The organism is Paracerasibacillus soli (assembly GCF_042432965.1).
Taxonomy (GTDB): Bacteria; Bacillota; Bacilli; order Bacillales; family Amphibacillaceae; genus Paracerasibacillus; species Paracerasibacillus soli.
Map to the genome: position 1 here is coordinate 1 of NZ_JBHLWL010000044.1, position 53,803 is coordinate 53,803.

At 38.0% G+C, this 53,803-nt stretch carries 52 protein-coding genes and 1 pseudogene; 52 read left to right on the forward strand and 1 reads right to left on the reverse strand.

Going from position 1 to position 53,803, the window contains the following annotated elements:
- Nucleotides 1-244: 244 nt before the first annotated feature.
- The 6 genes and pseudogenes from rho to ACFFIS_RS12980 form a co-directional block, all read left to right on the forward strand.
- Nucleotides 245-1,534, forward strand: coding sequence for a transcription termination factor Rho (gene rho / locus ACFFIS_RS12955; RefSeq protein ID WP_390187921.1), 1,290 nt, complete (start codon nt 245-247; stop codon nt 1,532-1,534).
- Nucleotides 1,535-1,703: 169 nt separating this feature from the next.
- Nucleotides 1,704-1,949 carry a type B 50S ribosomal protein L31 gene (locus ACFFIS_RS12960; protein ID WP_320380309.1) on the forward strand — a complete coding sequence of 82 codons (246 nt, stop codon included), beginning with the start codon at nt 1,704-1,706 and terminating at the stop codon, nt 1,947-1,949.
- A 253-nt stretch (nt 1,950-2,202) separates the two neighbouring features.
- Nucleotides 2,203-2,823, forward strand: coding sequence for a thymidine kinase (locus tag ACFFIS_RS12965; RefSeq protein WP_390187923.1), 621 nt, complete (start codon nt 2,203-2,205; stop codon nt 2,821-2,823).
- Nucleotides 2,824-2,996: 173 nt separating this feature from the next.
- The gene (locus tag ACFFIS_RS12970; RefSeq protein ID WP_390187924.1) at nt 2,997-3,353 is read left to right on the forward strand and encodes a stage III sporulation protein AH; all 357 of its coding nucleotides are present in this window, start codon (nt 2,997-2,999) and stop codon (nt 3,351-3,353) included.
- Nucleotides 3,354-3,614: 261 nt separating this feature from the next.
- Nucleotides 3,615-4,151: a hypothetical protein gene (locus tag ACFFIS_RS12975; RefSeq protein WP_320380305.1), complete on the forward strand. Its 537-nt coding sequence runs from the start codon at nt 3,615-3,617 to the stop codon at nt 4,149-4,151.
- Between the two features lie 153 nt (nt 4,152-4,304).
- Nucleotides 4,305-4,667 (forward strand): annotated as a pseudogene (locus ACFFIS_RS12980) (thymidine kinase); the annotation flags it as partial.
- Between the two features lie 168 nt (nt 4,668-4,835).
- Here the strand turns inward: ACFFIS_RS12980 and ACFFIS_RS12985 are convergent.
- Nucleotides 4,836-5,882, reverse strand: a complete 1,047-nt coding sequence (locus ACFFIS_RS12985) for a C45 family autoproteolytic acyltransferase/hydrolase (protein WP_390187926.1) — start codon at nt 5,880-5,882, stop codon at nt 4,836-4,838.
- 395 nt (nt 5,883-6,277) lie between these two features.
- On the opposite strand from ACFFIS_RS12985, the gene prfA reads away from it, so the two are divergent.
- From prfA to ACFFIS_RS13215, 46 genes are all read left to right on the forward strand, one after another.
- Nucleotides 6,278-7,348, forward strand: a complete 1,071-nt coding sequence (gene prfA / locus ACFFIS_RS12990; protein WP_320380303.1) for a peptide chain release factor 1 — start codon at nt 6,278-6,280, stop codon at nt 7,346-7,348.
- A gap of 2 nt (nt 7,349-7,350) precedes the next feature.
- Nucleotides 7,351-8,220: a peptide chain release factor N(5)-glutamine methyltransferase gene (gene prmC, locus ACFFIS_RS12995; RefSeq protein WP_320380302.1), complete on the forward strand. Its 870-nt coding sequence runs from the start codon at nt 7,351-7,353 to the stop codon at nt 8,218-8,220.
- 351 nt (nt 8,221-8,571) lie between these two features.
- Nucleotides 8,572-9,186 carry a stage II sporulation protein R gene (spoIIR, locus tag ACFFIS_RS13000; protein WP_320380301.1) on the forward strand — a complete coding sequence of 205 codons (615 nt, stop codon included), beginning with the start codon at nt 8,572-8,574 and terminating at the stop codon, nt 9,184-9,186.
- Nucleotides 9,187-9,285: 99 nt separating this feature from the next.
- Nucleotides 9,286-9,687, forward strand: coding sequence for a hypothetical protein (locus ACFFIS_RS13005; protein ID WP_320380300.1), 402 nt, complete (start codon nt 9,286-9,288; stop codon nt 9,685-9,687).
- A gap of 253 nt (nt 9,688-9,940) precedes the next feature.
- Nucleotides 9,941-10,390, forward strand: a complete 450-nt coding sequence (locus ACFFIS_RS13010) for a hypothetical protein (protein ID WP_390187927.1) — start codon at nt 9,941-9,943, stop codon at nt 10,388-10,390.
- A gap of 217 nt (nt 10,391-10,607) precedes the next feature.
- Nucleotides 10,608-11,645 carry an L-threonylcarbamoyladenylate synthase gene (locus tag ACFFIS_RS13015; protein ID WP_320380639.1) on the forward strand — a complete coding sequence of 346 codons (1,038 nt, stop codon included), beginning with the start codon at nt 10,608-10,610 and terminating at the stop codon, nt 11,643-11,645.
- A gap of 95 nt (nt 11,646-11,740) precedes the next feature.
- Nucleotides 11,741-12,283: a manganese efflux pump MntP gene (locus ACFFIS_RS13020; RefSeq protein ID WP_390187928.1), complete on the forward strand. Its 543-nt coding sequence runs from the start codon at nt 11,741-11,743 to the stop codon at nt 12,281-12,283.
- 283 nt (nt 12,284-12,566) lie between these two features.
- Nucleotides 12,567-13,175, forward strand: coding sequence for a low molecular weight protein arginine phosphatase (locus ACFFIS_RS13025; protein ID WP_320380298.1), 609 nt, complete (start codon nt 12,567-12,569; stop codon nt 13,173-13,175).
- Nucleotides 13,176-13,197: 22 nt separating this feature from the next.
- Nucleotides 13,198-14,499 (forward strand): methyl-accepting chemotaxis protein, encoded by a 1,302-nt coding sequence (locus ACFFIS_RS13030; protein WP_390187929.1) that lies wholly within the window; start codon nt 13,198-13,200, stop codon nt 14,497-14,499.
- Between the two features lie 397 nt (nt 14,500-14,896).
- Nucleotides 14,897-15,346 carry a ribose 5-phosphate isomerase B gene (gene rpiB / locus ACFFIS_RS13035; RefSeq protein ID WP_320380297.1) on the forward strand — a complete coding sequence of 150 codons (450 nt, stop codon included), beginning with the start codon at nt 14,897-14,899 and terminating at the stop codon, nt 15,344-15,346.
- A 60-nt stretch (nt 15,347-15,406) separates the two neighbouring features.
- Nucleotides 15,407-15,985 carry a TIGR01440 family protein gene (locus ACFFIS_RS13040; protein ID WP_390187931.1) on the forward strand — a complete coding sequence of 193 codons (579 nt, stop codon included), beginning with the start codon at nt 15,407-15,409 and terminating at the stop codon, nt 15,983-15,985.
- 59 nt (nt 15,986-16,044) lie between these two features.
- Complete coding sequence (glyA, locus tag ACFFIS_RS13045; protein WP_320380295.1) at nt 16,045-17,280, forward strand: serine hydroxymethyltransferase; 1,236 nt, start codon at nt 16,045-16,047, stop codon at nt 17,278-17,280.
- Between the two features lie 178 nt (nt 17,281-17,458).
- Nucleotides 17,459-18,088, forward strand: coding sequence for a uracil phosphoribosyltransferase (gene upp, locus ACFFIS_RS13050; RefSeq protein ID WP_320380294.1), 630 nt, complete (start codon nt 17,459-17,461; stop codon nt 18,086-18,088).
- Between the two features lie 409 nt (nt 18,089-18,497).
- Nucleotides 18,498-19,619 (forward strand): non-hydrolyzing UDP-N-acetylglucosamine 2-epimerase, encoded by a 1,122-nt coding sequence (gene wecB / locus ACFFIS_RS13055; protein WP_320380293.1) that lies wholly within the window; start codon nt 18,498-18,500, stop codon nt 19,617-19,619.
- Between the two features lie 631 nt (nt 19,620-20,250).
- Entirely contained in the window at nt 20,251-22,560 is a 2,310-nt protein-coding gene (locus tag ACFFIS_RS13060) for a S8 family serine peptidase (RefSeq protein ID WP_390187932.1), read from the forward strand.
- Between the two features lie 542 nt (nt 22,561-23,102).
- Nucleotides 23,103-23,342, forward strand: a complete 240-nt coding sequence (locus tag ACFFIS_RS13065; protein ID WP_390187933.1) for an AtpZ/AtpI family protein — start codon at nt 23,103-23,105, stop codon at nt 23,340-23,342.
- Nucleotides 23,335-23,706 (forward strand): ATP synthase subunit I, encoded by a 372-nt coding sequence (locus ACFFIS_RS13070; protein WP_390187934.1) that lies wholly within the window; start codon nt 23,335-23,337, stop codon nt 23,704-23,706. The genes ACFFIS_RS13065 and ACFFIS_RS13070 overlap by 8 nt, the downstream gene beginning before the upstream one ends.
- Before the next feature lie 16 nt (nt 23,707-23,722).
- Nucleotides 23,723-24,445: a F0F1 ATP synthase subunit A gene (atpB, locus tag ACFFIS_RS13075; RefSeq protein ID WP_320380288.1), complete on the forward strand. Its 723-nt coding sequence runs from the start codon at nt 23,723-23,725 to the stop codon at nt 24,443-24,445.
- A 45-nt stretch (nt 24,446-24,490) separates the two neighbouring features.
- Nucleotides 24,491-24,703 (forward strand): F0F1 ATP synthase subunit C, encoded by a 213-nt coding sequence (gene atpE / locus ACFFIS_RS13080; protein WP_320380287.1) that lies wholly within the window; start codon nt 24,491-24,493, stop codon nt 24,701-24,703.
- A gap of 127 nt (nt 24,704-24,830) precedes the next feature.
- Nucleotides 24,831-25,352 carry a F0F1 ATP synthase subunit B gene (gene atpF / locus ACFFIS_RS13085; protein WP_390187936.1) on the forward strand — a complete coding sequence of 174 codons (522 nt, stop codon included), beginning with the start codon at nt 24,831-24,833 and terminating at the stop codon, nt 25,350-25,352.
- A complete protein-coding gene (locus tag ACFFIS_RS13090; RefSeq protein ID WP_320380638.1) occupies nt 25,349-25,894 on the forward strand; it encodes a F0F1 ATP synthase subunit delta in 546 nt (181 codons plus the stop codon). The genes atpF and ACFFIS_RS13090 overlap by 4 nt, the downstream gene beginning before the upstream one ends.
- 15 nt (nt 25,895-25,909) lie before the next feature.
- Nucleotides 25,910-27,424 carry a F0F1 ATP synthase subunit alpha gene (gene atpA, locus ACFFIS_RS13095; protein ID WP_320380284.1) on the forward strand — a complete coding sequence of 505 codons (1,515 nt, stop codon included), beginning with the start codon at nt 25,910-25,912 and terminating at the stop codon, nt 27,422-27,424.
- Between the two features lie 119 nt (nt 27,425-27,543).
- Nucleotides 27,544-28,401 (forward strand): ATP synthase F1 subunit gamma, encoded by an 858-nt coding sequence (atpG, locus tag ACFFIS_RS13100; protein WP_320380283.1) that lies wholly within the window; start codon nt 27,544-27,546, stop codon nt 28,399-28,401.
- Between the two features lie 46 nt (nt 28,402-28,447).
- The gene (atpD, locus tag ACFFIS_RS13105) at nt 28,448-29,857 is read left to right on the forward strand and encodes a F0F1 ATP synthase subunit beta (protein WP_320380281.1); all 1,410 of its coding nucleotides are present in this window, start codon (nt 28,448-28,450) and stop codon (nt 29,855-29,857) included.
- A gap of 74 nt (nt 29,858-29,931) precedes the next feature.
- Nucleotides 29,932-30,330, forward strand: coding sequence for a F0F1 ATP synthase subunit epsilon (locus tag ACFFIS_RS13110; RefSeq protein ID WP_320380280.1), 399 nt, complete (start codon nt 29,932-29,934; stop codon nt 30,328-30,330).
- Nucleotides 30,331-30,769: 439 nt separating this feature from the next.
- Nucleotides 30,770-31,000 (forward strand): DUF1146 family protein, encoded by a 231-nt coding sequence (locus tag ACFFIS_RS13115; RefSeq protein WP_390187939.1) that lies wholly within the window; start codon nt 30,770-30,772, stop codon nt 30,998-31,000.
- 82 nt (nt 31,001-31,082) lie between these two features.
- Nucleotides 31,083-31,796 (forward strand): YwmB family TATA-box binding protein, encoded by a 714-nt coding sequence (locus tag ACFFIS_RS13120; RefSeq protein ID WP_320380278.1) that lies wholly within the window; start codon nt 31,083-31,085, stop codon nt 31,794-31,796.
- A 34-nt stretch (nt 31,797-31,830) separates the two neighbouring features.
- Nucleotides 31,831-33,162, forward strand: a complete 1,332-nt coding sequence (gene murA, locus ACFFIS_RS13125) for a UDP-N-acetylglucosamine 1-carboxyvinyltransferase (protein ID WP_390187940.1) — start codon at nt 31,831-31,833, stop codon at nt 33,160-33,162.
- Between the two features lie 411 nt (nt 33,163-33,573).
- Nucleotides 33,574-34,398, forward strand: a complete 825-nt coding sequence (gene dppA / locus ACFFIS_RS13130; RefSeq protein WP_320380276.1) for a D-aminopeptidase DppA — start codon at nt 33,574-33,576, stop codon at nt 34,396-34,398.
- 72 nt (nt 34,399-34,470) lie between these two features.
- Nucleotides 34,471-35,280, forward strand: coding sequence for a serine hydrolase (locus ACFFIS_RS13135; protein WP_320380275.1), 810 nt, complete (start codon nt 34,471-34,473; stop codon nt 35,278-35,280).
- A gap of 815 nt (nt 35,281-36,095) precedes the next feature.
- Nucleotides 36,096-37,028 (forward strand): ABC transporter permease, encoded by a 933-nt coding sequence (locus ACFFIS_RS13140; RefSeq protein WP_390187941.1) that lies wholly within the window; start codon nt 36,096-36,098, stop codon nt 37,026-37,028.
- A 1-nt stretch (nt 37,029) separates the two neighbouring features.
- Complete coding sequence (locus ACFFIS_RS13145; RefSeq protein WP_320380274.1) at nt 37,030-37,986, forward strand: ABC transporter permease; 957 nt, start codon at nt 37,030-37,032, stop codon at nt 37,984-37,986.
- Between the two features lie 9 nt (nt 37,987-37,995).
- Nucleotides 37,996-38,997 carry an ABC transporter ATP-binding protein gene (locus ACFFIS_RS13150; protein ID WP_390187942.1) on the forward strand — a complete coding sequence of 334 codons (1,002 nt, stop codon included), beginning with the start codon at nt 37,996-37,998 and terminating at the stop codon, nt 38,995-38,997.
- 18 nt (nt 38,998-39,015) lie between these two features.
- Nucleotides 39,016-40,680 (forward strand): peptide ABC transporter substrate-binding protein, encoded by a 1,665-nt coding sequence (locus ACFFIS_RS13155; RefSeq protein WP_320380273.1) that lies wholly within the window; start codon nt 39,016-39,018, stop codon nt 40,678-40,680.
- A gap of 135 nt (nt 40,681-40,815) precedes the next feature.
- Nucleotides 40,816-41,733, forward strand: coding sequence for a S66 peptidase family protein (locus ACFFIS_RS13160; protein ID WP_320380637.1), 918 nt, complete (start codon nt 40,816-40,818; stop codon nt 41,731-41,733).
- Nucleotides 41,734-41,811: 78 nt separating this feature from the next.
- Nucleotides 41,812-42,819 carry an ABC transporter ATP-binding protein gene (locus ACFFIS_RS13165; protein ID WP_390187943.1) on the forward strand — a complete coding sequence of 336 codons (1,008 nt, stop codon included), beginning with the start codon at nt 41,812-41,814 and terminating at the stop codon, nt 42,817-42,819.
- A 286-nt stretch (nt 42,820-43,105) separates the two neighbouring features.
- Nucleotides 43,106-44,254, forward strand: a complete 1,149-nt coding sequence (gene spoIID, locus ACFFIS_RS13170) for a stage II sporulation protein D (RefSeq protein WP_320380272.1) — start codon at nt 43,106-43,108, stop codon at nt 44,252-44,254.
- 176 nt (nt 44,255-44,430) lie between these two features.
- Nucleotides 44,431-45,312 carry a stage II sporulation protein SpoIIQ gene (spoIIQ, locus tag ACFFIS_RS13175; RefSeq protein ID WP_390187944.1) on the forward strand — a complete coding sequence of 294 codons (882 nt, stop codon included), beginning with the start codon at nt 44,431-44,433 and terminating at the stop codon, nt 45,310-45,312.
- Between the two features lie 606 nt (nt 45,313-45,918).
- Complete coding sequence (locus ACFFIS_RS13180; protein ID WP_390187945.1) at nt 45,919-46,959, forward strand: AimR family lysis-lysogeny pheromone receptor; 1,041 nt, start codon at nt 45,919-45,921, stop codon at nt 46,957-46,959.
- Nucleotides 46,960-47,830: 871 nt separating this feature from the next.
- A complete protein-coding gene (spoIIID, locus tag ACFFIS_RS13185) occupies nt 47,831-48,112 on the forward strand; it encodes a sporulation transcriptional regulator SpoIIID (RefSeq protein ID WP_320380268.1) in 282 nt (93 codons plus the stop codon).
- Nucleotides 48,113-48,784: 672 nt separating this feature from the next.
- On the forward strand, nt 48,785-49,786 hold the full coding sequence (locus tag ACFFIS_RS13190; protein ID WP_320380266.1) for a rod shape-determining protein: 1,002 nt from the start codon (nt 48,785-48,787) through the stop codon (nt 49,784-49,786).
- A gap of 35 nt (nt 49,787-49,821) precedes the next feature.
- On the forward strand, nt 49,822-50,622 hold the full coding sequence (locus ACFFIS_RS13195; protein ID WP_320380265.1) for a flagellar hook-basal body protein: 801 nt from the start codon (nt 49,822-49,824) through the stop codon (nt 50,620-50,622).
- Nucleotides 50,623-50,764: 142 nt separating this feature from the next.
- Nucleotides 50,765-51,592 (forward strand): flagellar hook-basal body protein, encoded by an 828-nt coding sequence (locus ACFFIS_RS13200; protein ID WP_390187946.1) that lies wholly within the window; start codon nt 50,765-50,767, stop codon nt 51,590-51,592.
- Between the two features lie 255 nt (nt 51,593-51,847).
- A complete protein-coding gene (locus ACFFIS_RS13205; RefSeq protein WP_320380261.1) occupies nt 51,848-52,255 on the forward strand; it encodes a DNA-directed RNA polymerase subunit beta in 408 nt (135 codons plus the stop codon).
- A 348-nt stretch (nt 52,256-52,603) separates the two neighbouring features.
- Nucleotides 52,604-53,023, forward strand: coding sequence for a 3-hydroxyacyl-ACP dehydratase FabZ (gene fabZ, locus ACFFIS_RS13210; protein ID WP_320380260.1), 420 nt, complete (start codon nt 52,604-52,606; stop codon nt 53,021-53,023).
- A 346-nt stretch (nt 53,024-53,369) separates the two neighbouring features.
- A complete protein-coding gene (locus ACFFIS_RS13215) occupies nt 53,370-53,663 on the forward strand; it encodes a hypothetical protein (protein WP_320380259.1) in 294 nt (97 codons plus the stop codon).
- Nucleotides 53,664-53,803: the final 140 nt, after the last annotated feature.

Sequence of the window (53,803 nt, forward strand, 5' to 3'; positions counted from 1 at the left end):
CTGTTTATCCTGCCGCTTAAGTGGCAGGATAAACAGATCCCGAATCATTAATATTTTAGCGACCTTAATTCAGCCACCAACACTATTTGACAAAGAGCCGAAAACTTCCATTCTAGCTTCGAAACTCTTCATTTTTTACAAGCATACACTACTAAAGAAGTGAAAAAACCATCAATAAAAATATGCCATTATCATTTGTAATCTTCTTTCTTATTTAAAAAATATACTAGGTGTGGTGATTTGATTGTCCTTAACAATTTCACAATTAGAAGAATTAACGTTAAAGGAAATTTACACGTTAGCTCGAGAATATAAAGTTTCTTATTATGCAAAATTAACAAAACGTGAGTTGATTTTTTCAATATTAAAAGCACAAGCAGAAAAAGATGGCTATTCCTTTATGGATGGCATATTGGAAATTATTCCATCAGAAGGATTTGGGTTCCTGCGACCGATTAATTACTCACCAAGTGCGGAAGATATATACATATCTGCTTCACAAATACGGCGTTTTGATTTACGAAATGGTGACAAAGTATCTGGTAAAGTACGCCCACCTAAAGAAAATGAACGTTATTTTGGTTTGTTACACGTTGATGCTGTAAATGGAGATGATCCAGAGACAGCGAAAGAACGGGTACATTTTCCTGCCTTAACCGCACTATATCCGGACCGTTTTATTAAGTTAGAAACAACATCAAATAAATTGTCTACACGTATTATGGATTTGATGACGCCAGTTGGCTTTGGTCAACGTGGACTTATTGTTGCCCCTCCAAAGGCTGGGAAAACGATGCTCTTAAAAGAAATTGCAAACAGTATTTCCGTAAATCACCCAGAGGCAAAACTAATCATTTTATTAGTAGATGAACGCCCTGAGGAAGTAACGGATATTGAACGCTCGGTCCATCCCGATGTAGATGTAGTTAGTTCTACTTTTGATGAATTACCTGAAAGTCATATTAAAGTGTCGGAACTCGTATTAGAACGTGCAATGCGCCTTGTAGAACATAAGCGCGATGTTATCGTGTTAATGGATAGTATCACACGGTTAGCACGTGCATATAACTTAGTGATTCCACCTAGCGGACGAACATTATCTGGTGGTATCGACCCAGCAGCATTCCATCGTCCAAAGCGGTTCTTTGGAGCAGCTAGAAATATTGAAGAAGGCGGAAGTTTTACGATTTTAGCGACAGCACTTGTTGATACTGGTTCTCGAATGGACGATGTTATTTATGAAGAGTTTAAAGGAACTGGAAATATGGAGTTACATCTAGATCGTCATCTTGCTGAAAGAAGAATCTTTCCAGCTATCGACATTTTGCGCTCTGGGACGAGAAAAGAAGAATTGCTTGTTGATAAATATCATCTTGAAAAAATGTGGGCAATTCGAAAAACAATGCAAGACTCCTCAGACTTTTTGGAACGCTTCTTAAGAAGATTAAAAGCGACGGAGTCTAACACAGAATTTTTACAAATGATGGATGAGGAAATGAAACGCCGTAGTGGTGGCACAAAACGTACGCGATAAGCAGTGCATGTTGAAAAAACTAATTTCAAAAAAACAACCGATAACTATTGCAAACGGTTGGACACACTGATATAATTTTAACGTGAGTTTAGAATAAGGTAACTACCTAATACGGCTCTTTACAATAACTCTGTTTCAGAAGACTCAGGGCAAAAAGGAGTGGAAAGACATGAAAAAGGATATTCATCCAGAATACAAAAAAGTTGTTTTCCTTGATACAAGCTCAGATTACAAATTTTTGAGTGGATCAACAAAACATTCTGATGAAACAATTGAATGGGAAGACGGGAACACATACCCATTAATTCGTGTGGAGATTAGCTCTGCATCACACCCATTCTACACTGGTAAACAAAAAGCAGACAAAGTCGGTGGACGTGTCGACCGATTCAAGAAGAAATATAACTTACAGTAGGAAAGTGACGAGTGCCCTTCAGGCAGCTTAGTCTCGTACGATAAGCTTTTCTATTATTTAATAAAGAACAGGCAATGTTCGGCATTTGCCTGTTCTTTATGTTTTTTTTCGCAATATTATACGGACATTCCCATATGTATCACATGAAAAAATGGGCATCATATAAATATTAGTTTACAGTTGTTCTTGTCCGATTTTATGGTAAACTAGGACAAGTACATATCGAAAAATTGATGAAGGGAGTACCTTCTTTATGTATGTAATGAAGCAAAGTGGTTGGGTAGAAGTAATTTGTGGAAGTATGTTTTCAGGTAAATCTGAGGAATTAATCCGTCGTATTCGCCGCGCAACATATGGCAAATTAACTGTAAAAGTATTTAAGCCAGCCATCGATAATCGCTACGCAGATGAGGCAATCGTCTCTCATAATGGCACATCAGTTATCGCAGAACCTATTTGCAATTCCATGGATATATTGGAACGAATGGAAGATAAAGTGGACGTTGTCGGCATTGACGAGGTACAATTCTTTGATGAAAATATTATCCAAGTTATCGACGAATTAGCAAATAGTGGCGTACGTGTGATTGCTGCTGGGCTTGATACAGACTTCCGCGGGGAGCCATTTGGTCCAATGCCCCAATTAATGGCACTTGCAGAATCGGTGACAAAGCTAAATGCGATTTGTCCTGTTTGCGGATCACCCGCAAGCCGTACACAACGACTCATCAATGAGAAACCAGCCTCTTATGACGATCCAATTATTTTAGTTGGTGCATCAGAATCGTATGAACCTCGTTGTCGTCACCATCATGAAGTTCCCAATAAACCTAAAGTAAAAAAAGTTCATAAACTAATAAGATATGCAAGATAAGGGCACAATGATTGTGCTCTTTTTTATTGGCAGCGAGGGTTAAGGGAAAATGATGAACAGACTATGATGAGGCTTCATAGAAAGGGCATAATTCATGGAAAAACGTCTTTCATCATACTTCTATCCAGTTTGAAAATGTTGTGCTTTTGTTTCATTTGGTTTTTAGAAAAGATATGGGTTCTCTAAAGAGTTTTGATAAATTCCTAAATAAAATTGATTCTGCATTAGTTACAATGAAAGAAGAATCTGAATGGGCAAGTACCATTTTAGATGAAGGGCAAACGGCCAAGGTGTATTATTACCATACTAAAGACGAGAATGTTAAAAGAATTATTAAAGAAACTGTTAATTCTTTATATGATTGGGAGATGCCTAATCATCCGGAAGACTTATCTTTCTTTATAAATGGTGAGGTTTGGTTGGCAACAAGCAGTCATGAAAGGGAATGTTATATATTTCCAAAGAAGTGGGAAGTCGGGGAGATTATGAATATAAATGGAATAGATGCTACAATAGAAGAAGATGAATAATATGAAACTATGAAGGAATTGAAGAAAATACCTTCTTTAAAAGACCATTTCTCACCTGAAATGGTCTTTTATATAATCTTTGAAATTAAAGATATATGCTGTGATTGTTTAGTGAATTGGATTATTTTATGCTAAATAATTATTTTTGGTAAGCAGCAAGTATTCTTGGGTTAAAAACTTGAAGTAAACTTAACTCAAGTACTTTATTAAAATCAGTAATTACTAATAAAATTAATGATATATAAGAAAGGAGATAAGTAAATGTCTTTAAAGCATTTCATCGCAGCTCCACATGAGATACCAGTTGGAGAATTTGGAATGAAGCCAACTAAAATAAAACTTTCAGATTTGAATGCAGAAAGAAATAGAAAAAGAGATAAGAAAAAACAATCAAACACAGATGAACAATATGTGATTCATTATGAAAAAGAAGAAGATTTTTATGGTGTTTTTATTTCTGAACTAAATCATGATTTGAAACAAATTCTTAAAACTAAGTTTTCTAATCCTTATATTTACGAATTTGAAGGTTACTTCTACGATACACAAGATGCTTGTCATAGAAGAGGTATCTATGCACTTTTCGAATATATCAATGATCATTTAGCGGAAGGGCAGTATGCAGAGGTTTATTCTTGTTGGGATGGGGAGGAACAAGATGATAAGAATGAACAGCTAGACATAAAAATTAACCTTTCAACATGTCAGTTCGGAAAGTATTTAACTTTTTCAAGTCTAAATGAATTAAGTCAGATGATTCAGCTTGAAGAAAAACAATTTATCACTGTTTTAAAATAATTGAATCTAGTTTATTCATATTTCCAATCTAAAATGCAAATTCAAAATGAAAAGTAAATAAAATGAAAAAGAACCGAACTTTAATTTAGTTATTCCAGTCACCAATTAGAACACAAGCGTATACACAATCATGAACATATTATAGGGAACTAAATTGATGAGGTACAATTCTTTGATGAAAATATTATCCAAGTTATCGACGAGTTAGCGAATAGCGGCGTACGTGTGATTGCTGCTGGGCTTGATACAGACTTCCGCGGGGAACCATTTGGCCCAATGCCTCAATTAATGGCACTTGCAGAATCGGTGACAAAACTAAATGCGATTTGTCCTGTTTGCGGATCACCTGCAAGCCGTACACAACGACTCATCAATGAGAAACCAGCCTCTTATGACGATCCAATTATTTTAGTTGGTGCATCAGAATCGTATGAACCTCGTTGTCGTCACCATCATGAAGTTCCCAATAAACCTAAAGTAAAAAAAGTTCATAAACTAATAAGATATGCAAGATAAGGGCACAATGATTGTGCTCTTTTTTATTGGCAGCGGGGGTTAAGGGAAAATGATGAACAGACTATGATGAGGCTTCATAGAAAGGGTATATTTCATGGTAAAACGTCTTTCATCATACTTCTATCCAGTTTGAAAATGTTGTGCTTTAAATTAAAAGCTTACGAAACATCATAATTCCACCATATTAACAAATGAAGATGTGGTAGGTATTGACCCTTTAATCCGAGTAATATGGAGATCGTCTCCGTTTAGCCATTTGCCAAAATCAATCATGAGCGGTTTTTGATTGTTGCCTAATGTAAAACCTACCCTTCGTTCATTTGGTATGTAAAGTGCGGTGTGGAGTGTACCAGCCCAAGCAGCATATTTTGAGGAAAAGATCCCTTGATTGGCATCATTCATCATACGGAATGCTTCATATGGATGTGATACAGTGCGACTAATATTTTCAATAGATTTTTCACGTCGTAAGGAGTCATCCATTTGAAAGCGATTTTCTTCTGTTAATGTTTGAAAGTGATTGGTGCACACATTTGCTTCACGCGTTATGACCTTACGTGGTGATGCTTCAACAACAACAGACTTTCCAGTTTTATCTATTAATACATAACTAAACGAGTGCCGATGTGGTAATTCTTTTAACAGAGAAATCGCTTCATCAATATTGGCACATACTTCTAAAATAATGCGCCCAACCATATTACACATAAATCCATCTCCTGCATGTTTACGGTTCGTGAAATTGTAACCCATCGCCAATCCCATTTCATTTAAGCCATCAGTTCGCCCAGTAATTTGCATGGACGGTCCAATCGTAGCGTAACCTTGATCAGTCGGGTTAAAGAGTACATATCGACCTTCATAGGAATGGGGATGGTTATCATAATTACGAACCATATAATTTTCCCCTGTGAAAATGGAACAACCACTTCTCCCATATTCTAAATAGTAACCACCAAATTCCCTGATGGCATCTTTTACTGGCCATTTAAGTGCACTAGCTAAACCGTGTATTTCATCCCAAATACCCGGTGCAAATTGTTTTATCACTTGTTCAAAAACCTTTTCATCAATAATAAAATGATATGGTTTAGGTCCCCATTGTTTTCGGCGATTAGGTAAGATAAAGGAATCCTTCAGTCGTTCACCTTGTAGAAAACCGAAATCATAATGGGTTCCGCTAAATTGAATCAAGTCACTGTATACATTAGTCATATCCATTCTCCTAAAAAATGATTACCACTCATTATAATATGGAAATATAAAGAATTGAAGTCGTTGCACCTGCATGTTGTAGCGAGGACAGTTTTCATGATAGATTGTGTCTACGATGGTTAACTTAATAGTACATGGGATTACGATATATCGTGACACTTCAATCAGTAGCTTTTTTTCATTCTCTACGCAGATGGTTAGTGAAACGACGTATCTGGCTTTACTGATAGTTTATCTCCCACTTATCATTTTATATTCCGTTGACTTTTGGCAGTGAGGGTCCTATTGACAGTAAATCTACAATAAATCATTATCAAGTGCGTTTTCGGCAAATTTTGACCAGCAAGATGTTGTATACTATAATTAGAATGTTAGTTTTTAGTGAGGTGAACGTAATGTTAGATCGATTACAATCGTTAGAAGATCGATATCATAAGTTGAATGAATTATTGAGTGACCCAGATGTAATTAGTGATACGAAAAAGCTTCGTGAATATTCAAAAGAACAATCGGATTTAGCGGATGTTGTTCAAGTATATCAGCAATATAAAAATGTAACGAGTGAATTAAAAGACGCGAAAGAAATGTTAGAAGATGATCTTGATGAAGATATGTATGACATGGTAAAAGCTGAGATTGATGAGCTCGCAGACAATAAAGCAGAGCTAGAAGAAAACTTAAAAATTCTCTTGTTGCCAAAAGATCCAAATGACGACAAAAACGTTATTATGGAAATTCGTGGCGCAGCTGGTGGGGATGAAGCAGCGCTATTTGCTGGTGATTTGTACCGGATGTATTCCCGCTATGCGGAAGCACAAGGTTGGAAGACTGAGGTAATGGATTCTCACTCTACTGGTGTTGGTGGATATAAAGAAATTATTTTTATGATCAATGGAAACGGTGCTTATTCCCGATTAAAATACGAAAATGGTGCACACCGTGTGCAACGTGTACCGGAAACGGAATCAGGTGGCCGCATTCATACATCAACCGCAACTGTTGCAGTTTTACCAGAAGCCGAAGAAGTAGAAATTGATATTCATGAAAAAGATATTCGCGTAGACACATTTGCCTCAAGTGGGCCAGGTGGGCAAAGTGTGAACACGACGATGTCAGCAGTCCGTTTAACACACGTGCCAACGGGAATCGTTGTTTCTTGTCAAGATGAGAAATCACAAATTAAAAACAAGGAAAAGGCGATGAAAGTATTGCGCGCACGTATCTATGATAAGTTTCAACAAGAAGCACAAGCAGAATATGATGAAACGCGTAAATCAGCAGTTGGTACAGGGGATCGTTCTGAACGAATCCGTACGTATAATTTTCCACAAAATCGTGTAACAGATCATCGAATTGGATTAACCATTCAAAAACTAGATCAAATCCTCGAAGGAAAAATGGACGAAATTGTTGATGCTTTACTTGTAGAAGAACAGACGAAAAAATTAGAACATATTGGTGAGTAAATATGACTTGTAAAAAACAATTTGAAGTCCTCAACTGGGCTTCTCTTTTTTTAACGGAACATCATCGAGAACAAATGGTGGCGGAACTGCTTTTACAATACCACACAGGTCAGTCGCGTTCTGCATTTTTTGCTAATATGCAAGAACCAATTTCTGCAGATGTTTTTCAACAATTTAAAAGTGACATTGAAGCACATGCGAAAACCGGGATACCTGTGCAACATTTAATTGGCAACACTGAGTTTTATGGCCGGATGTTCCGAGTTAATGAACACGTGCTTATTCCACGGCCAGAAACGGAAGAACTTGTCTATCATGTGATCCAACAGGTAAAAGAAATGGGATCAATGGAAGAACCTATAACAATTGTAGATGTAGGAACAGGTAGTGGTGCAATTGCAATTACGTTGGCCCTGGAGTTACCTGATGCAAACATTTTTGCAATCGATATATCAACAGAGGCAATTGCAGTTGCAAAGGAAAATGCTGCCATGTTAGGGGCAAATGTTAGCTTTTTAACAGGTGACTTTTTACTCCCAATGATAGCAAAACAAAGGCATGCAAATATCATTGTTTCTAATCCACCGTATATTGCGCGTGAAGAGGAAGATGCATTAGCAGATACAGTGAAAAACTTTGAACCGGCTTTAGCTTTGTTTGCTGCAGATCATGGCCTTGCCGCATATCGAACAATTTCATCACAAATAAAAGATGTTTTATTGCCAGGTGGAATGGTAGCATTTGAAATTGGTTATACACAAGGTGCAGCAGTAAAAGCAATGTTGTTACAAACTTATCCACAATGTGAGGCAAAAGTGATCCAGGATATAAATAGAAAAGATCGAATTGTCTCTGCGATATTTCCAACGTGATGCGGCCATATACTGATACATGACGTGGAAGCATGAAGGCATTTACCACATCCTATCGAACAACTAAAGAAAAGGAACTTATCAAATGGGATACTGTGACTTATCGTACACCTAGTGTAAAAATATTGCTTCGATAGGCAAGGGCCTAAAAGAATCTCGGGAAGAGGTTGTGGATGAAAAATACGCGGTTGCGTCATCTGAGGCGTTCATCATGAGAGCGAGTGAGATGTGCAAAAGTTTCAAGTGAAATTTACGAATTATATTTTAAAATTAATTACTAGAATACTAGTTTAAAATGATAGTGTCCCGTCCATACTGTGAACAACGACGCGATGAAGGGGAAAACTTATCATGAAAAAACTAGTATTTTTTACATTTATAGCAATTATATTATTTTTTACAATGCCAGTATTTGGCCAATCTACAAATAAAAAGGAAGTACTTGAGTTCCAAGTTATTCCAGACGAGGCAATTCGTCTACGTATTCTTGCAAATAGTGACACAGATTTAGATCAAGACTTGAAACATAAAGTGCGCGACCGTGTGAATGAGGAAATTACAAACTGGGTGCAGGATATGACGGATATTCAAGATGCACGAACTTTAATTCGCGAAAATCTATCCAAAATAGAAGCAGTTATTGGTGAAACGTTAGCAGAAGCGGAAAATAATGAAAACTTCAATGTAAAATATGATAAAAATGTAACATTCCCAGCGAAGATATATGGAAACTATTTATATCCGGCTGGTGAATATGAAGCAGTGTTAGTAACGATAGGAGAAGGAAAAGGTAGCAACTGGTGGTGCGTTTTGTTTCCACCATTATGTTTCCTAGACTTTTCAAATGGGACAAGTGTTGCAGATGTGAGTACAGATTTAGAAACAGAAGAACCAGAAGAAGTGGAGGAAGAAGAAGTTACAGTCAAATTTTTCTTATTCGATTGGATTAGTTCTTTATTTAGTTAGTTTTTCTAATGAAGAAAAACTATTTCAATAGAATAGGTATAGGTCATCATGAATCTGCATATATTCATAGAGAGAATCTATTAAATGAGGAGTGAGCCTATGAAACTAATTGCTGCTAAACATATTGCGACAGAAGAAATGGAGCAATTTATACAAACCGCACAACATGTAGAACAGAAACACCTCCTAAAAGAAGGATATGTAGTGAAGATGAATGATGAAATTAAAGGTTGCTTTGTTCTCTCTTCCATAGAGAAGGATAAATATTGGTTAAAGCAAATGTATATTGCACAAGACGTTGCCGCAAGTTTACCTGTACTGTTAGAAACAATTATCGTGCTAGTAAAAGAACTGGAAGCGGAAAAATTAATTGTACACAGTCACCAACCAGTTTTGGATATGATCTTAGATGCATTGCAATTTCACCAACAAGAACATGCACAAATTGTGGATAAGCCAATGAGAAAGCAAGGGAATTGGTGGGCTTATGAAGTATCTTGATGGAAAAAGTGACTGATATTACAACGTTTATGCAACTCATACACACAATCCACAACCAGTTGTGGATATGTTGTATAAAACCTGTGAGTAAACTGTTGTAAAAAGGTATTCTGTGGATAAGTGGAGACTATCTCCTTTTTATTACAAGATAACAAGTGACAAGACTGCACTAATTCCAGTTTTAATTTATTTGATGAAAAAGTCCGCTGTCCCGTGATGGAAGGCGGACTCTTATTTAGAAGATCCGCCATTCGTGGTAGAAGATTGCACATCCATGGTAGAAGATTGCACATCCGTGGTAGGAGCTCGCGCAATCGTGGTAGAAGATTGCTCATTCATGGTAGAAGCTCGCGCATTCGTGGTAGAAGATTGCACATTCATGGTAGAAGCTCGCACATCCGTGGTAGAAGATTGCCCATTCGTGGTAGAAGATTGCACATCCATGGTAGAAGCTTGCACATTCATGGTAGAAGCTTGCCCATCCATGGTAGAAGCTTGCTTATCCATGGTAGAAGCTGGCGCAATCGTGGTAGAAGATTGTGAATCCGTGGTAGAAGCTTGCGCAATCGTGGTAGAAGCTTGCACATCCATGGTAGAAGCTTGCTCATTCATGGTAGAAGCTGGCGCAATCGTGGTAGAAGCTTGCACATTCATGGTAGAAGTTCACACCAATCTTGGTAGAAGTCGCCGCCATCCGTGGTAGAGGCTTCCCCGCCATCCATCCTAAAAGCTCGTCCCCTCCTACAGCCCCTCATGTTGAACTTCTTCTAAATTTTCTATTCAAGCTCCAAACATTACAACGCAATGTTCATTTCTAATGAATGTAATTTTCTTATTTGCTAATCCAATTTTATTCAACTAAAATAATACGGTATACGCATACAGTGGCAAATTTGATTTTTGAAATGAGGCTTATGATGATGCAAACAGTTCGTTGGGAAATACATGATGATAAAACACAATATAAAGATGCGATTTCGGAGGCTGCAAAACTTTTACGGGATGGGGAAACTGTTGCTTTTCCAACCGAAACGGTTTATGGATTAGGTGCGGATGCAACAAATGCAGATGCAGTTGATAAAATATTTGCTGCGAAAGGACGCCCACAAGATAATCCACTAATTGCTCATGTCGGTTCAAAAGCACAGCTCAAAAAACTCGTTCAACATATTCCAGAATATGTGGAGCAGTTAATGGACACTTTTTCTCCAGGGCCGATTACTTATGTATTATATTCAAATGGGACATGTTCGGATAAAGTGACTGCTGGTCAGGACACGATAGGCGTGAGAATTCCGGACCATCCAATTGCACTAGAATTACTGCAAACATGTAACATTCCAATCGCTGCGCCAAGTGCCAATATTTCGGGGAGACCTAGTCCAACAACGGCAAACCATGTTTGGGATGATTTACAAGGAAAAATTGCCGGTTTACTAGATGGTGGGCCTACAGGTGTCGGTGTGGAGTCAACAGTGATTGATTGTACACAGGAAATACCGATAATCCTGCGTCCAGGTGGGATTTCTAAGGAACAATTGGAAGAAGTAGTTGGGGAAGTAAAGACAGATCCAGCGCTTGTGAATGATCAATTGAAACCAAAAGCGCCTGGAATGAAATATAAGCATTACACACCGGATGTGCCATTATGGTTAGTTGATGGGTCGGATGAGGCAATTCAGCTACTCATTGATAAAGAAAGAGGAAAAAATAAACGTGTAGCATTTTTTGCAAGGGATGCACGTTGCCATGGCATGACTGCAGATGATATTGTGCCATTAGGAGAGAATGTGGGTCAGGTAGCCACAAGGTTGTACGATGCATTGCGTAAGTATCACGCGAGTGAAATGGACTTGATTATTTGTGAGGCTTTTGCAAAAGAAGGGATTGGTGATGCGGTTATGAATCGCTTAGAAAAGGCTGCCAGTCAATTCCTCACAGATATACCGAATGAGTAATACACAAAAATATGATTACTAAATCTCGAAAGTATTCCAACATAAACCTTCTTGGACATGCATATATTTTATAAGCACGTCCAAGGGGGCTTTTTATGTTGGAAGAAATTATCTCACTGATGTTAGTAGCAACTGCAGCTGGAATGGATGCTTTTTCAGTTAGTTTAATACTAGGAATGCAAAAAGTCCGCCTGCGTCGCATTGCAACGACTGGAATTTATATTGGAATTTTTCATATGGTCATGCCTTTTATTGGTATTTTATTAGGAAATGTAATTTCGGGGAAAATTGGAAATATGGCAACACTAGCTAGTGGTCTCTTATTAGTAGGTATTGGTGCGCATATGCTGTTTTCTGCGTTTAATCATGAATCAAAGCAAATTTTCAAAACGACAGGGTTAGGTTTACTAATTTTTGCTTTTAGTGTAAGTGTGGATAGTTTTTCAGTCGGACTAAGTTTTGGAATTTCAGGTGTGCGCACTTTCTTTATACTCATCATATTTGGATTGGTAAGTACGAAGCTTACATGGATTGGCATGCTGATTGGAAGAAAAGTAAATCGCTTAATTGGTGCTTATAGTGAGATATTTGGTGGAAGTGTTTTATGTGGATTCGGATTACATATTATATTTACTTAAAGATGATTCTAGACGCATCCCGATGTATATAATCATATGAAATGGGCGAAAAAGAGGGGAGTATGTACAATGTCTCCTTTTCAAAATCAATTTGTTCTAAATAAAGTAATGTGAATTACCTTTTTATATGGTATATTGATTATAGGTATTTTGTCATGGTTTTAATGAACGGTTGATTCGTTTTCTTGATAGATGGATTGTCCCATCGTAACGAAGGCGATGTATAGATGGTAGCGATGACATGCTAGCGTCACTTATAAGCTATTTTGCTCGGAGGTTTGTAATGAATATTTTATTTGTATGTACAGGAAATACGTGTCGAAGTCCAATGGCAGAAGCGCTATTAAAAAGTAAATACCCACATGCACATGTACAATCTGCTGGGGTTTATGCAGTGGAAGGCGATCGTATCAACGGAAAGGCAGTTACAGCGCTCGAACGGAGAAATATTAACGCGAGTATCCAATCGCAACCAATTAATGGGGCATTATTAGATTGGGCAGATTTAATATTAACGATGACAACACAGCATAAGCAAAGCCTTATCATGTCATACCCACATTTCCAAGATAAATATTACACATTGAAGGAATATGTGTCAGATGCGGATAAACAAACCTGGAAAGCGTTAAAAAAGTTGTATGCAGAAGTAGAAGTAAAACGGGCCGCATTTGTACAACAATATGAGCATAAACTTTCATTTGTAGATTTAGAGAATAAATTACACCATCATTTGGAAAAGGATTTACAAAAAATAAATCAACTAGAAAGTAGTTTGATTAATTATGATATATCAGATCCGTTTGGTGGAAGTTTAGAAGACTATGAACAAACTTTACAAGAATTAGATATGTATACGGATAAACTTATCAAAAAGATAGAGAAAAAATAGAAAAGATATAGGGGATAGTTTGATGGCGAGAAATAAGCGGAAGTACAGATTTGGTTTACGTATGAAATTAATGTTATTTACAACAGTCTTAGCTATTATTACATATACGACAAGTGCTTTTTTCCTTTATTTCGTATATGAAAAAGTATCCAATCTATGGTCGGGGTTATCACTAGAAACATTTACAGTAATGACATTATTACTAGGGATTATTTGGTCGGGAATATTGGCCTATGCAGCTGCTAGATTTATTACAAAACCACTAGAAAAATTAGAACAAGTAGCATCGGCAGCAGCGGATGGGGATTTAACACATGCCATTGAAATTTCTCATTCAGATGATGAAATTCGTGCATTAAGCGTTGCTTTTGATAAGATGTTAACAAATTTAAAATCGATGGTACACAATATTAATGAAAACTTTAATGCGACAAATACGACTGTTGTTGAAGTAAAGTCTGCAATGAATCAAGTAAGTCATCACTCAAGTCAAATTAATGCTTCTATTGATGAAATCTCACGCGGGGCTATTCACTCATCGGAAGCAATTCAAACGACAGTGGAAGAAATCGAAACAGCTACACAGTTAGCAGAGCAAGTACAGGAAAAAGCAGATACATCTAAAGATAAATCTGTAAATATGGTACATACTTTACGTGAAAGTACAGAAGTGGTGAATCGTTTAGTTCAAGGAATTCAGCAATTAGCTGATGAACAAGAAGCATCACTTCAAGGAGTCACACATCTAAAAGAAAATGCATTACAAGTGGAATCCATTATTTCCATGGTCGGGGAAATCTCGGAACAAACGAACTTACTCGCACTGAATGCATCGATTGAAGCAGCACGAGCCGGAGAACATGGGAAGGGATTTGCAGTTGTTGCTGAAGAGATTAGAAAGTTAGCTGACCAGAGTGCCCAAGCCGTTCAAAAAATTTCTGGATTAATCACATCTATTCAAACTGATGTTGGCAATGTAGTTACGAGTATTAATGCGAGTGTTGCACATACGAAAGAAGAAGCGACAAACGGTGTAGTAACAAATGAATCGATTAAACAAATGGCGCTTTCTGTTGAAGAAGTAGCACATGAAATAGAGGGTATTTCCAATATAGTAAATCGTCAACTTGCGTCCATTCAGTCTACAGCTGCCCAATCCGAAGAGGTTGCAGCAATTGCTGAACAAACAACAGCAGGAACAGAGGAAGTAAATGCAGCGATTCATGAGCAAGCTGTTACACTTGAACAAGTAAGTCGATTGGCACAAAGCCTTGATCAACAAGCAGATCAGTTAAAAGAGCAAATTGAAAAATTTCGGGTATAATATGTTAAACGTTATGTAGAGGAGTCGATTCGTTTCCTTCGCATAGCGTTTTTTTTGTTGCACTCTTTGACGCGCGGTACCAAAATTTTTTGATGCTAGCTTCGTATTAGAAACATAACATTTTTGTACATTTTTGTGACGGGACATTTTAGGTTGTTGCTGAAGATTGCTGGCTGAAGATTGCTGTTTTGCGGACAGGATAAAACTCTACTTTTAATTTGCGTTGTCTCGCTTTTATAAAGGTAAAATAAAAACAACCGAAGGAAAAATAGCGATCGTATAAATGCAAGGCACAACATTCATATGCAAATATTTGGCGAAATGTCTCCCTAGCTTTATACTAAAGAAGATAGAAATAAGTCCACATTCGTAAAAGTCATAAGGAGTTGAAAGTGAAATGAAGGTTATTATTTCTGGTGACCATGCTGGAATGGTTTTACGTAATGAAATTAAAAGTTTGTTAGAGGAAAAAGGGATTGCATACGAAGACATCGGCTGTAGTTGTGAAACATCTGTTGACTATCCAGATTATGGATTACCGGCAGCAGAACGAGTTGCAGCTGGAGAATTTGATCGAGGTATTTTAATTTGCGGTACGGGAATTGGAATGTCCATTTCGGCTAATAAAGTAAAAGGTATTCGCTGTGCATTGGTTCATGATGTTTTCAGTGCAAAGGCAACACGCCAACATAATAATTCGAATATATTAGCAATGGGAGAGCGAGTGATTGGCCCTGGGTTAGCGAGGGAAATCGCCAAAGTTTGGTTGGAAACGGAATTTGAAGGTGGTCGACATGAGCGCCGTATTCATAAAATTACAGAATACGAGGAAAATCACGATAAGTAAGGTTTACAAAAAAATGTTCATAGAAAGCATGTAACCTCTAGAAAGGGAGTAGATATTTCAATGGACATCATAGTGAAACAAGTAAAGCAAGATATGGAAAAACTGATGGATGAATGGCTAGCATCTTCCTTTTTAAAAGAAGGAGACATTTTTGTTGTCGGTTGTTCGACAAGTGAAGTAGCTGGTAAAGAAATTGGTACAGACGGAAGTATCGAAATTGCAGAACGAATTTTTGCCGAATTGAAAACTTTAGCAGAGAAGGCAAGGATACATCTCGCCTTTCAATGTTGTGAGCATTTAAATCGGGCGCTAGTTGTTGAAAAGACAACGATGGATACATATCATTTGGAGCAAGTATCCGTTATTCCAGTCCGGAATGCGGGTGGTTCCATGGCAACGGAAGCGTTTAAGCAAATGGATGCACCAGTTGTTGTGGAGGAAATCCAAGGCCACGCGGGAATAGATATCGGAGAAACTTTTATAGGCATGCATTTAAAACATGTGGTGGTCCCGGTAAGAATGAAACAACGAACTATAGGCCAAGCAAACGTCATGTGTGCGCGTACAAGGCCAAAATTAATTGGTGGTGCACGCGCAGTTTACGAACAAAAGCAAGAAAATGATGCTTGTCAGGAATAAACAGTATTTTGGCTGGGCTCAAATAATAGAAAGAGGATACAGTAGGAGGGGCAGTGTGAATGGAACATTTAAATAAAACAGACCAAGAATTATTTGCAGCAATTGAATTAGAAAGAGGTCGCCAACAGGACAAAATTGAATTAATTGCATCGGAAAACTTTGTATCAGAATCTGTAATGGAAGCAATGGGTTCAGTCCTAACAAATAAATATGCTGAAGGTTATCCAGGCAGACGCTATTATGGCGGATGTGAATATGTGGATATTGTTGAAAATTTAGCGCGTGACCGTGCGAAACAATTGTTTCAGGCGGAACATGCAAATGTGCAACCACACTCAGGTGCGCAAGCAAATATGGCGGTATATTTCGCGATACTAGAACCAGGGGATACAGTATTAGGAATGAATTTGAGTCACGGTGGACATTTGACACATGGAAGCCCAGTAAACTTCAGTGGTAAACTTTTCAATTTTGAAGAATACGGTGTGGACAAAGATACGGAGCAATTAAATTATGATGTCGTTTTACAGAAGGCAAAAGAAGTAAAACCAAAACTGATTGTTGCAGGCGCAAGTGCGTATTCTCGGGCAATTGATTTTGCTAAATTTCGTGAAATTGCCGATGAAGTTGGCGCTTATTTAATGGTTGACATGGCACATATTGCTGGACTAGTTGCGAGTGGGTTACATGAAAACCCAGTTCCATACGCTGATTTTGTCACAACGACTACACATAAAACACTACGTGGCCCGCGTGGTGGCATGATTTTATGTAAGGAAAAATATGCACGACAAATTGATAAATCCGTTTTCCCTGGTATGCAAGGTGGCCCACTCATGCATGTCATCGCTGCGAAGGCAACCTCTTTTAAAGAAGCATTATCAGATGATTTTAAAGCTTATTCAAAGCAAATTATTAAAAATGCGCAAGTACTTGGCGAGGCATTAGCTGCTGAAGGAATTCGAATTGTAACAGGTGGAACGGATAACCATTTGTTACTTCTCGATGTAACGCCGTTGCAATTAACGGGGAAAATTGGCGAAAAAGTATTGGATGACATTGGCATTACAACGAATAAAAATACCATTCCATTTGATCAGGAAAGCCCAATGATTACTAGTGGTATTCGTATTGGTACACCAGCCGTCACGACACGTGGATTTAAAGAAGAAGAAATGAAGGAAATCGCTTCAATCATCGCACTTGCATTGAAAAATCATGAAGATGAAGCGAGTTTACAAGAGGCTATTGAACGCGTAAAAACATTAACAAGTAAATTTCCACTATATGCATAAAGTAAAGCTAACAAAAAGGGTCAGACCATAACGGGGGTCAGACCCCTTTTTAATATAAAGTGGTTGTCAAATCGGCATGATTCAACAAATTATGTACAAAATAGTTTATAGGCTTGAATCGAAGCAGATTTTTCTGTACAATTTTAAGGATGTAAAAATAAAAGGAGTGAACGGCAAAATGGGAAATGTACACGTATTAGATCATCCATTAATTCAGCACAAGCTAACACATATAAGAGATAAAAATACTGGTACAAAGGAATTTCGCGAACTTGTAGACGAGGTAGCGATGTTGATGGCCTTTGAAATTACGCGAAATTTACCACTTGCAGAAACAAAGATTGAGACACCGGTGATGGAAACGAAAGCACATGTACTTGCTGGTAAAAAAATTGGACTCATTCCTATTTTGCGTGCAGGTTTAGGTATGGTGGACGGTATGTTAAAGCTCATCCCAGCAGCACGCGTTGGACATGTAGGGCTATATCGTGATCCAGAGACATTACAACCGGTAGAATACTACATAAAATTGCCTTCTGATATTTCGGAACGTGAATTGATAGTCATTGATCCGATGTTGGCTACAGGTGGATCTGCAAATGATGCCATCCATTCCTTGAAAAAGCGTGGCGCTAAACAAATTCGGTTAATGTGTCTTGTAGGTGCGCCAGAGGGTGTTGAATTAATTAAAAAAGAGCATCCAGATGTTGATATTTACTTAGCGGCATTAGATGATGGTCTAGACGAGCATGCATATATCACACCAGGACTTGGAGATGCAGGAGACCGTCTATTTGGAACAAAGTAATTTCTTCTTTTACTTTTTTCAGCATTATCGGAATATGAACGTATCATAAGGATAAGAGCGCTACTTCAAATTTGAACGTAATGTGGAGTAGTAGGGAGATCAAACATAACAATTTCCATGAAAGAAGCATAGCTACTTCGATTTTACTGTAATGTTGAATAGTAGTGCGAGTTTCAAAACATGAAGGTTGGGACAAAACAAAAGGGTCAGACCCCTCATCTGTTGTATTAGTATTGATGATTTTTTTATTAATATAGCAGTTAAGGGAGGAGCAGCTTTTTATGTCCCAACTTTTTTAATTTGCTAGAAAAAGTGACAAGCACCTTGAATTCAATGTCCATTTGACTTATTGTAAATGGAGTAGTATGAATGTTTAACCGCTCATTTTGAATGAATTGGAGTGAAAATAATGACGAAACGTATAAAAGTGATGACTATTTTTGGGACAAGACCAGAAGCAATTAAAATGGCACCACTTGTTTTAGAATTACAAAAGCGTTCGGAAGAGTTTGAATCGATTGTAACAGTTACTGCACAACATCGTGAAATGCTTGACCAAGTATTGCGGATTTTTAATATAAAGCCTGATTTTGATCTCAATATTATGAAACAACAACAAACACTTGCACAAATTTTAACAAATGTACTTGCCGGCCTTGATGAGATTATGAAGGAAACAAAGCCTGACATTGTACTCGTTCATGGCGATACAAGTACGACATTTGCTGCATCATTAGCTGCCTTCTATAATCAGATTGCTATCGGACATGTCGAGGCGGGATTGCGTACATGGAATAAATATTCTCCATATCCGGAAGAAATGAATCGCCAATTAACAGGTGTGATGGCGGACTTACATTTCTCTCCTACAGAAATGTCCAAGCAAAACTTATTGGATGAAAATAAACAAGCAGACCGCATAGTCGTTACTGGAAACACAGCGATTGATGCATTGAAGACAACCGTCTCCAAATCGTATGAAAGTCCAATACTACAGGAATTAGGGGATAGACGCCTCGTACTGATGACAGCACATCGTCGAGAAAACTTAGGCGCAAACATGGAGCAAATGTTCCGGGCAATTAAGAGACTAGTAGAAAAACATGACGATATTCAAGTTATTTATCCAGTCCATCTAAATCCAGTTGTGCGTGATACAGCTAATCGTATATTGGGGGATCACGAGCGGATTCAACTTATTGAACCACTTGATGTCGTTGATTTTCATAACTTCGCAGCACACGCAGAATTAATTCTTACTGACTCAGGTGGAATTCAGGAAGAAGCGCCGTCATTAGGTGTACCCGTACTCGTTTTACGCGATACAACAGAGCGCCCAGAAGGAATAGAAGCTGGTACATTAAAATTAGCCGGTACAGATGAAGAAACGATATTTAACATGGCTGACGAACTACTATCTAACCAAGCAGCACATGATAAAATGGCCAAAGCTTCAAATCCATACGGCGACGGAGAAGCGTCCAGAAGAATTTGCGATGCAATTACCGAGTACTTTTCTAAACTAAGATAGTAATTAGACAATTGTTGTACAATCTGCAACAACCGATGCCACATGACCAACTTGATTGCCAACTAAACAAAAGGGTCAGACCCCCAATAGATGAGGGGTCTGACCCTTTTATGCACAGCGTGGTTGGTGTTCAAGGATATGCGATCTTCTACCACGGCAGGTGCGCCCTTCTACCATGGTAGGTGTGATCTTCTACCAAGGATGGCGCAATCTTCTACCATGGTAGGTGCGATCTTCTACCATGGATGGCGCGCTCTTCTACCATGACAGGTGCGACCTTCTACCATGGTAGGTGCGACCTTCTACCATGGTAGGTGCGAACTTCTACCATGGATGGTGTGATCTTCTACCATGACAGGTGCGAACTTCTACCATGAATGGCTAATCTTCTACCATGGATATGCAAACTTCTACCATGGCTGACGCAACCTTCAACATGATTCGCGCATCTTCAACACGCGCTCGCGCTCAAACCTACAGCACCCCACTCCAGCACGCGCTCGCGCTTAAGACCGCCAACACAGCACGCCCGCCAAAAATTCAATACAAAACGCCATGCAATTTAATTCTAAATTCAACAAGTATGACAATCTTTGCTTTTACAAATACTAGGCGGAAGGGGGTAATGAAAATGAAGCGGCTTTTCGTCTTGACGGTAGCAATGTTATTTGGCATGTTATATTTTTTTGGATATGTTCATAAGCCTACATATGCGGAGGAGCATATCTCGATTATTGTGGAAGTAGAAGGAGATCCGGAAGCGCATAAAAAACAATTGGAGACGTTTTATCCCGCTATAGAAGTTGTCGAGACTTTTGAACAACTTTTTAATGGAATAGCGCTAAAAGGTCCAAGCAAAAAAATTGCAAGGGCAGCACGTTCGGAAGATTTTATTAAGGCAGTACATCATGTGCAAACATATGAAGTAGATGTGAGCCATAGAAACCAGGTGCAAAAGCATACATACCCTACCCAAAGTACTACGCGAATAAATGGTGGAGTAGGCACGCCAGTAACAAAGGACGAAATATCAAAGTTAATCAATGATGAAACACTCACGATACCTTACCATTTAAATAATACGCAATTTACAGGTAGAGGAATGAAGGTTGGTGTTATCGATACGGGGATTGACTATACCCATCCGGATTTGCAAATGAACTACGCAGGAGGATATGATCTTGTAGATCTTGATGATGATCCAATGGAAACAGAACCGACAGAGGGAACGCCAACTGTACACGGAAGTCATGTTGCGGGAATAATTGCAGCTAATGGTACGTTAAAAGGCGTGGCTCCGGATGCGGAAATTTATGCATACCGTGCTTTAGGTCCAGGAGGGAGAGGGAATTCCATCCAAGTTATTGCAGCATTAGAACAAGCTGTGAAAGATGATGTTGATATTATAAATTTGTCGCTTGGTAATTCCGTTAACGGACCTGATTATCCGACAAGTCAAGCAGTTAATAAAGCAGCGGAGATGGGGATTGCCGTCGTTATTGCGAATGGAAATGATGGGCCAAATCATTGGACAGTTGGTTCTCCGGCAACTGCAACTAACGCAATAGCTGTCGGTGCCGCCTCGGATTCACAAACGTTTCCTTATCTATATATAGGAAAACACCGTAAACGAATTGATATTTTACCCATGGTCGGATCGGTACCCTGGGAGATACAAAAGGATTTACCAATTACCCCATTTACACCGAGTAAAAGCGCAAATGTCGGTAACTCAGAAGCAGCATTGCACGGAAAGATAGCTTTGATTCAACGCGGAAAAAGGCCATTTGCAGAATTGGCAGAGGAAGCGGAGAAAAAAGGGGCTGAAGCAGTCCTCATTTATAATCATGAAGATGGTGATTTTCAAGGATCACTGCTCTCTCACGAAGAAGAAGCAATCAAAATACCGGTCGCTTCTACTTCGAAAAAGGCTGGTGAATGGCTGAAAACATATAGTGAGGAAACCTTCCCTTACGTCGACACCAAATATGAAGACATACCGCCAGGCGTTGCGACATTTAGTTCACGTGGACCTGTGACAGTAAATTGGGAAATAAAGCCAGATATCCTTGCTCCTGGAACGAACATTATGAGTACCGTCCCTGGTGGATATGAATCATTACAAGGAACAAGTATGGCGGCTCCTCATATTGCAGGCGCGCTTGCCTTAGTGAAAGAAGCACATCCTGACTGGGATAATAAAAAAATGATGGGGGCATTGAAAACGACAGCAGCGACCGTCTCAGTAGAAGAAAAGCCAATTGAACCAATTTCACAAGGTACTGGTTATGTACAACTTGAAAAGGCAATCTACGCCCCTACTATTATTTATAACCCAACTTTATCTTTTGGTAAGTTTACGAAACAGCAAGAATCAAAAACAATTCATTTAGAAATAGAAAACACAACAGAAGAAACACAAACCTTTACATTTGATATTCCGAAAAAAACAGCTGGAGTAAACTGGGACTTACCAAAATCCTTTTCATTAAAAAAGCATGAAAAAAGGGAAATTCCAATTCGCTTAACTGTCACTTCTGCTATGTTAGAAAAGGACATGTTCCAAGGCTGGCTCACTTTGAAGCACCATGAGCATGATGAAAAATACGAGTTACCTTACCTATTTATAAATCAAACTGCGGATAACCCGACATCTGCTGGTTTAGAAATAAATTTAAAACCATTTTCTAAAGATGAATTTCGATATGCATTTTATTTAACGGAACAAGCAAAACATATCACTTTTGATTTATATGATCCAGACACACTTGTTTATCAAAGAAAGCTCCTAACATTGGATAATCCAGAAATAGGTATGAACGAAGGAATGATGAGTAAACAGGATATGGGAAGTCCTGGTCAATATCGACTACTCATTACGATGGAAATGGAAGACGGGACATATGAGCATCATGAGTCCTTAATGGAGATTACCCCTTAAAGTAAACGAGCGAAGTATAAAAAACTCTCCCACCTATGGAAAAGACTTTATCAGATACAATAAAAACACCTTCGAAATCGTATCATCAACATCATACGAAATCGGAGGTGCTTTTATGTGTATATGAATTTTTCACATAATGGAAATGAAACATGAATAATACAACGATAATTTTGTAATTCAAAGTGAAATTGTTCACAAATTTGTCAAAGTCAAATGAGGTTCCATCCTTTATAATGTTAACTACATACAAAATTGCATGTTGAAAAAACATCTTTCTTTCCCAATTTGTTATGAATTGTATAAAAAATATGCAGGTTAGAAAATTACAATATGCGACATTTATTATTTGTTAAAAGTTGGTATGTATAAACTCTATTAATTCTTACACAAACCAATTGACAACAGTTAAACCCTATTGTACACTTGCTAAGTGTGGAATGATAAGGTTTTCATATCCTTTTATTACGCATGTCGCTTTTTGACAAGATGCAATCTATTCCACTGTCGAATTCCTCTATTAATTTTGGGAGCAGATAGCTTTGGGGAGAAAAGATGAAACAAACCCAATTCAGTACCTTTCCTTATATAGTACGATTACGGCTTATTTAGCAGGTGGTACTATTTTGGGGGTTTTTAGTGGGAGATACATCGACAATATGTTGTCAACACGTCCTATTTTTATGATTTTTGGCCTATTTGGTGGTTTAACTGTCGGAATATATGGGACATGGCAAGTTGTCAACAAATACATGGATATGGGAGAAACGAAGGATGACTGACTATAAACGCATGGTAAATCGTCAGCGAAAAGGCATGCTCTATTTACTAGCAATATTTGTATTAGGTGCTGGATTTACCCCTTATACGCGCGTGTTTTTAGGTCTAATCCTAGGTGGTGTTGTTAGTTTTTACAACCTGTATCTATTACAAAGGAAAACAGATGAATTTTCAGATGTAGTTTTGGGTGGCAAGAGATTACGTGGTGTTGGCATGATTTCAAGATTTGCAGCAGTAGCACTGGCAATTGTAATTTCGATTCGATTTGAAGCGCAATTTGAAATTATTGCTGTTGTAATAGGTTTAATGACTTCACTTGTAGTCATTATCATAGATTTTATTTTTTTCCATAAAGACCGTGCTTGAAAAGGGGTGAATGAAAGTGGATCATAAAGCACCAATTTTAGAAAATCTTTTTGGGATTTCCTGGTTTGACATCAATTTGGCTAATTTGTTCATGACGGCAATTTGTACAGCAATCGTATTTTTCTTTTGCGTATTTGCCAGTAGAAAGTTGCAGATGAAGCCAACCGGTTTACAAAACTTCATGGAATGGCTCATTGACTTTGTAAAAAATATGATTAATGACACGATGGACTGGAAAACAGGTAAAGTCTTTTTGCCACTTGGTTTAACGCTCATTACATACATATTTGTAAGCAACGTTGTTGGTGTAGCGACCGTTGGTATTGTTGGAGACACATTATGGTGGAAGTCGCCGACTGCCGATGCAACACTTACGCTCACACTATCTGCGATGGTCATCATCTTAACCCATTACTATGGAATTAAAGTTAAAGGGTTTAAAGAGTATGGTTTAGACTATTTCAGACCAATACCATTTCTATTCCCTCTAAAGATTATTGAAGAATTTACAAATACGTTGACGTTAGGTCTTCGTCTATTTGGGAATATTTATGCAGGAGAAATTTTGCTAGGTTTATTAGTAGGATTGGGAACAACAGGCGTATTTGGATTCCTGGGCTCTGCAATTCCAATGTTAGCTTGGCAAGGATTTAGTTTATTTATTGGAGCAATCCAAGCGTTTATCTTCACAATGTTAACGATGGTATATTTGTCTCATAAAGTGAGCAGTGACCATTAATATATAAAAAAATTAAAGGTTTAATATAAAAGGAGGAAATTATTCATGGGAGCTTTAGCAGCAGCAATTGCAATTGGACTAGCCGCACTAGGTGCAGGTATTGGTAACGGGATGATCGTAAGTAGAACAGTAGAAGGTATTGCACGTCAACCTGAACTACGTGGTGCACTTCAAACGACAATGTTTATCGGGGTAGCGTTAGTTGAGGCGATTCCGATTATCGCAGCAGTTATCGCATTTATCGTAGTATTCCAATAATAACTTTTAACATAAGTGGCGGAATTCAAACATGAAAATCCGCCATTCATTTATGTTAATTTTTACAATCAAAAATGATTGACTAAAAAGATAAAGAAGTTGCCGTTAGTGAAAGGAGTGAACGATTGTGCATGCTTATATTGACTATATGGTATTAGGAGTAGGTGGCCTAAGAGTTCCTGATATGGCCGTTCAATTATTCTTTTTCTTACTACTTTTAGCCCTACTTAAAAAATATGCATGGGGTCCATTGATGAATATGATGCAACAAAGGGAAGAACATGTTGCAAATGAAATTGATATGGCAGAAAAAAGCCGTGCGGATGCTGAAAAGGCAGCGAAAGAGGCTGCAGAACAACTAAAATTAACAAAACAAGAAGCACAAAAGATCATTGAAGATGCTAGAAATTTAGGTGTACAGCAAGAAAAAGATATCGTTGAATCCGCCCGCCGTGAAGCTGAGCGCATGAAACTCGCTGCACAAGAGGAAATTCAAAACGAAAAAGAAAAGGCGTTACAAGCACTTCAAGATCAAGTGGCATCATTGTCTGTCTTAATTGCAAGTAAAGTAATCGAAAAAGAAATTAGTGAACAGGATCAAGAGAAATTGATTCATGACTATATGAAAGAGGTAGGAGAAGAGCGATGAGCGAAGTAGTAGCAAAACGTTATGCAGATGCTCTTTTTCAACTCGGAATTGAAAATCATACACAAGATCAACTTGTAGAACAACTTAAAGTTGTAAAACGTGTTTTTGAAGAAAACGAGTCGCTTTCTCCTTTCCTAACGAATCCACGTGTTGATAAGGAAAAGAAATTTCAATTTGTTGATCAGGTATTTCAAGGTTCTGCGAAAGAAGTAATCAACACATTGAAATTGCTAGTAGAACGTCATCGTGTGGAGCTAGTTGTAGACATTGTGGACAGTTATGTAGAACTTGTCAATCAACTAAAAGGAACGGCAGAAGCAACCGTTTATTCTGTTCGCAAGTTATCAGAAACAGAATTAGCAGGTCTTGGACATACATTTGCAAAACGTTATGGCAAAACAACTGTACATTTTACAAACGTAGTCGATCCGACAATTCTTGGTGGTATGAAAATTCGTATGGGTAATACCATTTTAGACGGGACGATTCTTGGGAAACTAAAACGAATCGAACGTAATATGAAACTAGCGAACAATGGATGATAGGGGTGAAAAGGTATGAGCATCAAAGCTGAAGAAATTAGTACATTAATTAAACAGCAAATCGAAAGTTTCGATTCTGATATTGAAGTAAGCGATGTTGGAACGGTTATTGAAATCGGTGACGGTATCGCACGTGCTTACGGTCTTGATAATGTAATGGCTGGTGAGCTTGTTGAGTTTTCAAATGGTGTCATGGGTATGGCACAAAACTTAGAAGAATCAAACGTTGGTATCGTAATTCTTGGACCATATACGGAAATTAAAGAAGGTGACGAAGTTCGTCGTACCGGCCGTATTATGCAAGTACCTGTTGGAGAGGAATTATTAGGACGTGTAGTAAACCCACTTGGGCAACCGATTGATGGACGTGGACCGATTGAAACTTCCAAAACTCGTCCAATTGAATCAGCAGCACCTGGTGTAATGGCACGTAAATCCGTACATGAACCTTTACAAACAGGAATTAAAGCAATTGACGCACTCGTACCAGTTGGCCGTGGTCAACGTGAATTAATCATTGGTGACCGTCAAACAGGTAAAACAACAGTTGCAATTGATACAATCTTGAACCAAAAAGACCAAGATATGATTTGCATCTATGTTGCAATCGGTCAAAAGGAATCAACAGTACGTGGTACAGTTGAGACATTCCGTCGTTACGGTGCATTAGACTATACAATCGTTGTATCAGCTGGCGCATCTGACCCAGCACCATTATTATACTTAGCACCATATTCAGGTGTAACAATGGGTGAGGAGTTTATGTACAACGGTAAGCACGTGCTTGTTGTGTATGATGATTTATCAAAACAAGCTGCAGCATATCGTGAACTCTCCTTATTATTACGTCGTCCTCCAGGTCGTGAAGCATATCCTGGTGACGTATTCTACTTGCACTCACGTTTACTTGAAAGAGCGGCAAAATTAAGTGATGCCCTAGGTGGTGGATCACTTACAGCATTACCATTCGTTGAAACACAAGCAGGTGATATTTCTGCATATATTCCAACGAACGTAATTTCAATTACAGATGGTCAAATTTTCTTACAATCTGATCTATTCTTCTCTGGTGTGCGTCCAGCAATCAACGCAGGTCTTTCTGTATCTCGTGTTGGTGGATCTGCACAAATTAAAGCGATGAAAAAGGTTGCCGGTACATTACGTCTTGACCTTGCAGCATATCGTGAGCTAGAAGCATTTGCACAGTTCGGTTCAGACCTTGATAAAGCAACACAAGCGCGCTTAAACCGAGGAGAAAGAACAGTAGAAGTATTAAAGCAAGGTCTGCATAAACCATTAGCTGTTGAAAAACAAGTAATGATTATTTATGCATTGACGAAAGGTTTCTTAGATGATATTCCTACAGTGGATATTACTCGTTTTGAAGCAGAAATGAACACATGGCTTGATTCAAACCGTGCGGAATTGCTTGCATCAATTCGTGAGACAGGTAACCTACCTGAAGAAAAAGATATGAACGAAGCAATTGAAGCATTTAAGAAAACTTTCTTGCCATCTGAAACAAAATAATTAAAAATAACGATTGATATAGAAACAAAAAGAAAGTTTCACTTGTGATGGGCGTTGGTTCTGTTCCATCCCATCACGTGTAAACCTTCTACTTCTGTAAGGAAGGATGGTGAAATGGCTTGGCATCGTTAAGAGATATTAAACAACGAATTGATTCCACTGAAAGCACAAAGCACATTACAAAGGCGATGGAAATGGTATCAGCCTCGAAAATGGCTCGTGCCGAAGAAAACGCCCGTGCTTTTGTTCCATACAGTGAAAAAATTCAAGAAGTTGTTGCTCATATAGCACAAAACACAGATGCAGAACATCCAATGCTGCAAACAAGAGAAGTAAAGAAAACAGGTTACATCGTGGTTACCGCTGACCGTGGTTTAGCAGGGGCCTATAATAGTAGTGTACTACGTAAGTTACAGATGACTATTCAAGAACGTCATCAATCATCTGACGAATACACGATTATTGTCATTGGTCGGATGGGTTATGATTTTTGTAGAACACGAAATTTACCGATTGCTAAAAGTATATTAGGCGTGGCAGATCAACCTAGCTTTGCAGATATTAAAAAGCTTGCTTCTGAAACAGTCCAAATGTACAGTGATGGTGAAATTGATGAGTTGGTCATTTTCTACAACCATTATGTGAGTGCTATATCACAAGTTGTCACAAGTAAAACGGTATTACCTATTACAAATGTAGAAAAAACTAGTGGTTCTTCTAGCCAATATGAGTATGAACCAAATGAAGAGGAAATTTTAAAAACACTTTTACCACAGTATGCCGAGAGTCTTATTTATGGTGCGTTACTGGATGGAAAAGCGAGTGAACATGCTGCACGAATGACCGCAATGCGTAGTGCAACAGATAACGCTGACGAACTCATTGGAGATTTGACATTATCATACAACCGTGCACGCCAAGCAGGCATTACACAGGAAATTACAGAAATTGTTGGCGGTGCAGCAGCTTTAGAATAAAACTAAAAAAGTTTCATTGGATTTATTGTAGTTAGGAGGGAAATTGATGAGTAAAGGACAAGTTACACAAGTTATGGGACCTGTTGTCGACGTAAAATTTGCTGATGACACACTCCCTGAAATTTATAATGCATTAACTGTCCAATTGGGTACCAATGAAGACGGCACACCAAACGAATTAACATTGGAAGTTGCCCTTCATCTTGGTGACCATGCAGTAAGAACAATTGCAATGGCATCGACTGATGGTGTACAGCGCGGCATGGCTGTAACGGACTTAGGTGGACCAATTTCAGTTCCTGTAGGTGATGTAACGTTAGGACGTGTATTTAACGTACTAGGTGAAAATATTGATTTAGATGAGCCTCTTGCTGCAAATACAAGAAAAGATCCTATTCATCGTGAATCACCGAAATTTGAGGATTTATCAACAGAAACAGAAATTTTAGAAACTGGAATTAAAGTAGTTGACCTACTTGCACCTTATATTAAAGGTGGTAAAATCGGACTATTTGGTGGAGCCGGTGTAGGTAAAACAGTTTTAATCCAGGAGCTTATTAACAACATCGCCCAAGAACACGGTGGTATCTCTGTATTTGCCGGTGTTGGAGAGCGTACACGTGAAGGTAATGACCTTTACTTTGAAATGAAAGATTCTGGCGTTATTGAAAAAACAGCAATGGTATTCGGTCAAATGAACGAACCACCTGGTGCGCGTATGCGTGTAGCTCTAACTGGTTTGACAATGGCTGAATATTTCCGTGATGAAAAAGGTGCAGACGTACTATTATTCATCGATAATATTTTCCGCTTTACACAAGCAGGTTCAGAGGTTTCGGCTTTACTTGGTCGTATGCCATCTGCGGTTGGTTACCAGCCTACACTTGCAACGGAAATGGGTCAATTACAAGAACGTATTACATCTACAAATAAAGGTTCTGTTACATCTATCCAAGCAATTTATGTTCCGGCGGATGACTATACAGACCCAGCACCAGCAACAACATTTGCTCACTTAGATGCTACGACAAACTTAGATCGTAAATTATCTGAGCAAGGGATTTATCCTGCGGTAGACCCACTTGCGTCAACATCACGTGCGTTAGACCCAGAAATTGTTGGGGATGAACACTATGAAGTAGCACGCGAAGTGCAACGTACATTACAACGTTACCGTGAGTTACAAGATATTATTGCAATTTTAGGTATGGATGAACTTTCTGATGAAGATAAAATGACGGTTGCTCGTGCGCGCCGTATCCAATTCTTCTTATCACAAAACTTCCACGTTGCCGAACAATTTACTGGTCAACCTGGATCTTATGTACCTGTACAAGAAACAGTAAAAGGATTTAAGGAAATCTTAGCAGGTAAATATGACGATTTACCAGAGGATGCATTCCGCTTAGTAGGTCGTATTGAAGAAGTTGTTGAAAAAGCAAAAGGTATGGAATAAATTTACGAAGGCAGAAGGAAGTTTAATGGAGCGATAAACAAGCCGTCTTCCTGTTTGTCTGAGGAGGGGTTACATTGAAAACACTAACTGTGAGTGTTGTTACTCCTGATGGTCCAGTAATGGAAGATACGTATGATATGGTAGTTTGTCGGGCTGAAAATGGTGAGTTAGGGATTTTACCAGAACATATTCCACTTGTCGCACCACTTGATATCGGCGATGTCCGTCTAAAACGTGGCAACGATACGGACCATCTTGCAGTTAATGGTGGTTTTTTAGAAGTGCGACCAGATAAGGTAACCATTCTTGCCCAGTCCGCTGAAAAGCCTTCGGACATTGATGTTACACGTGCGGAACATGCAAAAGAACGTGCGGAACAGCGTCTACAGTCACATCAAGATCATATTGACTTCCAACGGGCAGAATTAGCACTCAAACGAGCAATGAACAGATTAAATGTATCTAAATTTTAAGGGAAGATCCCATTTAAACAAAGCTCTCATATCATAAGATGTGGGAGTTTTTGTTTTGGGTTATTTCCGGTAAATCACTAAAATTTGTAGAAAAAGCGCGGATATGCTTAAGTTTTATACATTTGTGGAATAATAAGTATATGCCTAGTATAGATAATGGCACTTTTCCACATTATTTTATAAATTTTAAAATAATTCCCCTTCAATTGTGAAATAAAGTCGATATTACCCGGGAAATACAAATTATGATATAAAAATGTCGAAATCATACAGGTTTGAAAAAATGATTAAATTAGTATGAAAGAACCATATTGATTTAATGCAAATCATAGCGGCAACATATATTTAGGGTAGCGAATGAATACCGAAATACAATTGCACACTTAAAATGATTAGTCAGGAAATAAAAGCTATAAAATAATGGGTTGGAGGTGAAGGAATGTTTACGATTGGACAACAAGCAATTATTAGTATGCTTTCCCATTTAATTTTTATATATGTAACATGGCAGGCAATGCAGATGATAAATTTTGAACCAATCATTCGTAAAGGGAAAGTGGTGGAAGCACGAATATTTTTCCTTTTCATTGCCATCGTGATAGGAGCAGGAGTAAGTCGATTCTTTTTGGAGTTTTTACAATGGTCACGGGATCTATTATATTTATTTTAATTTCTACTAATCTATTAAAAACGAAGTATGAAATGATTCCCTCTTGCTCATACTGTTGATGAGACAATAAGGGGGAATAAATGTGAAACGGCTATTGTTAATGATTGTGATATTGGCATTTATGGGGAAACAAGTATATGCACATTATAGCTACAATGATGAACTAATGGATATAGCATCCTTCGTGGAAGATATAGATTTAGGAATTGCAGAATGGCAGGTTACGATGAAAGAACAGTTTTCACAACAAAAAGCAGATGCGTTATTAGAACAATTGCATGATGAATTTCATGTTACGAGTGAGACAGATGAACAGCGGACACAATATTCCGTTGCTTATGAACTTGAAAATGGTAAAATGGAAATTGGATTACATCTTATCTATCCTAAAAATAAAGCGTATAAAGCTGAGTTAATTGGGGTAATAAAAGGTACTAATTGGCATAAAAAGATTGAAGAAGTGTACGTACAACAAGCGCAGGACATGTATACTACATATTTCACGAAGTCTTCGCGAAGATTTGCTTGTCTGACGACACAAGATAATGCTATAATTGGTAATGATTATTTTTTTGAAAAGTTAATAGAAAAACTGGATATTGTTCAAATGAAAACACAAACAGACTCCATAAAAGATGGATTGGTTAAAAAAAACATCTATGGGTATACGCCTTTATGGGGACAATTAATAATGACATCAAATGAAAAAGTAAATGTACAAATTGTTGCAAAAGAAAACGACTCAGGTGAAGTAAATTTTGTGATTGGAACACCTATCCTAATAAATGAATACTAATATAGTGAAACTGGTTCTGAAGGAGACTTGAAATATGGAAAAGATCATCGTAAGAGGTGGACAACAGCTTCATGGCACCGTAAAAGTGGAAGGTGCAAAAAATGCAGTTCTCCCTGTCTTAGCTGCAAGTATTATCGCTAGCGAGGGAACAAGTGTAATCCGTGGCGTTCCTGTTTTAGCAGATGTTTATACAATTAACGAAGTATTACGCAATATGAATGTAGATGTAAATTTCATAAATAATACAGTTACCATTGATGCTTCAAGGCAATTAACGACAGAAGCACCTTTTGAGTATGTGCGAAAAATGCGCGCTTCCGTACTTGTACTTGGCCCGTTATTAGCACGTTTTGGTCATGCAAAAGTAGCGATGCCAGGTGGATGTGCAATTGGTACACGCCCAATTGATTTACATCTTAAGGGATTTGAAGCAATGGGTGCTGAAGTGCATGTTGGAAATGGCTTTGTTGAAGCAAGCGTAAAGGGACGTCTAAAAGGGGCAAAGGTTTATTTAGATATGCCTAGTGTTGGTGCAACCGAAAATATTATGATGGCTGCTGCATTGGCAGAAGGTAGAACCATTATTGAAAACTGTGCCAAAGAGCCTGAAATTGTGGACTTAGCTAACTACTTAAACAAAATGGGAGCTAAAATCGTCGGAGCAGGTACAGAAACAATTAAAATTGATGGTGTAGAAAAACTATATGGTGTGGAATATACCGTAATCCCTGACCGAGTAGAAGCAGGTACATTTATGGTCGCAGCGGCAATTTCGGGTGGAAATGTATTAATTGAAAATGCAGTTAGTGAACATCTTCGTCCTGTTATTTCGAAACTTGAAGAAATGGATGTTCAAATTACGGAAGAAAAAGATGGTCTTCGTGTAATTGGACCAAAGAAATTAAAGGCAACAGATATTAAAACTTTGCCTCATCCAGGATTCCCAACGGATATGCAATCACAGATGATGGCACTTATGCTTTGTGCAGAAGGTACGAGTGTAATTACAGAAACAGTCTTCGAAAACAGATTCATGCATGTGGAAGAGTTTCGCAGAATGAATGCCAAAATGAAAATAGAAGGCCGTAGTGTAATCATTGAAGGCCCTTCTGATCTTCAAGGTGCAGAAGTAGCTGCAACAGATTTAAGAGCAGCCGCTGCCTTAATCTTGGCTGGTTTACGTGCGGAAAATTATACACGTGTTACTGAATTAAAACATCTTGATCGTGGCTATGTAAACTTTGCCGAAAAGCTAGCTTCTCTTGGAGCAGATATTGTCCGTGTAGATGATTCTGTTGTACCGGAAGAAACTACTGTTAAAAAAGGACCTTATCGTACGAAAACATTCATCGCAAAATTAACTTAAGCTCATAATCATATACTGTAACGATTGAGAAACAGATGGACTGATAATCAAATCCATCTGTTTTTTATTTTGCAATAAATGAACTTCTATGTGCTTGGAAGGAGCGTTTTGCTATAAAATGATGACGGAAAGAATACCCCACGAAAATGCTATTCACCTACCCACCTATTATTTTGGTGAAAAGTCCCCATGTAACACGATGTATATTTCGTTATATTACAATTTATGCAAATAACCTCTCGGAAGCAATCATTCGTATATTTCCGATATTAATGATGGCGGTGCATTGCATTTCCAACTAGGAATTGTCGAGTGCTATAAATGTAATTTTGTAAAATGTCTTTATTTTTCTGACTATATGTGCTAAAATTTAAAGAAAATTAGTAATTAATATACAAAAGGTGATTTTATATGAAACTATACTTATCGGTCGATATGGAAGGAATAACTGGTTTACCTGACTACACTTTTGTCTATTCCTCAGAACATAATTATGACCGCGCAAGGCGAATCATGACGAATGAAGTAAATGCGGTCGTCGAAGCAGCTTTTCAACAAGGATGTACCGAAATATTAATTAATGATAGTCATTCAAAAATGAATAACTTACTTATTGATGAGCTTCATCCCGATGCTCTTTTAATTTCAGGTGATGTGAAACCGCTTTCTATGGTACAAGGGCTTGATCATACATATGATGGTGCAATGTTTATCGGATATCATGCAAGGGCTGGGAAGTTTGGTGTGATGTCACATTCTATGGTTCATGCAGTTAGAAATTTTTATATCAATGATGAGCCATTAGGTGAGATGGGCTTTAATGCATATGTTGCCGGACATTATGGTGTTCCACTATTACTCGTCTCCGGTGATGACCAAGCAGCAAAAGAGGCGGAAAATCTCGTACCTCATGTCACAACAGCCATAGTCAAAGAAACAATATCGCGTTCATCTGTTAAAAGCTTAACGCCAAAAAAGGCTGAAGCATTGTTGCAAACAAAAGTAATGCAAGCATTAAAAAGTAAAAATGAAGTAAAGCCAATCATTCCACCAAAAGCACCAACATTACGCATTGAGTTTAACAATTACGGGCAAGCAGAATGGGCAAACTTAATGCCCGGAACGAAGATTGAGCCAGGTACAACGATTGTTTCTTTTGAAGCAAAAGATATTCTTGAAGCGTATCGAGCAATGCTCGTCATGACAGAATTAGCCATGGATACGAAGTTTTCCTAGAAAACCATAATAAAAATAGTTAGATTCACATATTCGGTTTTACACTTCATTTTTTAGAAAAGGTTGAAGAGGATGCATAACGTATTTCAGAAAATAGATAAACTGACAGAACAAGTCGGAGGAGTTTGGGGCATTACGATAAAACATATCCAAACCGGTGAAACTTGGGAAAAGAATAGTAAAATACGCTTTCCGGCAGCGAGTGTCATAAAGGTTCCGATTATGGTTGCTCTGTTTGCTGCATGGCAAAAAGGACAATTACAGCTATGCGAGCAAATTGTTTTAAGGAAAGAAGATCAAGTAGGTGGAAGTGGTGTTTTACAACATATGACACCTGGAACTTCGCTTACGATTTACGATTACATCACACTGATGATGATTCAAAGTGATAATACAGCAACAAATATTTTAATTGATGTAGTCGGCGTAGCGGCAATCCAACAATTGATGAAAGAAATGGGGTTAAATGATAGCTCATTCTATAATAAGTTAATGACGATTCCAGTTGAACGTGAAGGGAATAATGAAATTACCGCTGCTGACATGATGAACATGCTTGATTTAATCGTGAATGGGAAAGTCATATCTTATGATGCCTGTGAACGAATGCTAGCAATCATGAAAAAACAGCAAATTACCGATTGTTTACCTGCACGCTTACCTGTACAGTCTGACGCAATTATTGGAGAAAGACCGCACTGGGAATTTGCCCATAAGACAGGAAGCATCACGAACGTGTTACATGATGTTGGTATTTTATACATGGAGTCGCATACGATACTGCTGACAGTGCTGTCGAAAGATATTGATCAACGTAAAAGCAAACGAGTGATGGCCGAGATAGGAAGCATGATTTATGATGCTTATACTAACCGCAATTAGATATGCAACATAGCCTTGAAAATCACATACCTTTCGTATTGCATATGCAACTGATACAAAACGTGACGAAGTGAGAACTTACTTTATATGAGGCGCACAAACATTGCTACAGAAAATACTGCGCTAATGTTTGGTATACCAACTACACGCCACAGCCAATTTTGTGCCATATCACAACAGTTGACCCAAACTGTTCAGTAGTGAAAACTTGCCTCACTAATATCGCTCCGGAAAAACACGGCGCCTTCCGCGGGCGGCTGATGAGCCTCGGGCCAACAGGACGTCGCTTTCTTAGCCTTCCAGCCCTATGACGCACTGTGGGGTCTCACCTAGGCTGAGCGAAGAACACGACGTTCTAGTGTCGGCATTGGTTACAGGACGTAACCGATCTTAGCCGACCACCCGTAGGACAAGGAACACTTCGGCAGCATGAAATCGTACGAGGAAAAGACGTTTTATCTTTTTCGAGTCTCCGTGTTTTTCCTCCGCTGGTGTAGGTATCTTTCATTACGAATTGATTGTCTATTATTTATATTAGATGACCTAGACTAGCGTAGACAGAATACGTAGACTCCCGCGGAAAGCGAAGTGTATTTTCGGAGCGAGTTATATGCTCCTCTACTAAAAAGATAGTTACGAGACAGTTTGGTTCTATCTTGTAAATACACCAATCATCAAAAAAACAGCTACGGGCAAAACAGTATCGATTTTTAATGAAACACCATCATAAGATTAAATAACAGAATTTTACGAACAAAAATCTTTAAGTATGAATGGACGAACATACTTGAAGTCCCAGCATAGGAGTGAATAGCTTGCTAAAATACATTCTAAAGCGCTTTCTCATTATGATTGTTACATTATGGATAATTGTCACCTTAACATTTGTGCTCATGGTTTCCATACCAGGATCACCGTTCAATAGTGAATCAACCTCAAATGAAATCATTCAGAAGAACTTAGAACGCCATTATAACTTAGATAAACCGTATCACATTCAGTATCTCATTTATTTAAAATCCATTGTGACATTTGACTTTGGCCCATCAATTAGTCAACCGAACCAAACAGTGAATTCCTTACTAAGCAGAGGATTTCCCATATCATTTGAACTTGGAATGGTGACGATTATCGTAGCGGTTTTATCTGGAATTACGCTAGGCGTTATCGCAGCACTACGACATAACGGAATTATCGATTATATGGCAATGGGTTATGCAGTGTTAGGTATATCCATACCAAACTTTATTTTAGCGACATTACTTATTAAAAAAGTAGCGGTTGATTGGGACTTCCTGCCAGTTGCGACATGGTCGAGTCCGGCACATATGGTGTTACCAGTTGTTGCCTTGGCAACGGGACCGATGGCCATTATCGCACGTTTAACCCGTTCCACGATGATTGAGGTATTGACACAAGATTATATTAAAATGGCACGTGCAAAGGGCCTTTCACCGTGGAAAATCGTGTTTAAACATGCACTACGAAATGCGCTCATGCCAGTAGTAACCATTATGGGTACATTATTAGCTGGTATTTTAACTGGAACATTCGTTATTGAACAGATTTTTGCCATTCCTGGTATGGGGAAATACTTTGTGGAAAGTATTAATCACCGTGATTATCCCGTTATTATGGGGACAACTGTATTTTATAGTGCCTTTCTTATCGTCATGTTATTTTTAGTCGATATCGCCTATGGCATTTTAGACCCAAGAATTAAAATACATAAGGAAGAAGGGGAATAAAATGAAACTTGGAAAACAAGACGAACGTACCTATTCTCCTGCTGCAGTGCCAGATGAATGGTTTAGATGGCAAGATACAGCAAAAGGAGATGCAGAAGCTGTTTCTCGCCCATCTCTATCTTATTGGAAAGATGCGTGGCGACGATTAAAAGGAAATAAATTGGCGATGTCTGGTTTCGTATTCCTGATTCTCCTGTCTGTGATGGCAATTGTTGGACCAATTTTATCGCCATTTGAAGTAAATAAAACAAATTTACCAAATCAATTTCAAGCTCCATCGCAAACACATTGGTTTGGTACCGATGCATTAGGAAGAGATGTTTTTACCCGTACATGGTATGGTGCAAGAATCTCACTTTTTGTCGGATTAATGGCTGCCTTGATTGATTTTACAATCGGTATCATTTATGGCGGAATTGCCGGATATAAGGGTGGGCGTGCTGACAATGTGATGATGCGTATTATCGAAATCTTATATGGATTACCATATTTACTCGTCGTTATATTACTACTCGTTGTTTTAGGGCCTAGTTTATCGACTATCATTATCGCTTTAACTATTACTGGTTGGGTAGGGATGGCACGAATTGTACGTGGGCAAGTACTTCAAATAAAAAACTATGAATTTGTGCTTGCATCACGATCTTTTGGTACGAAAGCATCGAGAATCATTCGAAAAAACTTACTACCAAATACGATGGGGCCAATTATTGTGCAGGCGACTTTAACCGTACCGTCTGCTATATTTGCCGAAGCATTTTTAAGTTTTATTGGACTTGGGATCCAAGCTCCATATGCAAGTTGGGGAGTCATGGCGAACGATGCATTAGGTGCGATTCAATCTGGTAATTGGTGGACATTGTTTTTCCCAGCATTTTTTATTTCATTTACGATGTTTGCTTTTAACGTATTAGGTGATGGGTTACAAGATGCACTTGATCCACGTCTTAGAAAGTAGGTGTACAAAGTGGAAAAAATACTTGAAGTCAAAAATCTACACGTAAACTTTTCAACATATGGTGGGACAGTTCAGGCTGTTCGTGGTGTGGATTTCCATTTGCATAAAGGGGAGACACTCGCAATCGTTGGTGAATCTGGGTGTGGGAAAAGTGTAACTTCAAATGCAATTATGCGGCTTATCCCGAGTCCACCCGGAAAAATAGTGCAAGGCAATGTAATGTTTAAGGGAAAGGACTTAACAAAAGTATCCGAAAAGGAAATGCGGGCGATACGAGGTTTAGATATTTCAATGATTTTCCAAGATCCGATGACTGCTTTAAATCCAACCTTAACAATTGGCACTCAACTCATGGAAGGGTTGAAACAACATCAAAATGTGACTGGGAAAGAAGCACAAGAAAAGGCAATAGAAATGATGCATTTAGTTGGCATACCAAATCCAGAGGAAAGACTAAAACAATATCCTCACCAATTTAGTGGTGGTATGCGCCAACGCATTGTTATCGCGATTGCACTTATTTGTGAACCAGAATTACTTATCGCAGATGAGCCTACAACTGCGCTTGATGTGACGATTCAAGCACAAATATTAGAGTTATTTGAGAAAATCCAACGTGTCACAGGTGTCTCGATCATTTTAATTACGCATGATCTTGGTGTCGTTGCAAAAATTGCCGATCGAATTGCAGTGATGTATGCGGGAAAAATTATCGAAACAGGTACGAAGCGAGAAATATTTTATCATGCCGAGCATCCGTACACGAAAGGTTTGTTAAATTCCGTACCACGATTAGATGTACAAGAAGCATTACAACCGATTGATGGAACACCACCAGATTTATTCTCACCTCCAAAGGGATGTCCGTTTACAGCAAGATGTCCTTTTGCAATGGAGGTGTGCAATAAAGTTTACCCGTTTCAGTCTGAACGCAGCACATCACATATTGTGCATTGCTGGTTACAGGATGAGCGGGCAAAACAGCTTTTGGCGAATACCGCCACAAAATAAAAAGGGGGAGTTTTACGCATGAGGAAATTATTACTGTTTTGCTTTACCTTACTTGTTGCATTCGTGTTAGCAGCTTGTACGGCAAATGAAGATGCAGGTAAAGAACCAGAAGACAAAGGGGAAACAAATACATCTGAAACTGATGATAATAAGGCGACTGAAAAAGAAGACGTTGGGGAAAAAGTGTTACAACTAAACAATGGAACAGAGCCAAAGTCCTTAGATCCATCCATTGGATTTGACCAAGTTTCATGGGATCCATTGAACAACTTGATGGAAGGTTTAACTCGTTTAGATGAGCAACATGTACCTAAAGAAGCAACCGCAAGCGAATGGGAAATTTCGGATGATGGTTTAACGTATACATTTACGATTCGTGATGGCGCAAAATGGTCTAACGGCGATCCAGTCGTTGCAGAAGACTTTGAATTTGCATGGAAATATATGCTTGATCCAAATACACAATCAGAAGCAGCGTTTTTAGCATATTTCATTGAAGGTGCTGAAGCTTATAATGCTGGAGAAGGATCAGAAGATGATGTGAAAGTTACAGCAGTTGATGAGCAAACGTTAGAAGTTGTTTTAACTGCACCGACAGGATTTTTCCTAGACCTACTAACAAATCCGGCATTTTTCCCGATTAATCATAAAGTAGCTGCTGAAAATCCTGATTGGCATACGGAGGCGGAAACGTTTGTTGGGAACGGTCCATTTAAATTAGTCGAATGGAAACACGATGAAGAAATGCTTTTTGAGAAAAATGAGCAATATTGGGATGCAGATGCTGTGAAGTTGGATAAAGTTCATTTTGCAATGGTAAACGAATCGAATACACAATATTCGATGTTCCAAAGTGGTGAGCTTGACACTGCAAGTATTCCAGCTGAACTATCTGATGAATTAATTGATGGAGATAATGTGTATATTGGTGAACAAGGTGGATTAGAGTTTTACCGCTTTAATGTAGAAATGGAACCATTCCAAAATAAGAAAATTAGGCAAGCATTTGCGTATGCTGTAAACCGTGAAGATATTGCTAAATATGTTGTAAAAAATGGTGTCGAACCTGCATATGGATTTATTAACCCTGGGTTTACTGGTCCAGATGGCAAAGACTTCCGTGATGTAAATGGCGATTTAGTAACATTTGATGCAGATAAAGCAAAACAATTATTGGAAGAAGGTATGAAAGAAGAAGGATACGATGAACTACCGGAAATTACTTTATCGTACAACACAAGTGATTCGAATAAAGCAGTGGCTGAAGCATTACAAGATATGTTCCATGAAACATTAGATGTGGAAGTCACGTTAGAGAACCAGGAGTGGGGTGTATTCTCTGAGGCACAAAAAGACTTGGAGTTACAGTTCTCACGAAGTTCATTTATTAACGACTATAACGATCCAGTTAACTTCTTGGAAAGCTTTATTACGGATTCCTACATGAACAGAACCGGCTATTCTAGTAAAGAATATGATGAGCTAATTGCGCATGGAAAAACAGAAGCAGATGAAGCAAAACGTTGGGATTATTTATTTGAAGCAGAAAAGATGCTTGCAGAAGAAATGTTTATTATGCCCATTCGCTATTACAATACCGTCGTTCTTGAAGCGGATGGTGTAACAGGTATTTTACGCCACCCGGTCGGTTATTTTGACTTGAAGTACGCGGATAAGAATTAAAGGATAGAAAGAATAGGTTGGGATTGCCCTTGCATCATGAGGGCAATCTTCACCTAATGACGCAAAACGTATAACTATAAAGAGAGAATGACCATAGTTAACAATCTACATAAACAGAAAGTAGGTAATGAAATGATGATTTTACCGCAACGCTTACAAAAAGGTGATACAGTTGGTATCATTGCTCCAGCAGGACCCCCAAATCAAAAACAACTCAAACAATCCTATTCATTTTTCCAAGAGCTTGGACTTCACGTCAAGTTAGGCAAATTTACGCAATCAGTTTATGGCTATTTAGCTGGTACGGATGAACAAAGACTAATAGATTTTCATGAAATGGTACGAGATTCCACGGTAAAAGCAATCTTTTTTGCTAGGGGTGGTTATGGGACTGGAAGACTTATACCAAACATAGATTTTCAATTAATCCGTAACAACCCAAAAATTATGTGGGGTTATAGTGATATTACTTATTTACATACTGCAATTCGACAACAGACAGGGCTTGTTACATTTCATGGCCCGATGGCAGCCTCTGATGTTGGTGATCCAACTTTTGATGCATTAAGTGCCCAAAGTTTTCAACAACTATTTACACCAGTAAAACTACATTATACCGAGGCCATATCCCCTTTACATACATACGTATCTGGGAAAGCAACAGGACGTCTCGTAGGTGGGAATCTGTCCCTTTTGGTCGGTACACTTGGAACACCTTATGAAATTGAGACAAAAGGAAATATATTATTAATCGAGGATATAGGAGAAGTACCATATCAAGTAGACGCGATGCTAAATCAATTGTTGTTAGCTGGGAAATTACAAGAAGTGGCGGGGATTGTAGTAGGTGACTTTGCTCACTCAGAAGGTGGAAAGGGCCCAACATTGTCATTGCAAGATGTGTTTTCTCATTATTTCTCAACATTATCATGTCCAGTTATGGCTGGTTTTCGGATTGGACATTGCTTTCCGCATTTTGCGATTCCACTTGGGACGGAAGCAATGTTAGACACAACGAAGAAAGAATTAAAGATTTGCGCAGGCGTACAATAGAAAAATTCCTGAACAAAACGATATATAGCAATAGGTGCCGTTATGAGATTTTATACATATGGGGGGAGACAAAAGAAGATGAGTGAACCAATTTTACAAGTAAACAAATTGAAAAAGCATTTTGATTTGGGAAAAAAACAAATACTAAAAGCGGTAGATGGAGTTTCCTTTCATGTGCATCAAGGAGAAACGTTTGGACTAGTGGGTGAATCAGGCTGTGGGAAGTCAACGATTGGCCGCACGATTATGGGGCTTTATGAAAAGACTGCTGGCGATGTGATGTTTGCTGGAAAGAACGTCCATGACTTGAATGAAAAAGAAAAGTTTACATTTTATCGCAGTATGCAAATGATTTTCCAAGATCCATACGCTTCTTTAAATCCACGTTCAACTGTGCAAGAAATTATAGCGGAGCCGATGATTGTACATAAAATGTATCAGTCAAAAAAGGAACAATTAGAACGTGTGTATGAACTATTAGAAGAGGTGGGCTTAAATCGTGATCATGCCAACCGTTACCCACATGAATTTAGTGGCGGACAGCGTCAACGAATTGGTATTGCACGTGCACTTGCGTTAAATCCGCAATTTATTATTGCAGATGAGCCGATTTCGGCATTAGACGTCTCGGTTCAAGCGCAAGTCGTGAACCTATTAAAGAAGTTACAAATTGATAAAGGCTTAACATTTTTATTTATCGCACATGATTTATCTATGGTAAAACATTTTTCCGATAGAATTGGTGTCATGTATTTAGGACATCTAGTAGAATTAACCGCGGCAAAGTCTTTGTATGACAACCCACTTCATCCGTATACAAAAGCACTTTTGTCGGCCATCCCGATTCCAGATCCAGATATAGAAGAGAAGCGGGAGCGGATTATTTTAGAAGGGGAATTACCGAGCCCCATTGATCCCCCAAGTGGTTGTGTGTTTCGAACACGCTGTCCAATGGCAATGGACATTTGCTCCCAAAAAACACCACAGTGGAAAGAAGTAGAAGCACATCATCATGTAGCTTGTCATTTATACAATGATGTAAAAGAAGGAAGGGATACACCAAAAGTTTTGATTAAAGGAAAATAACTGTAGAAAGAGGCCAAGATAGGAGGGCTACCCTCTCATTTTAGCCTCTTTTTTGTGGGAAATAGACGCGACTTGAATGGTATTCTCCTTTCAACTTGGCAATGACTTAGGAATGAATTTGCATGAACGGTTATCTTGTCTCATTTTTACAGTATCGGGTAGCTTAAAAATAAATGGTGCTATCTATACGGCCTACACGCAATCAATTAATAATAGTAGTTCTATTATTTTATGTTTGTGTATAAGTTTAATAGTAAGATGCTAGAGATGAGGGAGGAAAATAACGATGCACAAACGGCCAACATTCAATCGAAAAAAGTGGAATAAGAAGCAACTTGCAAAATTAAAAATTAGAAAAAGTACTAATCAACGCCCAATGAAGGCAAAACAATCCTTCCAAACACGTAAGCAGGGAGCGTGGAAATTACCAGGACTTGTAATAGTAGGGCTCATTTGCATGATTTTATTTTTACCTACTTTAGTGGTGCTACCATTTATTTCTAAAGATACGCACGAACAAGTTGCAATAGAAAAAAAGATGCAAAACGTAGAAACTGTAGCAGAGGAAGAAGAGGAGGAAGCGGCGGTTACAGTAAGTGTAATGCGGCATCAAACGGAGGATATAGAAGATGTTCCTTTTGAAACGTATGTATCACGAGTGATTGCGAATGAAATGCCAGCTGAATTCGAATTAGAAGCACTGAAGGCACAAGCATTAGCAGCGCGGACATTTATCGTCAATTTATTACTCCAAGAAAAGGGAGAAAATCCAGATGGCTATGATGTGACAGATACGGAGAATCATCAAGTATATAGCAATGATGATGAATTGAAGAAAAAATGGGGCGCAGATTACCATGAAAAGATGTCAAAAATAACAGAAGCTGTAAATGCAACAAAAGGTGAAATACTCACCTATAAAAATAATCCTATCTTCCCAGCGTTCTTTTCTACAAGTAATGGCTTTACCGAGAATTCAGAGGATTATTGGAAAGATGAATTGCCATATTTACGTAGTGTAAAGAGTGAATGGGATAAAGATTCACCAAAGTTCCTAGACCAAAAGATAATGGAAATAGGCGAGGTTGCCACGGCGCTCAATATTCAATTACCGGCAAACCAAGAAATACCGATTGCAGTGTCGCGAACAGAAAGTGAACGTGTAAAGGAGATAACAATTGGTGAGCATAAGTTTTCAGGAAGAGTGGCGCGCGAAAAGTTAAATTTACGTTCGAATGACTTTACAGTGAAACAAAAAAACAATCATCTTATTTTCACAACGAAAGGATTCGGCCATGGTGTTGGGATGAGCCAATACGGCGCAAACGGAATGGCACAAGAAGGAAAAACTTATGAAGAGATTGTCAAATATTATTATCAAGATATTGAAATTACAAAAATGACGGATTCGGTTCCTGCATTAGTGTCGAGATGACCTGCATGACGAGATGATAAACTACTATATAAAAATACGATAAATAATATAAAAAACACGGGAATTTCTTAATATGTCCTATCTTTTTAAAAAAACACATAAAAAAGTAAAAAAGTTTGATTAGGATGTATAGTTTTTCCTCTTTCTGAACAGAATGGTTGCTGAGGTGATGATTCATGAAAGAGGAAAACAAAGGAACTCCACAAAACAAATGGAGTCGTATTTATCGTAAGAGATGGTTTTTTCCAGCTGTATATTTGGTAGTAGCTGCTCTTTTATTAACAGCTGTTATTTGGTTCCAAAATGTTGGCAATCAAATGCCAGAGGCTGGTAAGGAAGGAGATTCATATACTCCAAATTTACATGACAAAGATGCACAATCGGTAATGGACCCGCAAGAAATGATTGAAATGCCGGTCAAGGACGATAACGAAGCAACAATCGTTACTAAATTCTTCGACTATGATGCTAGTGAAGAAGATCGTGCAAACGCACTAGTCCATTATAATAAGCGCTACTATCAAAGTACGGGAATCGATATTGCATCTGAAGACGGAGAAGAATTTGATGTTATCGCATCGCTAAGCGGTACTGTATCAGAAGTAAAAGAAGATCCATTACTAGGTAACGTTGTTGTTTTAGATCATGACAACGAGGTGCATACTTATTATGCTAGTCTTGGAGAAGTTTCTGTTAAAGAAGGCGATGAGGTAAAACAAGGAGATGCACTAGGCACAGCTGGTAAAAACTTGTTTGGAAAAGACAATGGTGTACATGTTCACTTTGAGCTAAGAAAAGATGGGAAAGAAGTGAACCCAGAACTTTTCTTCAATCAACCGGTCAGTAAGTTAGCATCACTAGAAACAGAAGAAGTAATCGAAAATGATTCCGATGACGAAACAGAAGCAAATGTAGATGCGGATGAAGAAGGATTGGAAGAAGACACGGATGAAGATGACGAAGAAAAGCTAGATGATAACGAAGACAAAGTAGATGAAGAAGACAAAACAGACGACGAAGAAGACGCAGATGAAACAAACGAAGAAGACACAGAATAAAACGTCGCAATAATAAAAAAGTCACGAGACCGGGAGTGGGGTCAGACCCCATTTCCGGTCTCCTTTTTTAATTGGCCTTGTTTATATGGCAAGCTACTTGACTATATATCTTTCACTTCAAAAATATGCGGGGGTAAATAGCGTATCAGCAGCTAGAAAAATTCCAATTCGTTCCCTAACAATCGTATGGATGATATGAACAACTCTACTAATGGTGTTAAAAGGTTACATACCACTTCACTTGTTATAAAAAAAAGGGAAAGTATTATGACATTTTTTGAGAAAGGTCGACATATTTTACAAATAATATAAAGTATGGCTTTCCCAAGTATCATGCATTTTATCCCATCAAACTACAAAAAAAACAGCTGTAAATTGGGAAAAGCCCACGAGAATTGTCGAACGAATGTTGTTGAAAAAATTGGTAATCATGATATGATACATATTAACAGAAAGTTCGATACGCAACATGCTCCTAAGAATAATTCACTTTCAACCTTCGTTATTTTAACTCCATAGAGAAACTACTTACAAATTTATATCGAACATAAAAGGGAGTATATAAGATACATATACTATTTAAAAAATATTGGGAAGGAATTAACTATGTGTAAATCTGCATACAAAATCACAATGCCGAAGCAATTTGAGTTTTTGTTACATTCTCCAAATATAAATTTTGGACAAATTATTACTTTGATCACGCATGAATATCCAAACCAAGAAGCTAACGCTATTATCCGAGACTTTTGTTTAACGACGATGAACCCGGAATTCCAAAAAAAGGGATTAGAATTTTTATATGTGAACGGACTATATGAGGATTTGCAGTTACTCGTAAATATAAATATCGAATCGGATAATCCTAATAATCAAAATTGGGGAAAGGTCTATCAACTCATTCTTGATAGGCGTACTAACAAACAATCCCCAGCTGCACTCATCAAGCAATTTACGCAACTAAAGAATGGTGAGCCTGAATTACTATGTGTGATAAAGCTATCCAAGTTGGCTTTATACCAAGATGTAAAGGATTTTGGAAATATTGGTAATTTCCTAGATATACAGCCTGAGTTGTTTGACCAAGTTGAAGATCGCTATTTATTATCTTGTTTTCAGTTTCGACTTCACCAACAATTATTTATTTATTATTGGATGAGGAATGAACTAATTATTGCTAGAAAGTATGCATTTCGAGCATTGACAGAAACGAATAACGAACTAACAAAGGCTAATATAAATACGAACCTAGGATTGACGTATACATTTGATACGTATCATCAAGGGATGTACCATTTAAACGAAGCGAAACGATTATTTTTGAAAAATAATGCCTTTGAATACAGCAAAATGATTGATAATAACAACATTCCATTTTTGTCAGCACATTTTGGACAAGTTGATGGGATTGAAACAAATGATAAAAGTGAACAAGCTCATATTGAAATTGCAAAAGGTAATCATGAAAAGGCAATTAAAATATTAGAAACATTACCGATGGAATCTCCGTTTAATCTTTATTATCTAGGCGTGGCAAAGCAAGATAAAAATATACTTGTTAGATCTTACAATTATTTTATCGAAAAGCGCAGTGATTATTTTTTCAGTAGACTACCATTAAATGCTTTAAGAAAGCTAGACTACTAATCAACATGTAGCACTAGCTATGTAGAAATTCTGAATTTGTTACATCAGGATAAAACCTTCATATATAATTCTTAAAAAGGGGAGGGGATAATATGAAAAAAGTTAAAAAGCTTGGTCTTGCAGTGCTAGTAGTTGGTGCATTACTACTATCAGTCGCTCCAGGTGGTACTACTTTACTTGCCGACCCGGAGTTAGGACAATCAGATTAATGTGCATGGCATGAAAGACAAAACGTGAAATCCCAGGTGAGAGGTACATTGTACACGCTCACCTGGGATTTTTCTGTTTTCATGAAAAAGTTTGTAGAACGTTCTAATTGCTGAAACTACACAATACAATAGCGTATGGAATGAAGATGCTGTATGCGCGTACTCATTTTGTATAAGCCCAAAAGTCCGTATTGCATCATTTCCCCAAGTAATCAGGATGAAGGGTACGGTGCAAACAGATATGTTATGTGAAAGAATAAAGCTTATCCCAACAAGAACCGGGTAATTTTATTCATATTCCATTCGAACTCATAATAAAATGTTACAAACCAAGTATTCAGTATCGTCTGAGGTGAGAGCTTGAGTGGCAACTCATATTTTTACTTATAACATGATAACTTATATGTTCATACAAAAAGAAAACCGTAATGAAAGTAGCCCTTTTGTAAAGATGGATCATTAGTTACTGAAATGGAATTTGAAAATCGAATAAAAGATTTGCTCCCACATGTAAATAGCAGCCACCATGAATAATCTCTTTTCTGGATTTAATGAGAAATCTGAAAAGACATACGTGAAACAAACGTTTGTTTAAATTTATTTCAGATGACCTTGTCTCAACCCGCACCTCGGAAATATTCATCATAGGGAGGAGAAACGGTGTGCACGATTACATCAAAGAAAGGACTATCAGGATAGGGGAACATGTCGTGGAGACGAGGATGACTGTCCGTATGATAGCGAAAGAATTTGGTGTTTCAAAAAGCACGGTCCATAAAGATTTAACGGAACGATTACCGGAAATAAACCCAGAATTAGCTGCTAGGGTAAAAGAAATACTTGAATATCACAAATCAATTCGTCATCTGCGGGGAGGTGAAGCAACAAGAAAAAAATATAAACTAAAATCAAAAAAGGAACACGATAAAGCCCCGGTAAAATAATAAATAGCACAAAGTTTGGTGAGAAAATTACCTGCCTCATTGATTGAAAGTGAATCATTGCATAAGTGGTCTGTATATGGATGAAATTGTCACATACTTATCAAGTGATAGGATATTAAACATTGTGGCATTCATGTCCCATTAATAAGAATAGTGCTAACCTTTTAACGGAAAATAGCAAATCATACTCTTGGGAGAGAACCCTTATTTAAAGGGGGTGGTTCATGTATAATACGAGCGCTTGATGAGAACGATGGCTGTTTTTATGAATTGGAAATATGAGTGGTGCTTCGTAAGTAGCGGGATGAATAAAAGATTGAAATGATTATGCTGGAAAATGGAGGGATGTAAAAAGAGAAAGAAACCTAGTAAATACAAGTCTAAAAGTATAATAAAAATAGAAATATAATTTTGATGTACTTAATATGTATAAACCTTTTCCGCCTTTTTGGAGGTGAAGGGCTAAGAAAAAAATAACTTAACCAAAAGAATGGGGTATCGTATATGCAAACGATATCCCATTTTTTGATGGGGGTCTGACCCCAGCAAAACATTTTTAAAATGTTTTCGCGAAATTTGCAGTTAATTGGAGAACTTTGTGGTAAAATAATATAATAGTTGCATTGTGTATCATTATTGATGCAAGAGTAAATACGAGGAGGATTACGATTCATGTTTTCTCGGGACATAGGGATTGACCTTGGGACTGCCAATGTGTTGATCCACGTTAAAGGAAAAGGAATTGTTTTAAACGAGCCAGCAGTTGTGGCAATGGATAGAAACACAGGCCGTGTACTGGCAGTAGGTGAAGAAGCAAGAAGAATGGTAGGACGTACGCCAGGAAATATTGAAGCAATTCGTCCACTTAAAGATGGTGTAATTGCAGATTTTGATGTAACGGAAGCAATGTTAAAGCATTTCATAGATAAAATTAATGTTCGTGGATTTCTTTCCAAACCTCGGATGCTTATTTGCTGTCCAACAAACATTACAAAAGTAGAGCAAAAGGCAATTAAGGAAGCAGCAGAAAAATCAGGTGGAAAAAAGGTTTATCTTGAAGAAGAGCCAAAAGTTGCAGCAGTTGGTGCTGGAATGGAAATTTTCCAACCAAGTGGAAACATGGTCGTTGACATCGGCGGTGGAACAACAGATGTTGCCGTCTTATCGATGGGTGATATCGTAACTGCTGAATCGATTAAAATGGCTGGGGATAAATTTGATGTAGAAATTCTTCAATATATCAAACAAGAATACAAGTTGTTAATTGGTGAACGTACAGCTGAAAACATTAAAATTAATGTGGCTACTGTCTTTCCAGATGGACGTACGGAGGAAATGGAAATTAGAGGTCGGGATTTAGTGACTGGCTTACCTCGGACAATTACGGTTCATTCTAAAGAAATAGAAGCCGCATTACGTGAATCTGTCTATTTAATTGTTAATGCAGCTAAAACAGTTTTAGAACGTACACCACCAGAGTTATCAGCAGATATTATTGATCGTGGTGTCATCTTAACAGGTGGCGGTGCATTGATTCATGGCATTGATCAGTTATTAGCTGAAGAATTAAAGGTACCTGTCTTTTTAGCGGAAGAACCAATGAACTGTGTTGCAAAAGGAACAGGAATGATGCTAGAACATATTGATAAAATCGATCGTAAAAAGATTATTTAATCATAAATGGGAACAAGTTTAAGGAGGTTCGTTTGATGTTAAGAGGATTTTATACAGCTGCAAGTGGTATGATTGCGCAGCAAAGACATCAAGAAGCATTATCAAACAATATTACAAATGCAAATACACCAGGTTATAAAGCTGACCAAGCGACATTACGAGCCTTTCCTGAACTATTAATACAACAAATGGGAAGCAAAAACATTCCGACTAAAGATGGACATCAAATCGCACAACGTCAAGGAATTGGTTCATTAAATACCGGCGTATATGTTCAAGAGTTTGTACCTAACTTTGCGCAAGGCGACTTACGTGAGACAAATATGTCGACTGATTTAGCACTTGTAAATGGTCAATTTCCAGATGAAAAAGGTAGTGTCTTTTTTACCGTTCAAAATGAACAAGGTGATGTTCGTTATACAAGAAACGGTAACTTTACGGTAGACAGTGAAGGCTATCTTGTTACAAATGAAGGATATTATGTGCTAAATGAGGCTGGAAATCCAATTCAAACGAATGGCGTTCAATTTACGGTAACACCTGAAGGACTTGTTCAAGCTGATGGGCAAATGACACAACTTGGAATCCGCTATGCGGCAAACCCATTAGAACTTTCAAAAGAAGGAAATGACTTATTCTCCGGTGAAACGGAACAAGTACCACAAGGGGCTACATTCCATGTCCAGCAAGGTTCTTTGGAACAATCAAATGTTGATTCCTTACAATCGATGACACAAATGATGGAAGCTTTCCGTATATTTGAAACAAATCAACGTGTATTAAAAGCATACGATGAAAGTTTAGGTAAAGCAGTAAACGATATTGCACGGTTTTAATCAAATATAAACGGGATAGAGGCTCCATTGAAGGCTTCTATTCGTTTATGATTGCATGATTCAACTACGGGTAACATTTGCATGTTTACTTGGAAAAGTAATTTTCAAAAAGACGGATATTTATATAAGGAGGGTGATCGACATGTCACGCGCTATGATTCAAGCTGCTGTTTCAATGGGTCAATTACAACATAGAATGGATGTGATTGGAAATAATATCGCGAATAGTCAAACGACGGGATATAAAAGTAGACAATCACAATTTTCATCTCTTCTATTTCAACAAATAGATAATATGAAAAATGAACAAGCAAATGGAGTAGGACGCTTGACGCCTGATGGTGTTCGTGTTGGAGCAGGTACGCGACTAGGTTCAATTCAAACGAACTATGCGAAGGGATCTTTCGTGACGACAAACCGCGCTCTTGATACCGCACTTCTTGGGGAAAATTACTTTTTCCAAGTAAATGTTACAGAAAATGGCGTAACGGAAACACGTTATACACGAGATGGAGCATTTTATTTGCAGCCAAATGAAAATAATGATGCTGTTTCCCTTGTCACAAAAAATGGTGATCCAGTATTAGGAACGAATGGACCGATCACAATCGAATCTGGATTTGATGATATTACCATTCGACCAAATGGAGAGATTTTAGCACAGCGGAATGGACATGGGGAAGTTGTCGGTCAGTTGGCCATCGTTGAAACATCAAAACCACATGTACTTGAAGCAATAGGGGATAATGAATTTAGAATCCCAAATGTAGTAGATGAAAATAATAGTCCTATTTTTCAAGCAGCACCAGGAAATAGTGATTTATTGCAAAGTCAAACACTAGAAACATCTAATGTTGACATGTCTAAGGAAATGACAGATTTGTTATTAACACAACGTTCTTACCAATTTAACGCCCGTACGATTTCAATGGGTGATCAAATGTTAGGCATGATTAATCAACTTAGATAATATTGTGCTCTCCATTTAAAGTGGAATGATTCATAATGTATCAACTTGAATCATATGAATGATGTGGGTGTTTCACACGGTCATACATGGAGTATGATGGCCGCGGAAAATAAATAGTACGTATATGTATCGTTTAAAAGGTAACGAACTAGAATCAAGGTCGATAAAGTCAAGGTGCTATGTTCGTCTTACTTTTTAAAGAACAACCTCGATAAGGTAATGCTTGAGGAAGTTAGAAATGAGGAGAACAAGCCTATGGGTACGAAACAATTGGAAACGGCGGAAAATAAAAAGACACGGGTACAAGTAAAAAAGACAAAAAGAACTACTAAGAAAACCGTGGAGCCAGTTGCAGAGAAACATACGGGCCGAAGCAGAAGTAGACGATTGGAAGAAGAAGCGTCAACCTCGCCTAAAACGGAAAAGTTAACAAGGGCGGAGCAACGGAAAAAGCAAAAGGCGGAGAAAAGAAAAAATAAGAAGGTACGCCTACGGATTTTTCCAATTTGGCTGCGGATCATCATTGTCCTCATTTTAGTAGTAGGAGCACTTATCCTTGGTTTAATGGTTGGATACGGGATTATCGGTGACGGCAAGCCATCCGACGTATTAAATAAAGAAACATGGTTGCACATTGTTGATATCGTGGAGAAAAAAGAATAAAGACTATTATGAGGTTTTGCTCATCATGAAAGACCCCTTTATGAAGGACATATCATGGTCATGCAAGCCTTTTTTTATTGGACTTAACTATAATGGTGTATGACTCAAAAATTTGCGGGCATGAAAAGCATGACAAGTGACATCAACAGCTAATAAGAGCAAGATTCATTCAACTTAATATTATGAGGCGAAGTACGAAAAATTTGTGTTGATTACAGTTCCACAATATATAAGAATTGAACATTCCATTCCATTTTATCCTTACTATTTGTTATAATAATGAAAAGCATTTCAGCACGTTCAACGCAACGTACATCGTCGTAAAAATAGAGGAAGGGGAATTTATATATGGATATTCAAGAAATAAAAGAAACCATCCCACATCGTTATCCATTCTTATTAGTAGACAAGGTGTTAGAAGTAGAAGAAGGTAAACGTGTAGTTGGATTAAAAAACGTTACTGTAAATGAGCCATTTTTCCAAGGGCACTTTCCGGAGTATCCCGTAATGCCTGGTGTAATCATAGTGGAAGCACTTGCCCAAGTTGGTGCAATCGCAGTATTAGGTATGGAACAAAATAAAGGCAAAATAGGCTTTTTAGCAGGTATTGATAAATGCCGTTTTAAACGCGAAGTAAAACCAGGAGACCAGCTCAGAATGGAAGTAGAAATTACGCGTATGAAAGGTCCTATTGGAAAAGGAAAAGGAAGAGCGACAGTAGACGGCGAATTAGCTTGTGAAGCTGAAATTATATTTGCAATTAAATAATTATACGATATATATGGAGACTAGCCCAACATGAGGGCTAGTTTTTTAATTTTTTACGTATCATTTAGTTACGGGACATTTGAATTTATCTGAGGGATCTAAGGGAGGTTAATTGGCTATTAGACCGCTATTTTAAAAACGTGAGGGGTTTCAAGAATGGTTAGTGGGGAAACAAATCTGAATCCCAATGCGCAAACAGTACGGGAAGTGCAAAAAACGATTGATTGAAGTTCATTTTATCATGCTTGTTTAAAAGGTATGAGTTTTTTCATATGTTTTTTGCATGACATTGTAAATATCGGGCAAGCTAAAATCGTAGATGACTAAAAAGGAGGGTGAGATCAACATGAAAAAGTGGCTCGTACGTTTGTTTGTTCCTTTCTTAGCGTTGTCATTGGTTGCCGCGTGTGGTACAAATAATGATGATAACAACGATAATAATCCACCGGTTCAAGATAATAATAATCAAGGCACAGACAACAATAACCAAGGTACAGATAACAATGACATGAATAACAACGATGGTGGTACAGATACGAACCTAAATGACGATAATAACGACAATAATTTAGGTGACGATCTAAAAGATGATGTAGAAGATGATTTAAATCGAGACAAAGATAAAGACGACAATCGTTAAACTATCTATTTTGAGGGCATTCCTTGTAATGCTCTCTTTTATTGTGCGCCCGGCATGGGTGTAATCTCTAGGGTGAAAGTCCCGAGCCGTGAAGACAGAAGTAGCGGTTAGCTCAACGCAAGGGTGTCCGTGGTGACGCG

Excerpts from the sequence above, each read along its gene's own strand:
- ACFFIS_RS12960 (WP_320380309.1), top strand. The coding sequence starts at position 1,704 with ATGAAAAAGGATATTCATCCAGAATACAAAAAAGTTGTTTTCCTTGAT.
- ACFFIS_RS12965 (WP_390187923.1), top strand. The coding sequence starts at position 2,203 with ATGTATGTAATGAAGCAAAGTGGTTGGGTAGAAGTAATTTGTGGAAGT.
- ACFFIS_RS12970 (WP_390187924.1), top strand. The coding sequence starts at position 2,997 with ATGGGTTCTCTAAAGAGTTTTGATAAATTCCTAAATAAAATTGATTCT.
- ACFFIS_RS12975 (WP_320380305.1), top strand. The coding sequence starts at position 3,615 with ATGTCTTTAAAGCATTTCATCGCAGCTCCACATGAGATACCAGTTGGA.
- ACFFIS_RS12985 (WP_390187926.1), bottom strand. The coding sequence starts at position 5,882 with ATGACTAATGTATACAGTGACTTGATTCAATTTAGCGGAACCCATTAT.
- prfA (WP_320380303.1), top strand. The coding sequence starts at position 6,278 with ATGTTAGATCGATTACAATCGTTAGAAGATCGATATCATAAGTTGAAT.
- prmC (WP_320380302.1), top strand. The coding sequence starts at position 7,351 with ATGACTTGTAAAAAACAATTTGAAGTCCTCAACTGGGCTTCTCTTTTT.
- spoIIR (WP_320380301.1), top strand. The coding sequence starts at position 8,572 with ATGAAAAAACTAGTATTTTTTACATTTATAGCAATTATATTATTTTTT.
- ACFFIS_RS13005 (WP_320380300.1), top strand. The coding sequence starts at position 9,286 with ATGAAACTAATTGCTGCTAAACATATTGCGACAGAAGAAATGGAGCAA.
- ACFFIS_RS13015 (WP_320380639.1), top strand. The coding sequence starts at position 10,608 with ATGCAAACAGTTCGTTGGGAAATACATGATGATAAAACACAATATAAA.
- ACFFIS_RS13020 (WP_390187928.1), top strand. The coding sequence starts at position 11,741 with ATGTTGGAAGAAATTATCTCACTGATGTTAGTAGCAACTGCAGCTGGA.
- ACFFIS_RS13025 (WP_320380298.1), top strand. The coding sequence starts at position 12,567 with ATGAATATTTTATTTGTATGTACAGGAAATACGTGTCGAAGTCCAATG.
- ACFFIS_RS13030 (WP_390187929.1), top strand. The coding sequence starts at position 13,198 with ATGGCGAGAAATAAGCGGAAGTACAGATTTGGTTTACGTATGAAATTA.
- rpiB (WP_320380297.1), top strand. The coding sequence starts at position 14,897 with ATGAAGGTTATTATTTCTGGTGACCATGCTGGAATGGTTTTACGTAAT.
- ACFFIS_RS13040 (WP_390187931.1), top strand. The coding sequence starts at position 15,407 with ATGGACATCATAGTGAAACAAGTAAAGCAAGATATGGAAAAACTGATG.
- glyA (WP_320380295.1), top strand. The coding sequence starts at position 16,045 with ATGGAACATTTAAATAAAACAGACCAAGAATTATTTGCAGCAATTGAA.
- upp (WP_320380294.1), top strand. The coding sequence starts at position 17,459 with ATGGGAAATGTACACGTATTAGATCATCCATTAATTCAGCACAAGCTA.
- wecB (WP_320380293.1), top strand. The coding sequence starts at position 18,498 with ATGACGAAACGTATAAAAGTGATGACTATTTTTGGGACAAGACCAGAA.
- ACFFIS_RS13060 (WP_390187932.1), top strand. The coding sequence starts at position 20,251 with ATGAAGCGGCTTTTCGTCTTGACGGTAGCAATGTTATTTGGCATGTTA.
- ACFFIS_RS13070 (WP_390187934.1), top strand. The coding sequence starts at position 23,335 with ATGACTGACTATAAACGCATGGTAAATCGTCAGCGAAAAGGCATGCTC.
- atpE (WP_320380287.1), top strand. The coding sequence starts at position 24,491 with ATGGGAGCTTTAGCAGCAGCAATTGCAATTGGACTAGCCGCACTAGGT.
- ACFFIS_RS13090 (WP_320380638.1), top strand. The coding sequence starts at position 25,349 with ATGAGCGAAGTAGTAGCAAAACGTTATGCAGATGCTCTTTTTCAACTC.
- atpA (WP_320380284.1), top strand. The coding sequence starts at position 25,910 with ATGAGCATCAAAGCTGAAGAAATTAGTACATTAATTAAACAGCAAATC.
- atpD (WP_320380281.1), top strand. The coding sequence starts at position 28,448 with ATGAGTAAAGGACAAGTTACACAAGTTATGGGACCTGTTGTCGACGTA.
- ACFFIS_RS13115 (WP_390187939.1), top strand. The coding sequence starts at position 30,770 with ATGTTTACGATTGGACAACAAGCAATTATTAGTATGCTTTCCCATTTA.
- murA (WP_390187940.1), top strand. The coding sequence starts at position 31,831 with ATGGAAAAGATCATCGTAAGAGGTGGACAACAGCTTCATGGCACCGTA.
- dppA (WP_320380276.1), top strand. The coding sequence starts at position 33,574 with ATGAAACTATACTTATCGGTCGATATGGAAGGAATAACTGGTTTACCT.
- ACFFIS_RS13135 (WP_320380275.1), top strand. The coding sequence starts at position 34,471 with ATGCATAACGTATTTCAGAAAATAGATAAACTGACAGAACAAGTCGGA.
- ACFFIS_RS13145 (WP_320380274.1), top strand. The coding sequence starts at position 37,030 with ATGAAACTTGGAAAACAAGACGAACGTACCTATTCTCCTGCTGCAGTG.
- ACFFIS_RS13155 (WP_320380273.1), top strand. The coding sequence starts at position 39,016 with ATGAGGAAATTATTACTGTTTTGCTTTACCTTACTTGTTGCATTCGTG.
- ACFFIS_RS13160 (WP_320380637.1), top strand. The coding sequence starts at position 40,816 with ATGATTTTACCGCAACGCTTACAAAAAGGTGATACAGTTGGTATCATT.
- ACFFIS_RS13165 (WP_390187943.1), top strand. The coding sequence starts at position 41,812 with ATGAGTGAACCAATTTTACAAGTAAACAAATTGAAAAAGCATTTTGAT.
- spoIID (WP_320380272.1), top strand. The coding sequence starts at position 43,106 with ATGCACAAACGGCCAACATTCAATCGAAAAAAGTGGAATAAGAAGCAA.
- spoIIQ (WP_390187944.1), top strand. The coding sequence starts at position 44,431 with ATGAAAGAGGAAAACAAAGGAACTCCACAAAACAAATGGAGTCGTATT.
- ACFFIS_RS13180 (WP_390187945.1), top strand. The coding sequence starts at position 45,919 with ATGTGTAAATCTGCATACAAAATCACAATGCCGAAGCAATTTGAGTTT.
- ACFFIS_RS13190 (WP_320380266.1), top strand. The coding sequence starts at position 48,785 with ATGTTTTCTCGGGACATAGGGATTGACCTTGGGACTGCCAATGTGTTG.
- ACFFIS_RS13195 (WP_320380265.1), top strand. The coding sequence starts at position 49,822 with ATGTTAAGAGGATTTTATACAGCTGCAAGTGGTATGATTGCGCAGCAA.
- ACFFIS_RS13200 (WP_390187946.1), top strand. The coding sequence starts at position 50,765 with ATGTCACGCGCTATGATTCAAGCTGCTGTTTCAATGGGTCAATTACAA.
- ACFFIS_RS13205 (WP_320380261.1), top strand. The coding sequence starts at position 51,848 with ATGGGTACGAAACAATTGGAAACGGCGGAAAATAAAAAGACACGGGTA.
- fabZ (WP_320380260.1), top strand. The coding sequence starts at position 52,604 with ATGGATATTCAAGAAATAAAAGAAACCATCCCACATCGTTATCCATTC.
- ACFFIS_RS13215 (WP_320380259.1), top strand. The coding sequence starts at position 53,370 with ATGAAAAAGTGGCTCGTACGTTTGTTTGTTCCTTTCTTAGCGTTGTCA.